The organism is Gilliamella sp. wkB308, from assembly GCF_001690185.1.
GTDB lineage: Bacteria > Pseudomonadota > Gammaproteobacteria > Enterobacterales > Orbaceae > Gilliamella > Gilliamella apicola_I.
Map to the genome: position 1 here is coordinate 57,672 of NZ_LZGN01000037.1, position 57,671 is coordinate 115,342.

The following is a 57,671-nucleotide window of genomic DNA, read 5'->3' on the forward strand; positions in this document are numbered from 1 at the left end:
TATTTGATTTTGCTTTCTCAAATAAAACATTCAACTCGTCAGCAGCCCAAAAACGATTATCAAATTGTTCAATTTGCTTTTTGGCTTGCCTTAACACCTTAGTTCTCTGAAAAATAATCGCCCATGACATAATTGAAAACATCAATAATAACAACATAACACATTGCACTAAAAGACCTGCTTGTAAGAACAGATTAACAATATTCAGATTTTCCACTTATATAAACTCCAAAACTAGTGACTTTGGAAGCCCACAAGGCTTCATTTTAGTGATATCAACACAAGCAATCACAACATCAGCACTGCTAATCACTTGATTGTTCTCATTAATAATAGTTTGCTTAAAAATTATAGATGCCTTGCGAATTTGATCAACTTTACTATTAATAGTTAACAGGTCATCCAAACGAGCGGGAAAGTGATAGCTAATATCCATCTTTTTGACAACAAAAGCAATACTTTCTTGTAATAGCTTATGTTGACTGATTCCAAGTTGTCTTAGCAATTCTGTTCTCGCTCGCTCATAAAAAGCAAGATACCTGGCATGATATACAACACCTCCAGCATCAGTATCTTCATAATAAACTCTAGCATTCCAATTAAATTCTTTCATATTTGTATTTACATATTTTAAAAGCAATATGTTTTATTATATCTAAATCTTAAATATGCTGCACTATGATATAGAATTACTCAAATGAAAACAATTATCATTTGTAACATAATAATGATTTAAATTAGCGATGAATGAAAAAGGTGACATTTGTCACCTTTAAAAATATAGAGATGCTTATTAATTGTTATTTTTGGGCTCTTTTTCACTGTTTGTTTGTTCAACCCAAAGTCCAGTAACAACAGCAAGCATACATGCTGCAATAAGACCGATAAACCATAAAAAGTAATACATAATTATACCTTAATAAAGTGAATGTTTGTTATTTTCGATATGATTTTTATCAAGTCGTCCGAACATTTTAATATATGACCAAGTAGTATAGAAAAGGATAATGGGTAAAAATATCACTACTACAAAGAACATAATATTAAGTGTTAACTGGCTTGATGTTGAATCCCACATTGTTAAACTCGCATTAGGCATAATGCTAGATGGTATAATGAATGGGAACGTTGCTATGCCATAAGTTAATAACACACAAGCAATAGTTAACGTTGATAAAATAAATGATAAAGCATTTTTATTTAACCCAGAACAAACAATGTTGAGTAAAGGTAAAACAACACCGAGTACAGGAACAATCCATAAAATTGGATAATTCATATAATTTCTAAGCCATGTTGATTCGGTGGACACCACTTTATTTAATGGCTGTGACGTGACACTATGATCTATCGTGCTGACTACTTCATAACCATGCATACCAAACATAACCCAAATACCCGCTAAAATAAATGTAATGACTAAAATTAAGCAAGATATTTGAGTTGCTTTTCGGGCTCTTAAATATAATTCACCTGAGGTTTTCATTTGCAACCAAGTGCCGCCGTGAGCAACAAACAACATCAAACTCACCACACCGGTTAATAAAGCAAACGGATTAAGCAAACCAAAGAAATTTCCATCATAAAAGACACGATAAGAATTATCAAATCTAAATGGAACGCCTTCTAATAAATTACCAAAAGCTACCCCAAAAACAAGAGCAGGAACAAAGCTACCAATAAAGATTGCAATATCCCATAAACTCCGCCATTTTGAATTTTCAAGTTTACTGCGATAATCAAAACCTATTGGTCTAAAAAATAATGCACATAAAACCAAAATCATCGCGATGTAAAAGCCCGAAAAGGACACAGCATAAGCAAATGGCCATGCAGCAAAAATCCCAGCTCCAGCAGTAATTAGCCAAACCTGATTACCATCCCAATGAGGCGCAATAGAATTTATCATAATTCGGCGTTCGGTATCTGTTTTACCAATGAAAGGAAGTAAAATACCCACCCCCATATCAAAACCATCAGTGATAACAAAACCAATCAAGATAACGCTAATTAGCAACCACCAAATAGCTCGTAGAATTTCGTAATCAATCATTGTGTTTACTCCCTTTGTCCTATTCTGTAGTTGGTTGCGTTTTTTCGTAATGATATTTGCCTGTACCTAAAGAACTTGGTCCAAGACGGGCAAATTTAAACATTAAGAACATTTCAGCAACTAAGAACAGAGTATAAAGTCCACAAATCAGTATCATAGTAAATAATACTTCACCTGGAGTTAACGACGAATTAGCAACGCCTGTTGGTAAAATATCTTGTATTGCCCATGGTTGACGACCGTATTCAGCAACAAACCAACCACACTCACAAGCGATCCATGGAAAAGGTAAGAAAACTAATAATAAACGATGTAGCCAACGTTTTTCACCAATTTTATTTTTATAAGTAGTCCATAATGCAAGACCTGTCCCTAAGATCATTAAAACGCCTAGACCAACCATGATTCTAAATGACCAAAATAGTGGCCAAACCGTAGGAATAGAATCTTCTGTGGCAGCTTTAATGTGCGCTTCCGTCGCTTCCGGAATCGTTAAATTATCTCGATCAGTAAAACGTTTGACTAAATAACCATAACCTAAATCAGCTTTGTTATTTTCAAACAATTTAAGCACATCGGGATCTTGACTTCCTTGTTGGATTTTTTCAAGATTTGTATAAGCTAAAATGCCGTTACGAATTCGCATTTCATTAGTGGCTAAAATATCTTTTAGCCCTGTTACTTGCTTATCCAATGAACGTGTTGTCATGATGCCCATTGCATAAGGTATTTCAATCGCAAATAAATTTTCTTTCTCTTTTTGAGAAGGAAAAGCAATAACATTAAATGATGCAGGCGCGGGTTGAGTTTCCCATTCGGCTTCAATAGCAGCAAGTTTAGCTGGCTGAACGGTTGTCATTTCGTGACCGGCTTCGTCACCCATAATGGCGACAACAATGGATACGATGAAACCAAACATAGCTGCCACGGCAAAAGAGCGTTTAGCAAATTCGCTATCACGTTTTTTAAGTAGATAATAAGAGCTGATACTTAAGACAAAAATCGCACCTGTTAGATAACCTGCTGCGACAGTGTGCACAAATTTGTATTGTGCAACAGAGTTGGTGATCAGATCATAAAAACTTGCCATTTCCATGCGAGAGTTGATTGGATTGAAATCTGAACCGATTGGGAACTGCATCCAACCGTTAGCAACGAGAATCCATAGTGCAGAAAAATTCGACCCAAATGCAACGCACCATGTCACAAGAAGATGTTTACCGCGACTTAATCTATCCCAACCAAAAAAGAATAAACCAACCATTGTTGATTCTAGAAAAAAGGCCATTAACCCTTCTATTGCCAATGGTGCACCAAAAATATCGCCGACGTAATGCGAATAATAAGACCAGTTAGTACCAAACTGAAATTCCATTGTTAAACCTGTTGCTACACCAACAGCGAAGTTAATAGCAAACAGTTTTCCCCAGAATTTAGTCATATCCTTCCAGACTTGCTTACCACTAACAACATATACCGTTTCCATAATTGCTAGCATAAACGCTAAACCTAGCGTTAATGGTACAAAAATAAAATGATACATTGCCGTGAGTGCAAACTGGAGACGCGATAGTTCTACTATATCTAACATAATTGCTCCCTGTTCCTTTTATATGCCCACAAAGTGTATAAAGATATATCGCTATATTGTACATCAATATTTAAAGAATAAAAATTGATTAATGTCAAAAAAAACACTGTTTAAACTGCTTTTTTTACCGCATTACCAATTTCAGCAAGACTACTAACTACAATTACACCAGCAGCAGTTAATGCTTTCACCTTTTCGTCAGCAGTGCCTTTATTACCTGATATAATTGCACCTGCATGCCCCATACGTTTGCCGGCTGGTGCCGACATACCGGCAATATAGGCTATAACAGGTTTGCTAACATGTTTTTTAATATATTCAGCAGCTTCTTCTTCCGCACTACCACCAATTTCACCAATCATCACAATTGCTTTAGTCTTCGGATCTTGCTCAAGTAATGCTAAAATAGAAATAAAATCACTGCCTGGAATGGGATCACCACCAATACCAACACAGACAGATTGACCTAGTCCAATATCAGTAGTTTGTTTGACCGCTTCATAAGTCAAAGTCCCTGATCGAGAAACAATACCGATATTACCAGCTAGATGAATATGCGCAGGCATAATGCCAATTTTACATTCATCAGGCACAATGATACCCGGACAATTAGGACCAATCATAATTGCATCACTCTGTTTTAGCTTTTCTTTTACAATAAGCATATCCAAAGTAGGAATACCTTCAGTGATACAAACAATCAATTTAATACCTGCTTCAATTGCTTCGAGTATTGAATCTTTACCAAATGCCGCTGGAACATAAATTACACTCGCCGTTGCCCCCGTCGCTTCAACAGCTTCTTTGACTGTATTAAAAACCGGCAAGCCAAGATGCGTTGTTCCCCCTTTACCGGGTGTTACTCCCCCAACCAATTGTGTTCCATATTCAATTGCTTGTTGTGAATGAAAGGTACCTTGACTACCCGTAAATCCCTGACAAATGACTTTAGTTGCGTTATTAATTAAAATTGACATAATTATTGTTCCCCACTCTTCCTATTATTATGCGACCGCAACAATTTTTTGTGCAGCATCAGTCAAACTTTCGGCTGTAATAACATTTAATTGGCTTTCAATTAAAATTTCTCTGGCAAGCAGAGCATTATTACCTTCAAGACGGACAACAACAGGAACAGTTAGCCCAATTTCTTTAATGGCGCTGATAATACCATCGGCAATTAAATCACATCGAACAATTCCACCAAAAATATTGACCAATATCGCTTTGACATTTTTATCTGATAAAATCAATTTGAACGCTTCAGCAACACGCTCTTTGGTTGTACCCCCGCCTACATCGAGAAAATTAGCTGGTTTTCCACCATAAAGTTTGATCATATCCATGGTTGCCATTGCCAAACCAGCCCCGTTAACCATACAACCGATATTGCCATCTAACGAAACATAACTAATCCCTTGTTTGGCGGCAATAGATTCACGTTTATCTTCTTGTGTGGTATCTCTTAAAATAGTTAAGTCAGGGTGTCTGAACATTGCGTTATCATCTAAAACGACTTTAGCATCTAAGCAAACGAATTCATCGGCATCGGTAATAACCAGAGGATTGACTTCTGCTAATGACACATCATTTTTTATAAAAAACTGTGCAAAATTAACAAATAGTTTGGCAAATTGGTTAATAAGTTTACCCGTTAACCCTAATTTAAAGGCAAGTTCTCTACCTTGAAAAGCACAAGGACCGGTTAAAGGATCAAGTGCAATTTTATGTATTAAGTGGGGTGATTTTTCAGCGACACTTTCAATATCTACCCCGCCTTCAGTTGAAGCCATGATGACCACACGTTGAATACTTCGATCGATTACTGCCCCTAAATAAAGTTCTTTTTGTATATTGGAAGCTTTTTCAATTAAGATTTGATTAACAAGTTGACCTTCTGATGTGGTTTGATAAGTGACAAGATACTGACCTAACCATTTTTCAGCAAAAAGTTTAATTTGATTAAGATTATCAGTACAAATTACACCACCAGCCTTCCCTCTGCCCCCTGCATGAACTTGACATTTAGCAACCCAAGCCCCTGAATCAGACTTAGAGGATAATTCGGCTAAAGTATCTTGTACTTCATCCATTGAGTTGCATACAAACCCTTCTGGTACGGGTAAGTTGTATTGCTTAAAAAGATATTTGGACTGATATTCATGCAAGTTCATAAACAAATTCCACAACTTAAGTTAATATTAAAAATGGATTCAATTCTAATCCAAGATTAATAAATTGTGTAGTAAATAATATCTTATAGGTATTGTAATTGAGAATTATTGCTGATAATAAGTGACAATGATATACTCATTAGCTAAATTAATATCGTAATAATTGTAAAGGTAAAAAAATGAAACAAGTTGGTATTTTTTTTGGAAGTGATACAGGCAATACAGAAAATGTTGCCAAACAAATCCAACTCATTTTGGGTAACGAAAAAGCCGATCTTTTAGATATTCGAGAAGCCACCAAAGAGCATATCGAACAATATGCATACCTTATTTTCGGTATTCCAACTTGGTATTATGGTGATCCACAAGCAGATTGGGAAGACTTCTTTCCTAATTTAGAGCAAATCGATTTTAACGGAAAAACTGTCGCTATTTTTGGCTGCGGTGATCAAGAAGACTATTCAGAATTCTTCTGCAGTGCAATGGGAACAATACGCGATATTATCGAACCGAAAGGCGCAAAAATTGTTGGACATTGGCCAACTGAAGGTTATCACTTTGAAGCATCTAAAGGTTTAGTTGATGATACACATTTTGTTGGTTTGGCAATTGACGAAGATCGTCAACCAGAATTAACAGAAGAACGCATTTCTACTTGGGTTGAACAAGTAAAAACAGAAATGAATATTTAATCTATTTTAATGATTTAATGTATTTTTCGTTCATCATATTTTATAATAACTAATTTATATCAACTATATTGGGATGTAATATGACAAATCATGATAGAGATAATAATGCAGCGCTGAAAAGTGCTGGTTTAAAAGTTACATTACCTCGTTTAAAAATTTTAGAGCTACTACGTGATCCTTCATGCCAACATATTACTGTAGAAGATCTCTATAAAAAACTTCTTGATATGGGAGAAGAAATTGGACTTGCAACAGTTTATCGAGTTTTAAACCAATTTGATGACGCAGGTATTGTAACCCGACACAATTTTGAAGGTGGAAAAGCTGTATTTGAACTTGCAACACAACAACATCATGATCATCTAATTTGTTTAGATTGTGGTGAAGTCTTTGAATTTCGTGATGAAATCATTAATACCAGACAAAAAGAGATTGCAGAACAATATGGTGTAAAATTAACTTTCCATAGTTTGTACCTTTATGGTCATTGTGATTCCGGTAATTGCAAAAAACACCCAGAACTTCATACCAAAAAATAAGCCTATTTTATAGGCTTATTACTTTTTTAGGTTATTGTCATTATTTTGCTAGGTTAATCATCAAAATGAAACAACTTTTAAACTTTATTCCACTTGTCGTCTTTTTTATTTTTTTATCTATGTATGATATTTTTGTTGGCGTTCAGGCATTAATGATTGCATCCACTATTACACTTTGTGTCGTACTAATTTTATACAAAAAAATTGACAAAATAGAGCTAATCTCTTTTTTAATGGTAATGATTTTTGGTGGAATTACGCTAGCAACTCGAGAGCCAATTTTTATTAAATGGAAAGTAACTATAATTAATTTTTTATTTGCTGCAGCGTTATTAATAAGCCGATTTCTATTTAATAAGAATCTTCTAAAAAAAATGTTGAGCAAGGAACTCCAATTAAGTGATGCGGTATGGAACAAACTAAATTTAGTGTGGATAGGATTTTTTATACTTTGTGGTGCAATTAGTTTGATAGCGACTTATTATACTTCTGATTACTTTTTTTGGAGGTTTAAAGTCTTTATTTTACCCATTGCATCATTGTTATTATCCTTAATTTCTGGTATTTATATCTATAAAAATCTTAATAAAGATTTAGAAAGTAAATAAATAGCATAGGTAGGAGTATTTTTAGAGATGAAACAAACAACTGACAGTCCCAAGGGACAATTAGTACTCAGAACGCTTGCTATGCCTTCGGACACCAACCCACATGGACATATATTTGGTGGTTGGATCATGTCTCAAATGGATCTTGCTGGTGGTATTTTATCAAAAGAGATTGCTAAAAACAGAGTCGTTACTGTTAATGCCAGTAGCATTACTTTTTATAAACCCGCTATGGTTGGTGATGTAGTTTGCTGCTATGCTCGTTGTATAAAAACAGGAAGAACCTCAATGACAATTGCTATTGAAGTTTGGATCAAAAAATTAATTGATACCGATGATACAACACAGCGCTTTTGTATTACCGATGCGGTATTTACCTATGTCTCGGTCGATAAACATAATAATCCAAAACCTTTACCAGAAATATTTCAAAACTTCGATTGCGACAAAGACCCGATTAGCAAATTAAATCTTAACAATAGTTGAGCAACATGCAATTATACTCATTCCATACTCTAATTAGTTCGTTGATCTTTCTAACTTATTGGTTGCTCATTGTAGCAACCTCATTGCGTATTGTTTTCAAACGCAGACCGACAACCTACGTTATTGCTTGGATGTTAATAATCTATATTTTACCAATTGTTGGAATCATACTCTACTTTGCCATAGGTGAAGCCCATTTAGGTCAACAACGAGTAAAACGTGCACAGCAAATGCGCCCGACTATTGCTAAATTTATCAATCGACTTGAAGATTTTCCTGACATTTTTACCCGTAATGTTAGTCAAGTCAGCAAACCGATTTTTCAACTTTGTAAGCACCAAACCGGACTTGATGGTATTAATGGTAACCATATAGAGTTACTTAGCGAAACAGATGAGATATTCGATCGTTTAATCGATGATATCAATCATGCCACATCAAACATTGAAATGGTTTTTTATATCTGGAACGAAGGCGGTAGAGCGGATGATGTTGAGAATGCATTGATTGCAGCAACAAAACGAGGCGTAACCTGTCGTTTAATGGTTGATTCCGCAGGTAGTCGTCATTTTATCAGAACCAAAGCAAGTAAACGAATGCGTGATGCTGGTATTACAATTATCGAAGCGTTAAAAGTAAATCTGCTACGTTTTATGTTCCGACGTCTTGACCTGCGTCAACATCGCAAAGTTGCCATTATTGATAATTATATTTCTTATACTGGCAGTATGAATATCGTGGATCCTCGCTATTTTAAACAAAATAAACACATTGGCGAATGGGTAGATATCATGGTACGAATGAATGGCCCAGTTACAACGTTAATGGGGGCAATTTATGCAAGTGATTGGGAGCTTGAAACGGGAAAATACTTAGCATTACCGCAAATTACTGAGTTTGCCGAACCCCCCGAAGAGAAAAAACACATAATGCAATTAATTGCTTCAGGACCGGGTTATACTGAAAATATGATTCATCAAGTGCTGTTAACCGCAATATATTCAGCGCAAGAACAAATTATTTTTACTACCCCTTATTTAGTGCCTAGCGATGATATATTACACGCTGTTGTGACAGCTGCTCAGCGAGGTGTGGAAGTGATTATTATCGTTCCGAAAAAAAATGATTCACTTATGGTCAAATGGGCTAGTCGAGCATTTTTTTCTGAATTACTGGAAGGCGGTGTCAAACTTTATCAATTTAATGATAATTTATTACATACCAAAAGTGTGTTAATTGATAATCAACTTAGTTTAGTGGGTACCGTAAATTTAGACATGCGTAGTCTATGGCTCAATTTTGAAATCACCACAGTTATTGATGATGCTGAATTTGCTAAATCGTTATCTCAACTTTTACATAAATACTTATCTAACTCAGATATTGTAAATATTGATGAATGGAAAAAACGCCCAATTTGGCAACGTGTTATTGAACGACTTTTTTATTTTTTTGCACCGTTGCTATAAAAAATTAACTATTTGAAACTAATGTTCTAATTGGGTCTAACTTAATAGCCATTTTGTGACATATCTGGTTGAAAACAATTGTCAGCAATGCGATAAACCTTGGATTGAATTGATCCATCTATTGCTAGCTTGATTTCTCGCCATCCTGGTGCTTCATAGGATAATTTAAAATCATAAGATTTTGGCATAAATTGTATGCAAGTTGAAGGTGTAGAAAACGCTTTGCAGCCGTGCCAAATATAATCCAGACTTTGATGAATATGTCCCCAAGCTACACCTTTTATATTGGGTTGATGCTTAATAATTTCTTCTAATTCATGTTTGTTTTTTAATATGTGTTGATCTAACCAGTGACAACCTGACTCAATAGCATGATGATGCAAAAAAACAAAAGCATAACGATCATTGTGAATTGTTAATGTGCGTTGCAAAAATTCAAGTTCTGACTGGGGTAAAAAACCATAGGCTTGACCTACAACCTGACTATTAAGCAACACTAAAAGCCATTTATTCCCTAGAAGAACAATTTTATTTTCAGCTAGTTGATAGTCAGCAAAAATTTCTTGCATATCATGATAATTGTCATGGTTACCAGCTAACCAAACACAAGGTAGATTAAATTTCTGTATTTGCTCGGCAAAAAGACGATAAGCTTGTTCTGATCCATCTTGAACAAAATCACCTGTTGCCACTATTAAGTCAAACGGGCTATTTCTATTTTCTATTTCTCTTATCACTGTTTGAAAACTAGCATTTGAATCAATACCTAATAATTTACTTTGGTCATTAGCAAAAAGATGTGTATCGGTAATATGTAAGATATTACTGTAATTTCTATTTATGATTGGAAGCGTTAAAAATGACTCCAAAATTTACCTCAACATTTTATCAAAATACACGATTAGAGATAATCAAATCCCAAAAATAAGGGTAGCAAAGCTGGCTAGACTAAATATTTTTTATTATAAATTCAAGTAGATTTATAAAGTGTAAAATGGATCACATTTTTATGAAAGAAAAACTTAAATGTGATCATTGCCATTGATTATATCCATTCATCTTTTAATGATTTATAGTTGAGCTGTAACCATTGAAGCGCAATAATTGATGCGGCATTATTAATTACGCCTTCTTGAACCCACTGATAAGCTTGCTTACGGCTAATTACATGCACTTTGATATCTTCGTTTTCTTCTGCCAATCCATGAACGCCCATCGCAGTTGAAGAATCTACTTCACCAACTAATATATGAAGTTTTTCCGTTAATCCCCCCGGTGATGCCAAATAACTTACAATCGGCTTACAACGTCCAATTGTTACACCCGCCTCTTCCATTGCTTCTCGCCTTGCAACCTCTTCATAAGATTCATTTTCATGATCCATCATGCCTGCAATAAGTTCTAATAACCATGGACTATCCTGAGTTTCGATGGCAGCGATACGAATCTGTTCTATCATGACTATGTTATCAAGTTTTACATCATAAGCTAATAGCACGACAGCATGTCCCCGCTCCAGAATTTCTCGCGTTACGACATCGCTTTTGGTGCCGTCAAATTTACGGTACTGAAAACGATATTCGATTAAAGAAAAAAAGCCTTTATACAAAACGCGTTTAGTCAAATTGAACACATCTTTCTTGTTAAACACAACAGGATCATTATTAATTTTCATAGAAACTCTCAATTTTAGTCTTAATTTGAATAAAAAGTGCGAATAGTTAACAAACTATGCTTACTATATCCTATTTATCTGTTAAAATTATGCAAATTAAAAATACTATTATATTTGAATGTTTTAAAGAGAAAATTGATGAAAAAAACTTTAACCTTTCTAATCGGCTTAGCGCTAAGCCACTCTGTATTTGCCGAAAATTTGGTTCAGGTTTATGAACAAGCTAAGGAAACGAATCCTGATTTAAGCAGTTCATTAGCTGAAAAAGAAAAGGCATATTCAGCAATTTCTGGATCACGAGCAAGCTTATTACCACAAATTGGTTTAAGCGCTTCTTATGGTGTAACTCATGGGCGTCGTGATACCAGTGGTGTAAAATCCAAAAGCGGAAACCTTTATCAAGTAAGCTTATCACAAAGTATTTTTAATTATTCTAATTGGAAAGCTTTAGACATCACTAAAAAGCAAGCTAGTATTGCCGATATAGCTTATCAATATCAAGGACAAACGCTTATATTAAATACCTCAGTTGCTTATTTTAATGTACTTAAAGCACTTGAAGCATTAAACTTTATCGATGCACAGAAAAAAGCAATTGGTCGTCAGTTACAACAAACCAGACAACAACATCAAGTTGGTTTAGTAGCAATTACCGATGTGCAAAATGCGCAAGCAAATTATGACCTTACGCTTGCTCAACAAGTTAATGCGTTAAACGACTTGAATAACGCTATCGAAAACTTACGTCAGGTCAGTGGACGATTCTATTCAAATTTAGCGACCATTAATACCAAAATGTTTAAAACCGAAGCGCCAATTTCAATTAATTCGTTGTTAAAACAATCTGAGGTGTCTAATCTGAATTTATTAACAATGAAATTAAACCAAGAAATAGCGCGTGATCAAATCAAATTATCACAAGCAGGGCATCTACCAACAGCTAGCTTAGATGCATCAACAAATCTAAATAAAACCGATAGATATGGAGATAATTTTGCGACTAATGGTGGTCACAGAGGAAAATCTTATTCGGGCAATAACTATGTTGGATTAAGTTTAAATTTACCTATCTTCTCAGGTGGAGCCACGCAATCCAAAGTTGAGCAAGCTCAACACAACTACGTTAGTTCAAGTGAAAAGCTTGAAAGTACTAATCGCAGTGTAATCAATCAAGTCCGTTCTTCTTATAACAATATTTCTTCGTCAATCAGTGCGATTAAAGCTTATCAACAAGCGGTTGTTTCAGCTGAAAGCTCATTAGAAGCGACGAATTCAGGTTATCAAGTAGGGACTCGAACTATTGTCGATGTATTGAATGCGACCACTCAACTTTATAGCTCTAAACGAAATTTATCAGATGCGAAATATAACTATCTTATAAATTTACTACAACTTAAATATGCTGTTGGTACATTAACCGCAGACGATTTAGTCTACCTAAATAATATGCTAGGTAATGAAGTTAGTACCTTAGCGACAATACAATAATCTTTAAGTATAACTGTTTGACTTTGGGCGATTTTATCGCCTTTTTTTATTGCCTTATAACAGCTATCTTAAATCAAGTCTGATCTTAAAATCATTTGATGATTTTCATGACATCGTATTAACCACGAATTCAATAAACATTTTCATTATAGCTAGCGGTTGCCTATCAGCAGTATAAAGCATATGGACTTCCCGAGCGGGGGGTAAGTAATTTTGTAATATCGGTAATAGTTTATCTTGTTTTATCGCCTCATTCAGCATCGGTTCGGGTAACATCGTTATCCCCAAACCTTCAATGGCGGCAATTGCTAATGCTGAAGTATCATTTGATTGTAATGAGCCAGAAATAGAAAGATTGACGACTTTGCCATTCATCGTAAATGGCCAAACATAATCATTTTTATTCCGATTCACATATTGATAAATTAGACACTGATGATTTTTTAAATCGTCAGGAACAGCTGGTACGCCATTTTGCATCAAATAACTCGGCGAAGCGGCAAATATAAGTTGAAAAGGTTTAAGTTTGCGTCCGATCAAGCCAGAATCATTTAATTGACCGATACGAAACACAATATCATAATCCTCTTTTACTATATCAACATAGCGATCACTTAATTGGATATCAATGTTTAATTTAGGGTAGCGTTTCATAAAACGGCTAATAACCGGAATTAAATTATAATGTCCATAACTGACAGGTGCACTAATCCTTAATCGACCTTTTGGCTCTTCAATAAATTGTTGCGCTAATATCTTCGTCTCTTTTATTTCTGCAAGAATTAACAAACATCGTTGATAATACTGTTTACCAAATACAGTAAGATGTTGCGAGCGAGTTGTACGATTAAGTAATTTTAATCCTAAGTGTTTTTCTAAAAAAGCAATATATTTAGTCACCATCTGCGGTGAAGTATTCAATGATACTGACGTAGACACAAACGATCCGGTTTTCACCGTCAATACAAATGCTTCCATACACTTTAATAGATCCAAATTATCAACTCCCAGTTGTTAATAAATCAATTTTTATAATATTTATTATCTCTTATTTTATAAAGATAATAAAACAAAATCATCTAGGGTATGAAAGTAAAATTTACCACGAGATAAATAGGTATTGTCAATTCAACTTCTATTGAAAATATCATTATAGATTCAAAACTAAATAATATAAAAAACTGAAGATCGCTTGTTATCCTAAGCAATGACGTGAAAAGTAAACATCTTTATATTTCCATAATTTATGCAAAGGATATTGGTTATATCAAAACTAGCTCTATATCCTAAAGTTGGTGATTGGCGTGAGCTTAACCAACAAAAACTTTTTTAATTAAAATTAATTAGTTATATAACTGAAATTCAACAAACAAAAAATTACTCCACAATCTATGGAAATCTAACATAACAATTACTTTATTAAGAAATTAAAAGGAACAAAAAATGAACAGTCATGATAAAAAATACACTGCAATTACCGGCGCAAGTTCAGGCATTGGTTATGCTACTGCAATTGAATTTGCTAAACGAAATAAAAACCTTATATTGATAGCAAGAAGAGAATCACAACTAGAAACATTGAAACAAAAAATTGCCGAATTAAATCCAAATTTAGACGTCATCATTAAAATTTGTGATTTGTCGCAAGCCAATAATGTTTTTTCACTCTTCAAACAATTAGATAGCTATTATATTGAAACATGGATAAATAATGCAGGTTTTGGGCATTATGGAAGTGTTAAAGATCAAGATTTAGATAAAATACAATCCATGCTACATTTAAACATCGAAGCCTTAACGATTCTATCAACGCTTTATGTGCATAAATATCACCATCAATCTGGCACACAAATAATTAATATCTCCTCACGAGGTGGATACACAATTGTACCCAACGCTGTCACTTATTGTGCGACTAAATTCTATGTTAATGCTTTTACTGAAGGTTTAGCGCAAGAATTAAGACAAGCAAAAGCGAAATTAACGGCTAAAGTCTTAGCCCCTGCGGCAACCAAAACTGAATTTGGTCAAAAAGCGAATAATGTCAATGAATATGACTATAATAAAAGTTTCAGCCAATATCACACCGCAGAGCAAATGGCGGGTTTTTTAATGGCGCTATATGATAGCGACAACATCATCGGGGAAATCAGCACAAAAGATTTTTCATTTACATTAAAAGATAGCATTTTACCTTATTCTGGCAATGCGGCTGAAAATCAAAAGTCTTAAAACTTTTGCACCAAAACACGTTAAATAAAAAATTAAACATCTTAACAAGTTTTTTTACTTGTTAAGATGAAAAAAAAGAAAACAATTAATTACGAAATTCGCATGCCCGGTTTTGCACCACTATCAGGCGACAATAAGTAAACGCCTTCACTATCATCTTTACCGCTTGCACAAAGTACCATGCCTTCAGAGATACCAAAGCGCATTTTACGAGGCGCTAAGTTGGCGATCATAATCGTTAATCTGCCCACTAAAACTTGAGGGTCTGGATAAAACTCTTTAATGCCTGAAAAGACATTACGGGTTTCGTCTCCAATATCAAGTGTAAGTTGCAATAATTTGTCTGATCCTTCAACTAGGTTTGCATTTTTAATCAATGCAACACGCATATCTACTTTTGCAAAATCATCAAAATTTATGGTATCAGCAATCGGTTCAGCGACTTTTTCTTTAGCAGGTGTCGCTAATGCTGCTTGTTGTTTAGTTTCGTCAATCATAGCAGTAATTTTATCCATATCTATACGGTTGAATAGAGCTTTAAATCGGTTAATACTATGTCCGGTTAAAGGCTGATTAATCGCTTCCCAAGTCAATTCGCTATTTAAAAATGCTTCAGTGCGTTCTGCTAATGCTGGCACAATAGGTTTTAAATAGGTCATTAAAATACGGAAAAGATGAATCCCCATTGAACAAATATCTTGTAATGCTTGATCTTGCCCTTCTTGTTTTGCCACAACCCATGGCGCTTTTTCATCTATATAACGATTTGCTTCGTCAGCCAGTGCCATAATTTCACGTATTGCTTTACCCGATTCACGTTGTTCAAAATATTCAGCAATTACTTTCGATTTTTCAACAAACAAAGCATAAAGTTCTGGCTCAGCTAGATTATCAGACAATTTACCGTCAAAACGTTTGCTGATAAAGCCTGCCGAACGAGAAGCAATATTAACAACTTTATTAACTAAATCACTATTAACACGTTGGACAAAATCTTCCAAATTTAAATCGATATCATCAATATGTGGCGACAATTTCGCTGCATAATAATAACGCAAACAGTCAGGGTCTAAATGTTTTAAATAGGTACTTGCTTGAATAAAGGTACCCCTTGATTTTGACATCTTAGCACCATCGACTGTCACATAGCCATGAACAAAGATATTAGAAGGTTTACGATGTTCACTACCGTCTAACATTGCCGGCCAAAATAGACTATGGAAGTAGACAATATCTTTACCGATAAAATGATAAAGTTCAGTCGTTGAGTTTTTATTCCAAAACTCATCAAATATCGCTTTATTATTTTTATTACAGTAATTAAGGAAAGATCCCATATAACCTATTGGCGCATCTAACCAAACATAAAAATATTTACCCGGCGCATCCGGAATTTCAAAACCAAAATAAGGAGCATCACGACTAATATCCCAAGGTTGTAATCCAGCTTCAAACCACTCTTGCATTTTATTCGCAACTTGATCTTGCAATGTTCCAGAACGGATCCACGCTTGTAACATTTCTGAAAAAGCGGGCAAGTCAAAAAAGAAATGCTCTGAGTCTTTCATTATTGGAGTTGCGCCAGAAATAACTGATTGAGGATTGATGAGATCAATTGGATTATAAGTTGCACCACAAACCTCACAGTTATCACCATACTGATCGGGTGCTTTACAACGAGGGCAAGTGCCTTTCACAAAACGATCAGGTAAAAACATCTGTTTTTCTGGATCGAATAATTGTGATATTACTTTTGTTTTGATGTAACCATTAGCCTTTAGCTTTTTATAAATCTGCTCAGAAATTTCACGATTTTCTGGGCTATGCGTTGAATGGTAATTGTCATAACTAATGTTAAATCCAGCAAAATCACGTTGATGCTCAGTTTTAACTTCTGCAATCATCTGTTCAGGCGTCATTCCTAATTGCTGAGCTTTAAGCATGATTGGCGTACCATGCGCATCATCTGCACAAATAAAGTAAATCTCATTGCCACGCATTCGTTGATAGCGTACCCATACATCAGCCTGAATATGTTCTAGCATATGTCCTAAGTGAATTGAACCATTTGCATAAGGAAGTGCACAAGTCACTAATATTTTGCGTTTTGTTGTCATGTCAATTTAATACCTTTTATTACATAATGTCGGGAATAGTACATCAAACATGGGATTATCGCTAGATTTATGCCATAATTTAATAAAAATTCTTTCCTGATTCAGAAAAATCAGCAAACTAATGACTCACGATATTTTGGAAAGCATAAAATAATTTGGCTGTTCTCAATATTTTACTTAAATAAGCATGATAACTATACAAATCAGCATAAAAGCAGATAAAACCGTAGATAAAAATGAAGGCTAATCACCATGGAACCCAAAAAGATTCTTGAAAATTTTACTCATCCTACTTTGCGAAAAAATTTAATCGAATTAGGCGCCGTTAAGAAGTGTGAATTGGAAAATCAAACTTTGCATATTCATTTAACGATGCCCTTTGCATGGCAAATGACCTTTGAAGAGCTGAAAAAGACTATCACACCTCAATTACTTGAACTTGACGGTATAAAACAAGTCAATTGGCAAATTGATTTCAATATTGCCACTCTTAAACGAGCTAACCATCAACAAGCGATAAAAAACATTAAAAACATCATCGCCATTAGCTCTGGTAAAGGGGGAGTCGGTAAATCATCAACCGCGATTAACCTTGCGCTTGCACTGCAAAAACAAGGCGCCAAAGTTGGTATTTTAGACGCCGATATTTATGGCCCTTCTATACCTACCATGTTAGGAACCGAAAAACAACAGCCTCTCACCCCCGACAATAAACATATGACCCCAATTATGGCCTATGAATTAGCCAGTAACTCGATTGGCTATTTAGTCGATTCAGATGGGGCTATGGTATGGCGAGGACCAATGGCAAGCAAAGCATTATTGCAAATTTTGCAAGACACGCTTTGGCCAGAACTCGATTATTTAGTGATTGATATGCCACCAGGTACAGGAGATATTCAATTAACACTCGCGCAAAGTATTCCTGTTACTGCCGCAGTGATTGTTACTACACCACAAGACATTGCCTTAATCGACGCAAAAAAAGGGATCACCATGTTTAATAAGGTTAATGTCCCGACGTTAGGTATTGTCGAAAACATGAGTTACCATATCTGTGAAAATTGTGGGCATCATGAGGCAATTTTTGGTGAAGGTGGCGCGGCACAGCTTGCCGAAAAATATCAAACTCAACTACTTGGGCAAATACCACTACATAAAATGTTGCGACAAGACCTTGATACAGGAACGCCAACAGTCATTAATCATCCTGACAGTGAATTTACTGAAAATTATTGTCGAATTGCTGGGCAACTTGCCAGTGAATTATTTTGGCAAGGTGAAGCGATTTTACCGGATATCTCATTTAAAGCGTTATAATTGTTAAACTTGATATTGGTTGTTTAACAAAACAACCAATATCAGCCTTAAATTGATAAACATTGGATTTACAATCAAATCATATTTTTCGATAACTCTTATTACTTTCTACTTTGTTGATTGGTTTGTAAGCGGTTAAACTCCATTTTGGCTTTTGCTAATTGTTGATTAAACTGGGCATTAGCATGCAGTTGTGCAACCACACTCGCCGCCATGACTCTAGCTGCATCAATATCACTTTGCCAATGGTATCCACAAATAACACGGCTTTCACCCACTTCAAGACCTCGTTTCAAAATTTCATTTTGACGTTGTGGGTTGATTTCAGCTAACACCAACGATATGGCAAAACCAATTGTTGTATGTCCTGAGGGATAAGATCCATTGGTAGAAAGCGTTTTTTCGTCTTCCGGTCGGCAAGTGGGCTCATTGAAAAAGGAAAATGGTCGGATACGATTGTAATAATTTTTCGCCGAACGTGTAGCCAGATCACCTGCATCTTCTTTCATTGTAGTAATCAATTTGTAAATTTCGGGTGTCTTGATAGCAGATATATCAAAACCAAACGACGTTGAAAATTGCTGAGTGACATTTTCCTTACTAGAGTCAGCATCAATATAAGCTTGCCTTCCTCGTTCGGTATGACGCATCGATTTACCCCAATCATACATGGCTTTATCCCTTAAAAATTCGACACTGGTAAATGCAGGAGGTGGAGGTAACAATTGTAAACTATCGGGAGCTTGATTTTCAGTAAGAAAATAATCATTGGGATGTGTTGTCACATCTTTTATTTCTACGGCGAATGCTTGAACACATAATAAAGAATACAGCATCATACTTTTAACTAACATTTTTTGCATAGACTGCCCCTTTTCTCTCTCGATATTGTTATTCCTATATCATTGGTATTTAAAACGATTAAATTGCCTTGTTACAATTTCCATACAATAAAATTTTCTAAATTTTATTGTCTAATCACATTGATTTATTTGATATTAATTAATCTTAAATTGAATTATTGGATTAATAAATGACATCATTTACATTATGTGATAACTATCACATTTTCATACTGTCACTTTTTATCAATAGTGATATAAAGATTGAATCACTATTCTAGCCGTAATGATATTTAAAATAGAGGTAGCATAACTGTTTATTATGCAAAAATTTTATCTCGAAACATAAAAAATACTGCGCCAAGCAAACAGAAACCAGCCCAAATATAATCAGTTTTAAAAGGTTCTTTTAAGATATAAATTGAAAAGGGTATAAAGACAGACAAACTAATGACTTCTTGAATAATTTTTAATTGACCTGCCGTGGCAACTTGAAAGCCTATACGATTAGCTGGAACCTGCAATAAATATTCAAATAGCGCAATCCCCCAACTAATAAAAACGGCAACAATCCAGACTTGATTATGCAAAAAACGTAAATGACCATACCAAGCGAACGTCATAAATAGATTACTAAAAATTAATAGACATATCGTAATAAAAAGTTGATTCATGATTATCATCACTGCTAGTGGAAAGGTATAAATATTATATACCTGTTGCGAATGAAGATACAAAATCGATAATGAATGCCGATTAGTTGTCCTCAAAGCTGACACCATTATCTTTACTGCCTGTTTAATAACGAACATTATTCATGTTATAATGACACTCAATCTATTTATCCCTTCTTTGAAAAACAACATGATAAATAATGCTAATAAACGGTCTCGAATTTGGTCGTCAATTTTATGTTTGGCATTTGCAGCATTTATTTTTAATACCACCGAATTTGTTCCAGTAGGGTTGCTACCCAACATCGCTAAAAGTTTTTCAATGGATGAAGCGCATGCTGGATTATTATTAACTATCTATGCTTGGTCTGTTTCATTATTATCGTTACCATTGACAGTATTAACCTCAAAAATGGATCGCCGAAAACTTCTTGTTTTTTTATTCTGTTTATTCATTGGTAGCCATATCTTAGCGGGTTTTGCTTGGGATTTTTATAGTTTAATGGTAGCCAGAATTGGGATCGCCTGTGCACACGCTGTATTTTGGGCTATTACTACGCCTTTAGCTGTTCGACTTGCACCTAATGGCAAAAAAGCTAAAGCAATGGGCTTTATTGTGGTCGGCGTTTCAATGGCAACAATTCTGGGAATTCCTATTGGCACGATTATTGGTCAACTTGTTGGCTGGCGGATTACTTTTTTATGTATCGGTTTTATTGCTTTTTGTGTCATGGTTTCATTACTCTATTTATTACCGCCTGTGCCAAGCACAGACACTTTATCTATCCGTGATATTCCGAAAGTGCTTAAACGACCAGTATTACTCAATATCTATCTATTAACAGCAATTATTATTACCGGTCATTTTTGTGCTTATACCTATATCACCCCTTTTATGATAAATGTCGGTGGTTTTAACGAAAAAGTGGTGGTTAGCATTTTATTAGCTATTGGTTTTTCAGGTATGATCGGCAGTGTTGTCTTTGCTAAATATTCTGATAAACATCCAACAGCAATTCTAATCATTCCATTGTTATTATTAATGATTTGTTTACTTTCGCTCTATGTATGCTCATTCAACTTAATCACCGCAATCATACAAGGCATGTTATGGGGACTTGCGATCACCATTATCGGCATGGTCATGCAAAGCAAAGTCATCGATGTTGCACCAGATGCAGCTGATATTGCAACATCCGTTTATTCAGGTATTTATAATATCGGCATTGGTGCAGGTGCGTTTGTGGGTAGCCAAGTCTTAGTGCGACTATCAACCGAGTATATAGGATTTATTGGATCAATATTTGTTATTCTGGCATTAGCACTCTTTTTTATATTAACAAAAAGAAAATGGTAATTGCTAACAAGAGCTTGCCAAGCCAAGCAAGCTCTTAACGTTTTTATTGTTGACTTAACGACTCAAGCGCTTCCCAACGTGCAAAAACGGCTTCTAGTTCAGCTTCTTTATTTGCCAAATCTGTTAAAATCGGGCTTGTCATCTCGTGGGGTTGATTAAAAAAGTCACTGTGCCCTATTTGCGCTTGTAAATCAGCTATTGCTAATTCCAATTGCTCTATTTGGCTTGGTAATTGTGCTAATTCACGTTGTTCATGATAACTTAGCTTTACTTTCTTTTTCGCTTCAGGCATTTTGGTTTCTGCTGTTACCGCTTTTTCATCGGATTTAACCGGTGCAGTATTTTTATTCACCGACACGGGTTTTGCTTGCTGCTGTTGCTGTAAAGCATCAGTATATCCGCCCGCATAAATACCGATATGACCTTGTTCTTCAAAAAACCAACATTGGGTAACCACATTATCAACAAATTGCCGGTCATGGCTAACCAGTAAAACAGTACCTTGATAATCATTAACTAGTTCTTCTAACAACTCTAATGTTTCAATATCCAGATCATTGGTGGGTTCATCGAGTACTAATAAATTACTTGGTTTTAAAAATAATTTAGCTAATAATAAACGATTTCGCTCACCGCCAGATAATGCACGAACAGGAGTTCTGGCTCGTTTTGGTGGAAATAAAAAGTCCTGCAAATAGCCGAGCACGTGACGAGATCGACCATTAACCATCACCTCTTGCTTACCTTCAGCCAAGTTATCCATCACAGTCTTTTCAGGATCTAACTCAAGTCGATACTGATCAAAATAAGCGACTTCCAATTTGGTACCACAATGGACGCTACCCGACGTCGGCTGTAAGTTACCTAACATCAACTTTAAAAGAGTTGTTTTACCTATACCATTAGGACCAATCAACGCAATTTTATCGCCTCGTAATACTTGTACCGTGAAATCTTTAACCAATAATTTATTTTCGATTTGATAGCTCACATTATCCAATTCAAAAACAATCTTGCCAGAACGCAACGCTTCTTCAATTTGCATTTTTGCACTGCCCATGACTTGGCGACGTTGTGAATGTTCCTGTCTCATCGCCTTTAAAGCACGTACTCTACCTTCGTTACGTGTTCGCCGAGCTTTGATACCTTGACGTATCCACACTTCTTCTTGAGCTAATTTTTTATCAAATTCTGCATTTTGCAACTCTTCGACACGTAGTGCTTCCTCTTTTCCAACAAGATAGCTATCATAATCTCCACCCCATGAAGCCACTTTACCTCTATCGAGATCAATAATACGTGTTGCCATTTGCCGAATAAAAGAACGATCATGTGAAATAAACACAATGCTACCATTAAAACTTTTTAAAAATTCCTCTAACCATTTAATCGTTTCGATATCTAAATGGTTAGTTGGCTCATCCAGTAACAACACTGTTGGCTGACATACTAATGCTTTAGCCAATGCGGCTTTACGCAACCAGCCTCCTGATAAGGATGACAACAGCGCATCACCATCCAATGAAAGTGAAGAGATAACATTACGAATACGATTATCAAGTTGCCAACCATTTTGCTGATCTAATTGCTCTTGTAATTTCGCTAATTTAGCCAAATTACTTTCACTGGGATCCTGTTCAATACGATGAGATAAATCATAATAATCCCTCAATAATTGAGCTTGTTCTTTTAAGCCTTCGGCAACGAAATCAAAAATATTTCCTTGAATATCCCTTGGGGGATCTTGTTGTAATCGTGACACAACAACATTATTTTCATAAACAATTTGCCCCTCATCTAACGGTACTTCTTTATTTAATACTTTAAGTAACGTTGATTTGCCCGCACCATTACGTCCAACAAGACAGACACGCTCATTAGCTTCAATCGACATATCGATATGGTCGAGTAGTGGCGCATCACTAAAGGAAAGATAAGCATTTGTAAGATTGATTAATGACATAGTTATTTTTTATTTGGATATTAAGTAATATGGCGTTATTCTATCATAAAGTTGTGGTCAGCAACTAAACTCAATTCTTCAAAATTTTTAAAATTTCACAAGCTTAAAATCACTGTTCTCTTTCATTAAACGACTAATACTGTTATATTTATTTACATAAAGGAAATAAAATAAATTTCAGTATGGAGGTTATCATGAGTCATATGTGGACATTTCAGCGTGTAGGTGGATTAGATCAAGTTGTTTTTAAAAACGCCGACGATATTATTAATCTACCCAATCTTGACCCTAAATTATGGGTCGCACTCAGTTGCCCGACGACAGGGCTGGATTTTGACAAACGAACATTGGCACTTTTGGATGAAGATCAAGACGGTCGCATTCGCATACCTGATATCTTAGATGCTATCGCTTGGACAAGAGGAAAAATTTACTCTTTTGAAACGATCTTACATTCATCAGATATTTTACCTTTGTCACAAATTAATACTGAAACTGAACAAGGTAAAAAATTATTCATCACCGCTCGCAGCATTCTTGTCAATTTAAACAAAAGTGATTGCGATTATTTAACTCAAGATGATGTACAACAATCTATTAAAATTAATGCAGGCAAACTTTACAATGGTGATTTAATTTTTCCTGCATCCGCCGAGCTATCACCAGAAATGCAAACTTTTATCAAATCAGCAATAAAAATTGTTGGGGCTGAAAAAGATATGAGTGGAGAAAATGGAATTAACATAGATATTGCCAAAACATTTGTCCAAAACTTACAAATATGGCAACAATGGCAAAAGGATATAAGTAATACTCAAACACCATTTGGCGAAAATAGTGCTGAAATATGGAACCTTGTTCAAACGCTAAAACCAAAAATAGATGACTATTTTTTACGTGTGGAACTTGCACAATATGCACCACAAGCACAAACAGCATTGAACGTTGATGAGAAGTATATTGTCCCAACAGAAAATGGGTTATTATCAGACGAAGCGCTAGCCGAATTACCGTTATCAAAAATCGATACCCATAACTCTCTCGATTTGGTCAATGGGCTCAATCCATTATGGAAAGCAAAAATTACACAATTTAAAACACTCGTTTCGCCGTTATTAGCCAATTCTAATGTACTGACAGAAGAAGAATGGCAAAATATTCAAACCAGTCTTGATCCTTACGCCTCGCTGATTAATTCAAAACCTAGTATGGTTCAAACCAAAGTTTCAGTTCAACCAACAGATAGCATTGAAGATTTATCAAACAAAACGATTAAAAACATGGCAAATAGTGATTTATTGGCTCAATTTCAAGAAATGGTTGATCAAGACAATAAGACACCAATTTCAGCCTCAGATGTATTAGTTTTAGAAAAACTTGTTCTATTTCACAAACATTTGTATCGACTACTCGTCAATTTTACTTCTTTTTCTGATTTCTTTTCACTTGAAAAAAGAGCCGCATTTCAACTTGGAAAACTCTATATTGATGGTCGCTGTGCAACGTTATGTGTTTCGGTAGATAATATTGCCAAACACATTACAATGTCTAACTACTCGGAACTGTGTTTACTTTACTGTGAATGTACCAGACAAGGTGAAAAAAAGGTGATCGCAGCGGCTATTACTGCAGGGCAAGGCGATTTACTTATCGAAGGTCGTAACGGTGTATTTATTGACAATGAAGGCAATGATTGGGATGCTAATGTAGTTAAGATTATTACAAAACCAATCAGTATCCAACAAGCCGTTTGGGCACCGTATCAACGAATTGGTCGCCTTATTACTGAACAAATTAATAAATGGGCAACCAGCAAAGATGCCGACATCGAAAAAACCGGTACGCAAGTCTTACAAAATCCAGATACCAAATTTGACATTGGCAAAAGTGTCGGTATATTTGCCGCAATTGGTTTAGCAATTGGTGCAATCGGTACCGCTTTAGCAACTATTTTCCAAGCATTATTTTCATTAAGCTGGTGGCAACTTCCTTTGGTTATTATTGGATTATTTGTCATTATATCGGGTCCTTCTGTGATTTTAGCTTGGTTAAAATTAAGACACCGTACACTTGGTCCACTTCTTGAAGCATCCGGTTGGGCAATTAATGGGCAAGTGAAAATAAACTTATTATTAGGCGGATTACTAACCAGTAAAGCGGAATTACCGAAGAATGCTAAACGTAATTTACGTGATCCGATGAGAAAACGTCGTAATAAATTCGCCATTGTATTTTGGATAGCTTTAGTATTAGGTATTGGTATAACAGGCGGGTGGTTATGGCATAAAGGTCATATAAAACACTTTATAGAGCAACAAAAGCAAGAATTTATACAAAAAACCACAGACACAGAAAAACAATAAAAACAACTTTATCATTATCGCCGATAGTGTCGGCGATAATGATAGTATCTTAATGTTGATAAACAGGGAATTGCCGACATATTGCTAATACTTTTTCTTTAACAGCCTGAATAGCTTGTTCATCATCAATATTATCTAACACATCGCAAATCCAATTAGCCAATTCACGCGACTCGGGCTCTTTAAATCCTCGCCTTGTAATCGCTGGTGAACCAATACGAATACCTGATGTGACAAAAGGACTTTGCGGATCTTTTGGTACACTATTTTTATTCACGGTAATATTTGCACTACCTAATGCGGCATCAGCTTCTTTACCTGTGATGTTTTTATCGACTAAATCAATCAAAAATAGATGATTGTGTGTTTCACCAGAAACTACTTTATAGCCTCGTTTTAAAATCACATCAACCATTGCTTGCGCATTTTTAACAACTTGCTGTTGGTATTGTTGATAAGCCGGTTCCATTGCTTCTTTTAATGCTACCGCCTTTGCTGCAATGACATGCATTAAAGGCCCGCCTTGAGCACCTGGAAATACGGATGAATTTAATTTTTTATAAAGATCTTCACTACCACCTTTTGCCAAAATTAATCCGCCTCTTGGTCCACCAAGAGTTTTATGGGTTGTTGTGGTAACCACATGCGCATAAGGAACAGGATTTGGATAAACACCTGCGGCCACTAAACCTGCAACATGCGCCATATCCACAAATAAATAAGCTCCCACACTATCAGCAATTTCACGCATATGCTTCCAGTCAACAATACCAGAATAAGCAGAAAAACCACCAATGATCATTTTAGGTTTTGACTCATTAGCAATGGTCGCTAACTGTTCATAATCAATACGGCCTGCCGCATCAACACCATAGGCAACCACATGATAAAGCTTGCCTGAAAAACTAACCGGTGCACCATGGGTTAAATGACCACCTTCAGATAAATTCATACCCAGTACTGTATCACCAGGATTCAATAACGCGGTGTAAACAGCAAAGTTAGCTTGCGAACCTGAATGAGGTTGTACATTAGCATAATCAGCACCAAATAACGTTTTTGCTCGTTCAATAGCCAATTTTTCGACAATATCGACATATTCACAACCACCGTAGTAACGTTTACCTGGATACCCTTCTGCATATTTATTGGTTAACTGGGAACCTTGTGCTTGCATTACTCTTGGGCTGGCATAATTTTCGGATGCAATTAATTCAAGATGATCTTCTTGACGTTGTTCTTCACCCTTAATGGCATCCCACAATTCCTTGTCATAATCGGCAATAGTCATTTCTTTACTAAACATTTTGACTCCTTATTTTCAATTACATTGGCTTTTAGGCTGTTGGTTAACTTTATGCTTAAAAATTACGATGAATTATCCTTACCCATCCAACATTTTATTTCAATCTTTTTTATGAGTTATAAATAATATTTATAGAAATAAGATTATAAAAATCTGGATATGCTAAATATCCGATTAACTCATCAAGCGGTTATGATTTAACCTTAACAAAAAAATGTTATTTTTTAATTTAATTGTTGATAAATAACAGATTAATTACACTCAATATAGTCAGTTAACAGCATTCTATCTAGCTATTGAAATAAAAATACTCGCTACTTTTTATTTTTCATAATATTAAGTATATACTTATGCAAAAGTTAATCATTGAGTATTTTGTTTTATGCCACTTTCGACATTAATTGTTTTACCTCTTTTAATTATTACCGTCGTGATTGCCTCATTTTTTAAACGCAAAAAGTGGCAACTGCTGGTGATCAGCCTGTTGACCGTTTTTATTGTCATGGAGTTAACCTCAATCTATTTTAGTGGCGGTTTTATAGATTACCAGTTTTATGTCAATTTAAACATTAATGACATTATTCAAGGGTTATTCATTTTTAAATTACAAGCACTCCTAGTAATTGTTGTCTTTTTAGGTTTTGTATTTTTACTGTTTAAATTAGCGGGTTTATTTAAGCGCAAATGCCATCCATTATTTCGTTTGGTATTGGCTATGATTGCCATTATCAGTATCAGTTATCACAATGGACCGTTAAGCCGTTTATACGAAATTTATCAAGTGACAAACGCACCGCGTGAATCATTCGAACAAGCACTACAAACGCTCAATATGACTGACTATACTAATAAAAATCAGTTAATTAGTCATAAAGGAAAAAATATTGTCGTCATTTCGTTAGAATCGTTTGAGCAAGGATTTTTAGATTTTGCGGATATCACACCGCATTTAAGACAATTACGTCAAACGTATACTTTCTTCCCGAATATGCCAATGAGTGTCGGCAGTAGCTGGACAACGGCATCAATGTATACTTACATGACGGGCGTGCCTTTTTTAATTGGTGGATATTCAACTTCGCCATTGATGAAAAGCAATCAAACCCAATTAATCAGTTTAGGGGATGTATTGAAACAGGCAGGCTACCAAACACGCTATGTTATGGCTGGCCCTGATTTTGCTGGTATTGGACATACTGCTGAATTACTTGGTTTAAAAGTGATTTCTGAAAAAAACTATATAGATCAGTATCCCAATGCACCATTTGGATTATATGACAAAGATATTTTTGATATCGCCAAAAAACAAATTAATGATATGAGTAAGGAAAATCAACCTTTTGCTTTATTTATTTCAACCGTTTCAACCCATGCCCCTAACGGATTTTACGATGAACGAATGGCATCGGTTATTACACCTAAAGATGATAATATGTCATTTGTTGCTGCCTCACTGGATTATAATGTCGGACAATTTATCCAATATTTAAAGCATAATGGATTGCTCGAAGATACGGTCTTTTATATTTTTCCGGATCACTTAATGATGGGTTCGGGTACCCCTACTATTAATCGTCTATCTGAAAAAGATCGTCAACTCTATTTATTAACCAATGCTAAACCTGAAAATTTACATAAATCACCCGATCAAACAATCTATCAAATTGATTTACCAAGATTGATTTTAAATGGTGCTCAAATTGACAGTAATGCTAAATTTTTAACTGATTATTTAACCCAAACCGACATGGATAAAAAACAGTTTATTGAACAAAATAAATCTAAAATCGCAACGTTAAATCACTCAGCTGAATACGTTAAATAGGTTAAATATGACTCTTGATACCATGATCATAGTCACTACCGTCAGTTTTTTGGGAATGATTTCGCCCGGACCTGATTTTTTTCTAGTGTTAAAAAATAGTTTAAGTTATAACCGAAAAATAGCATTATTTACGTGTTTGGGTGTCATTATCGCCATATTAATTCACATGAGTTATTGTGTTGCAGGAATTGCAGTGCTGATTACCGCAACACCATTACTTTATAATGCATTACGTTATGTTGGTGCTGTGTACTTAATCTGGATAGGCATAAAAGCACTACTTGCCAAAAATAGTGGTACTCGTTATTTAGATTATGGAACACATGGAAGGATGATCTCATCTGGCACAGCGTTTATTCAAGGCTTTTTATGTAATTTACTTAATCCTAAAGCTACTTTGTTTTTTCTGGCTATATTTACTCTGGTACTTAGTGCTGATTCAACGCTCATTGATAAATTATTAGTGGCACTGATAATTTGGATAGAAGCGATTTTTTGGTGGCCATTTGTTGTCTTTATTTTTCAAACCCAATTGATACAACGATGTTACAGTAAAATTCAGTTCATCATTGATAAAATTCTGGGTATCATTATAATCGTACTTGGAATAAAAGTGGCTTTAGGTGGTTAATGCCTCGTTATTTTCCAAATTCCAATGCTTGATCGATCATAAATTTATAAGAAACATGATTTACGTAAAAATTAACTCGCTTTCTTTTTGAATATTTCTCTGTTACTTGCTACACTGTTAGCTATCTAATATATATTATTATTTTCAATTTTACTTATTGAAGATCATAAATGGCACAAATACCTTCTAAAAACTCCATAGGTTAATTGAAATGGATAAATTATTAAAATATGGTCGCGAACTTCTTGAATTGGAAATTCATGAAGCTCAAAAATTACCTAATCGGCTAGGTGAAGATTTTATTACAGCTTGCCAGCTTATTCTAACTGCAAAAGGAAAAGTTGTCGTATCAGGTATTGGAAAATCGGGACATATCGGAAAAAAAATTTCTGCTTCATTAGCCAGTACAGGTAGCCCTTCTTTTTTTATGCATCCTTCCGAAGCGCTACATGGTGATTTAGGAATGGTAAGCGAAAATGATGTGGCAATACTAATTTCTTATTCAGGTCGAGCAAAAGAGTTTAATTTTATACTCCCAATACTTGCTTCGATGAAAGTGCCAGTGATTGCCATAACTGGTGGTTTAGACTCACCCTTAGCTAAAGCGGCACAAGCCGTGATTGATATATCGATCGAAAAAGAAGCTTGTCCAATGGGGCTAGCACCCACTTCGAGTTCGACAAATACATTATTAATGGGTGATGCACTCGTCATAGCTGTCATGCGTGCCCGAGGTTTTAATGAAGAAGATTTTGCTCGTTCACATCCGGCAGGCAGTTTGGGTGCGAAATTACTTAATCAAGTAAAAGATGTCATGAGAACGGGAGATTTGATTCCAAAAGTTCCCCATACTGCAACAGTACTTGATGCTATGCTTGAACTCAGCCGCACAGGTGTGGGATTAGTTGCAATATGTCAGGATAATAATAAAATTATTGGCGTATTTACTGACGGGGATTTACGTCGATTGTTATTAAAAAATGGCACATTACAAGACAGTATTGAAGCTGTGATGACAAGTCCTGGTTATAGAATACCCGCAAGTTGGAAAGCAACAGAAGCCTTAAAATCATTTAATTATCACAATATTACTGCTGCACCAGTTGTTAATAACGAAGGTGAATTAGTCGGTGCATTAAATATTCACGATTTGCATCAAGCAGGAATTAGCTAAAACTATTCATAAATACCTATTGCAAAAAGGGGCTTTCTATTGAGATAATTACCAACCTAAATTTTTGTCGTTAGACGGAGATACAAGAAAAGTTACACAATTAACTGCTTGTGAAATGAAAGATCACAGTCAGTTAGTATTGTGTTGTAAATTTTAACCAAAATTAATAGATGATGAAACTACAATGGCAGAAAAGCGAAATATTTTTCTAATTGGCCCAATGGGGGCAGGAAAAAGCACAATAGGTCGACAAATTGCACAACAGTTAGGCATGGAGTTTTTTGACTCTGATCAAGAGATCGAAAAACGTACAGGTGCCGATATTGCTTGGATTTTTGACTTAGAGGGTGAAGACGGATTCCGCGCCAGAGAAGAAAAAGTCATTAATGAATTGACTGAAAAACAAGGTGTAGTACTCGCGACAGGCGGTGGATCGGTTCTATCAAAAGAGACACGTAACCGTTTATCTGCTCGTGGGATAGTGGTCTATCTTGAAACAACCATTGAAAAACAGATGGCAAGAACTCAAAAGGACAAACGGCGTCCATTATTACAAGGAGGAAATACCCCTCGAGAACTCTATGAAGAGCTTGCTGATGAACGTGAACCACTTTATCAAGAAATTGCTGATATCACTATTAAGACAGATGAACAAAGTGCTAAAGGTGTAGCTGGTTATATCATCGATAAAATAGAGCAAATTTAAGCTACTTATTATCAAGATAATGACTGATACTGAAATAGTTATAGAGTAGATGTCAAGTTAAGGAGTAAATATGCGTGTAGATAAAGATGACCGTTATATATCAGAAAAAGCGAATAAAGACTCTACAACTTCATTCAAGTTACCAAGTTTTCTTAATTATTTTTCCAAGAAAAAATTAATTATTCTTGGTTCTGCTTTGGTAATCTTTTTCTTAACGCTAAGTTTTGTGATATTAAGTTCTTCAACAGAAAATGAACCAACATCATTGACGTCGTCAGACGTCAATGGTTATTCATCAACAAATATTGAAAACAGCAACAATGATCAATCTTTAACTGATGAGTTGAACGCATCGGGTAACACACAAACTACCGATTCAAGTTTATTGTCCAACTCTACAACTGCTTCAAGATCGAATCAATCATTAGACAGTCAAGAGCCACTAACCAGTAATAGTAATATTATGGATGAATCAAGGAAAGCTCGTAATCAATCAAATGATTCGACTGTAAAAAAACCAACAACATCGTCCCTTTCTGAGAAAAATGGAGCGAATAGTCATAATACTATTTCAAGTCATAACGGAAACAGGAATAATAGCAATACTATTTATATTAAAGATGATGAATACACTATTCAACTTAGTGCTTCATCATCTATTGAAAACTTAAAAAAATTTGTTGAAAAAAATAATATTACTCATTACCAAATTTACGAAACTAAACGTAATAACAGTAAATGGTTTATTTTGATTAAAGGTAAATATAAATCATCAGATGAAGCCAAAAAGGCTATAAAATCTTTACCTAGTGTTTTACAAAAGGATAATCCATGGGTCAAATCTGGTGCATCTGTGAATAAAGAAAAAGCTGAAAAATAAAGGATATGGTTCATTTATCCTACCAAAGACAAAATAGGAGTATCCGTTGAAAAAACAACGAGCCTTTTTAAAATGGGCTGGAGGAAAATATGAGCTTGTGGACACCATTAGGCAGTATCTACCAGAAGGAGATCAACTGATTGAACCTTTTGTTGGTGCAGGTTCGGTCTTCTTAAATACCAATTATAAAAGCTACCTATTAGCTGATATTAACCATGATTTAATTGAATTATTCAATTTATTGAAATCAAAACCAAATGAGTTTATTAATGATCTAAAAATATTTTTCCAACCTCAGAACAATAAGCCTGAGGCATTTTATCAACTGCGAGACGTATTTAATTACAGTAAAGATCAGTATTTACGATCGTTATTATTTATTTACTTAAATCGTCATTGCTATAACGGTCTATGTCGTTATAACAACAGTGGACTTTTTAATGTGCCATTTGGTCGCTATAAAACAATCTATTTTCCTGAGAAAGAACTAAACTTTTTTGCAAAAAAAGCGCAAAATGCGGAATTTATTTGTGCCCCATACCAAGAGGTAATGAAAAAAGCAAAGAAAAATTCTGTGATATACTGTGATCCACCCTATTTATCGCCAAATGATTCGGCTGGATTTACGGCATATTATTCAAATAATTTTGGCTATGAAGAACATAAAAAACTCTCTAAATTAGCTGAAAAAATGGCTTATAAAAACAATATTCCCGTACTTGTATCCAATCATGATACTGATTATACAAGAACGTTATATCGTAAAGCTCGCCACCTTTATCGAGCTGAAATGCGACGCTCAATTAGTTGTGATGGTGAAGGTCGAAAAAAAATTGATGAAATATTAGCGCTATACAAATAATCCTAAAAACATTTGAGTATTGGCTTGTATGATTAGAGGTATGTTATGAAAGATTTTATTATTGCACCGTCAATACTTTCAGCAAATTTCGCTTGTTTAGGTGAAGAAACCCAAAAAGTGATTGAGGCAGGAGCTGATGTAATCCATTTTGATGTCATGGATAATCATTTTGTACCTAATCTGACAATGGGGTCAATGTTTTGCCAAGCACTGCGTGACTACGGAGTAAAAGCCCCTATTGATGTCCATTTAATGGCGTCACCTGTCGAAGAACTTATTGTCTCTTTTGCAAAAGCTGGAGCTAGCAATATCTCTATTCATCCCGAAGCAACGATTCATCTTGACCGAACGTTGCAACTCATCAAAGATCATGGTTGTACCGCTGGTTTAGTTTTTAATCCGGCTACGCCATTAGATCATTTAGATTATGTCATGGATAAAATTGATATTGTTTTATTAATGGGGGTTAACCCCGGTTTTGGTGGGCAATCTTTTATACCATCAACATTAAAAAAATTACGACAAGTTAAACAACGTATTATTGAATCAGGTCAAAAAATACGACTTGAAATAGATGGGGGCGTCAAAGTCGACAATATTGCAGAAATAGCCCAAGCAGGCGCTGATATGTTTGTTGCAGGATCTGCTATTTTTGGTCAACCTGATTATAAAACTGTTATTGATGCCATGCGAAAAGAATTAGCAGGAGTTACACATGTCTAAACTGGATGACATTCAAGCAATAGCATTTGATCTGGACGGCACACTCGTTGATAGTGTACCCGGACTTGCATTAGCAATTCAGCAAATGCTTGCCGACTTACAATTACCTACTGTTAGCAAAGATCAAGTTAAAAATTGGGTAGGTAATGGCATCGATGTTATGTTAGAACGTACATTTAAAGCAATCGATATTACCCCAACAGCAGAATTGTTTAGTCAAGCTAAAAATTGCTTTAATCTGCACTATGATAAAGTTATTGATGCCGAAACAAAACTCTTTCCACATGTTAAAGAGACCTTAAAAGTACTTTATGATAATCATTATCCATTGGCGCTAGTCACCAATAAACCAGCACAATTTTTACCTGCGTTATTAAGTACTTTAGGCATTAAAGAATATTTCAAACTTGTGCTAGGTGGGGGTGATGTTATCAAGCTAAAACCTCATCCAGCTCCACTTTATCAAGTTATGGCAACGTTTGGGCTTTTTAACGATCAATTACTATTTGTCGGTGACTCGAAAAATGATATCACCGCGGCTAAAAATGCCAACTGCCCAACTGTTGCGTTAAGTTACGGTTACAACTATGGTGTATCGATAGCAACCAGTGACCCCGATTTTTTATTTGACGATTTCAAAGATATATTAACCTTGTTACCACTGCCCAAAGCTGAGGCAAAAAAATAACAAGTAAAGTAACAGAATGAATAGATTAGGAATAAATTATGAGTAAACCGATTGTATTTAGTGGCGCTCAGCCATCAGGAGAACTAACACTTGGCAACTATTTGGGTGCCTTAAAAAATTGGGTCGCTTTACAACAAGAATACGATTGCGTTTATTGTATTGTAAATCAACATGCCATCACGGTACGCCAAGATCCACAGAAGCTACGCAAAGCAACGCTTGATACCATGGCGCTTTATTTAGCATGTGGCATTGATCCTAAAAAAAGCACTATATTTGTTCAATCTCATGTGCCTGCTCATGCTGAATTAGGGTGGGCATTAAACTGTTACACCTATTTTGGTGAGCTTAGTCGTATGACGCAATTCAAGGATAAATCATCACGACACGCCGAAAACATTAACGCAGGGCTTTTTGATTATCCTGTATTAATGGCAGCCGATATATTATTATATCAAGCTAATTTAGTGCCAGTGGGTGACGATCAAAAACAACATCTTGAACTATCACGTGATATTGCAATGCGCTTTAATGCCCTGTATGGTGAGATTTTTACCGTTCCTGAACCCTTTATCCCTAAAGTTGGTGCAAGAGTAATGTCATTACAAGATCCAACGAAAAAAATGTCCAAATCCGATGAAAATCGAAACAATGTGATTGGTTTACTTGAAAATCCTAAAGACATCGAGAAAAAAATCAAACGAGCAATGACCGATTCTGATGAACCACCTGTTGTACGTTATGATTTAAAAAATAAAGCTGGTGTATCAAATTTACTAGATATATTAACTGGCGTAACAGGAAAACCCGTCACCGAACTTGAAAAAGAGTTTGAAGGTAAAATGTATGGACATCTTAAAACGGAAGTAGCGACGCAAGTGATTGATATGATAAGTCACTTACAAGCACAATATCACCAATATCGTGATGATGAAGATTACCTCTATTCAATCATGAAAGAAGGAGCTGAAAAAGCTCGAGCTAAAGCGGATATCACATTGAAAAAGGTCTATGATGCTATCGGTTTTGTATAGTCTAAAATCAAATAACATAATTATTATTAACACTAAACAGTATTAATTGGCTTAATATAGGCATTTATTATCATCATGACAATAAAAGATATAAGAGCCATTTAATTAAAATAGGTTAGTTATGAAGATTATCATTCTTGGGGCAGGACAAACAGGCAGTGCGCTTGCAGAATATCTTGTTACTGAAAAACAGAACGATGTCACTGTTGTCGATGAAGATCATGATAAATTGCAATCTTTGCAAGAACGCTTTGATTTACAAGTTATTTGTGGAAAATCATCTTATCCACAAGTATTAGAGAGTGCTGGTGCTGAATCGGCTGATATGCTTGTTGCCGTAACCAACTCTGACGAAATCAACATGATGGCATGTCAAATTGGGCATGTCATGTTTAATATTCCGCAAAAAGTGGCGCGTATCCGTGCACCAGAATACAATGATGAAAGATACCCTTTTTTCAATAAAGAGTGTATCAACATCGACCATATCATTGCACCAGAAAACCTTATTACTAACCACATCAGTCATCTTGTTCAATACCCAGGCGCATTACAATTTGCCGCTTTCAACGATACCCGTGTGTGTTTAGTCGCTGTGATGGCGTATTATGGTGGCGCACTAGTTGGCAGTGAGCTATCAGAGCTTAAAGAACATCTTCCGCATGTTGAAGCTAGAGTCGTTGCTATCTACCGTAAAAACCGCTTTATTCGTCCACTAGGTTCTACCTTAATTGAAGCTGGCGATATGGTGTATTTTATTACTCCGCCAACCAATATCAAAGCCGTGACAAGTGAGCTACAACGTTTAGAAAAACCCTATAAACGAATTATCATTAGTGGCGGTGGCGGCATTGCACTTGCACTGGCTAAACGCTTAGAAAATGATTATCAAGTCAAACTAATTGAACGCAATGCCGAACGCGCAGAACTCATTGCTGAACAGTTACTTAATACCACGGTATTACATGGCGAATCATCAGACCAAGAATTGCTATCCCAAGAACAGATCGAACTGACCGATCTTTTTATTGCGGTAACCGGTGATGATGAGTCCAATATTATGTCATCGATGTTAGCGAAAAGAATGGGGGCTAAAAAAGTCATCGTTTTAATTCAAAAACAAGCTTACCTAGAACTCATTAATGATAGTGTGATTGATATTGCTATTTCACCTCAACACGCCACTATTTCTGAACTTTTAAGTCATGTCAGACAAACAGGCATCGTCAAAGTTGTATCACTACGACAAGGCGAATCTGAAATTGTGGAAATCGTTGCACATGGCGATAAAGAAAATTCAAAACTGGTCGGAAAAAACATCAATGGATTAAAGCTACCGTCTGGTGCAACAATTGGTGCAGTAGTCCGTGATGAAGATGTTATTATTATCAACACGGATTTAACGATTGAAGAGAATGATCACCTGATTATTTTCTTACCTGATAGAAGAGCGATTACGGATATTGAAAAATTACTTCAATAAAATTTGAATCGAGATTTTTTATTATACAAACTTGTTAAAAGCTAATAGACAGTTCATAATATAAACATCATTTTGACTCGGGGTGTTTTTTATTCATTAAAAAACTGAGAGTTTACCCGTTGAACCTGATCTGGATAACACCAGCGTAGGGAAGTCTAGCCATTTCACCTCACATAGGCAAATTCTTCCCGATAAATTAAATAAGGAATGAACATGTCAGTAACCACGTCTCTTCAAATCACACAAGTCACACCTTTTATTAATCTTGTCAAAACGCAACGTCCATTAGTTCACTGTATAACAAATGATGTTGTACAAAATTTTACAGCTAATGTTCTACTTGCCATTGGTGCTTCACCGGCAATGATTATTGCTGAACAAGAAGTGGCTGAATTTGTTAAAATTGCTAATAGTTTACTGATCAACATTGGCACAATTAATCACAATACCGCCAAAAGTATGCTACTTGCAGCAAGCCAAGCTCAACAGAGCCAAACTCCATGGGTACTTGATCCTGTTGCCGTTGGTTCGGCACTTGCTTATCGTACCGAAATTGCGCATCAATTATTATCATTTAAACCCACCGTTATTCGTGGCAACGCTTCGGAAATCTTAGCGCTAAGCGGTCAACTTGCATCATCTAAAGGCCCGGATAGTCAAGACTCGACAAAATCCGCTTTACAATATGCAAAACAATTGGCACAAGATTACCAGACTATCATCGCCATGACTGGTGATATTGATTATATTACTGATGGTCATACCACTTACGCTATAGCAGGCGGTGATATTGCGTTAACCAAAATCACCGGAACAGGCTGTTCATTATCTGCTATGGTTGCAGCGTTTATTGTAAATTCAACCGATCCACTTTTGGCCACAGCAGCCGCTTGCTTTATGATGAAAAAAGCAGGAGAAAAGGCAAATAAACAGCTTGGATTAGGCAGTTTTGCCGTATCGTTATTAGATCAATTATCACTCTTTTATTCATCATACTAATAGGCACATAACATGCAGAAAAAGTTGGATCTTACTCTCTATTTAGTGCTCGATCCGGCACTATGTGGGGGAATCGGTGGCATGGTCGACACCACCAAAATTGCCGTTGCCAACGGCGTAACCGCTGTACAATTACGATCAGAGCAAGAATTGACAGGCAAAGATTGGTATAAAGCTGCTTTAGCCTTAAAAGAAGCGCTCAGTCAGACATCGGTACCTTTATTGATTAATGATCATGTTGATATTGCTTTAGCTGTCGATGCGGATGGTGTGCATGTTGGTCAAAATGATTTGCCCGTTGATGCAGCTCGCCGATTGATTGGCAAAAATAAATGGTTAGGGCTATCTGTTTCGAATCAGCAACAACTTGAAACCGTGCCTTGGCAAAGCGTCGATTATATTGGAATTGGCCCCATCTATCCGACCTCAACCAAAAAAGATGCATCACCGGCACTAGGTATAGAGCGGTTAACTCAATTAGTCAAAACCAAACATTGCCCTGCTGTTGCCATTGGCGGTATCGACATAACAAAAGTAACAGAAGTGATGCAAACAGGAATTGAAGGTGTTGCAGTCGTATCGGCTATTTGTGGTCAAGCCAATATTGAACAAGCCACCACCTCACTAATCAATAAAATACATCAAGCTAGATAGGAAGCAACATCATGACAATTACAGCCCTAACTATTGCTGGTTCAGATCCCAGTGGGGGAGCTGGCATCCAAGCCGATCTCAAAACGTTTTCGGCACTCGGAGCCTATGGCATGTCTGTCATTACCGCTTTAACCGCACAAAGTACCCAAGGCGTTGATGCGGTATTTGCAATTCCACCCGAATTTATCGAAGCAGAATTTAACACCTTATATCAAGATATCCACATTGATAGTGTCAAAATTGGTATGCTAATGAATAAAGAAATTGTTACAACTGTCTATCAATTATTAAAAAATCATCCTATACCTTCGATTGTACTTGATACCGTCATGATCGCTAAAGGGGGACATGCACTTTTAAAACCCGATGCCATTACCGCCATTCGAGAACAATTATTACCACTAGCAACAATTATTACACCTAACTTACCCGAAGCCGCAGCGCTTTTAGATTGTGATGAAGCGAAAAATGAAGATGAGATGCTAAAACAAGGGAAAGATTTACTTAAACTAGGTTGTAAAGCGGTTCTAATGAAAGGCGGGCACTTAACCAGTCAAGAAAGTCCCGATTATTTAATCACCTCAGACCAAACAATCCGAATGACATCACAAAGAATTCAAACTAAAAATACGCACGGTACAGGTTGTACATTATCAGCCGCTATTGCTGCTTTATTACCTAAAAATAGCTTTGAACATGCGGTTAAACAGGCGAAAGAATATCTTCATGGCGCCATTCGCCATGCTGATGATTTAAACATTGGTAAAGGGATTGGACCAACACACCACTTTTATCGTTGGTGGTGATTCAAAAACACAATTGACGCATATTTGAAAACACATTCTTCAAATTCTTCAAAACATGAGTGATTGAAAGAGGATGCAAAATAGGTTTTGGACGTTTTGAATTTATTAATGGAAACAGTAGAATAAAAAATTAACGTCCAAATTTTTCAGCTTTAAACTAAGTTAATTAATACGAAATTCCAACAAACTCATACCCAGCTTCATTGATAGCCTCTATAGCGGCTTCTTGTGAAATGGTTCCGCCTTCAATGTCAACTTCATGTTTAGCCAAATTAATGGTTACTTTCGCTTTTGGATCAATATCATTAATCGCTTTAGTAATGGCATTAACACAGTGCTGGCAACTCATATTATCGACAATTAATTTCATGATTGACCTCTCTTTTCAATTAAATCTTATTAGAAATCGGATCGCTCAAATTAGCATAGGCTTTATAATCGTGTTCGATCCATTGACTCTGCATTGTTACTCGTTTGATGATAATCAAGACAGTAGTTTTCATCATACTTTGTGTGAAACAAAAAAAATTTCGTACAGTAAAAAATGAAGCTAAATTTTTTGAAACATCAACTATATTGATTGCAAAAAGTATCCTTCGCTTACTAAGCCACAGTGACATTATTTGTTTTATCATACACAATTTTCCACTCGGATTAAACTGGCTCTAACATATTATCATTTTGCGTATAAGGTGTTAGCTTTGGCATATAGGATTAGTAGTGTTAATTTCACTAATAGTGAATGGTAAACAATCTAGGTTTATCCATAGTTATCATAATTTGAAACGCCAAGACAGTTTTTTTATAGAAAAATTTATTCGTGCATTTAAGTTATTTACTCACTGAATTAACAACAAAAAATGCTATAAATCCAGAACTTCTTTGACACTATTGTTAGTTAAACGTTATACTGAAGACGATATTTTGTACATCTGAATAGTTAAGCACTTTTTTTCAAAAGCAGTTTAAACATAGGGGGGTGTAATTTGGGTATCTTAAATAATATTTTTTCTAAAATCTTTCCAAGTGCTCAAGCGGCTGTCGGTAATGTCGCTGATGCCGTTAAAAATCAAGTCAACAATATTACCGGTCATGATAAAGATGCCGCGTCAAATAATCAGAATCAAGACCAAAATCAAAATCAACAACATTCTGACAACCAAACGCCCATTTCGGACGTGGATGTTATGTCAATTCTTAATAATTTAGCGAGCAAATTTCCAGAAAAACTTAACTGGAAAACATCGATTGTTGATCTTCTAAAATTATTAGGAATAGACAATAGTTTAGATGCTCGTAAAAAATTGGCACAAGAACTTAATTACACGGGTAGTACAGATGATACCGCTGCAATGAATACTTGGTTAATTAAAGAAGTATTTAAGCGAATTGCTGAAAAAGGCGGTAATATTACCCATCTATTTTCTTAATCAAAGATTGTTACGTGATTTGTTATCCACCTGATCTTCGGGTGGATTTTTTACATTAGCATTTAGTGATTCATTGGACTTAATCAACGGCATTACGCTTTAAAAGCGTGTAATCGATTCATTGCGGCTTCAAGACTTTGTGATAATAAAATATCCGTACAACGTGCAGATTCATCAATCGCTTTATCTATTAGTTCTTGCTCGGGCTTAGATGGTTTATTTAACACAAAACCGACCACTTTATTTTTATCACCCGGATGCCCAATACCAATTCTTAATCGATAAAAATTTGGATTATTGCCTAATTTGCTAGCAATATCTTTCAAACCATTGTGACCGCCATGACTCCCGCCAAATTTCAATTTCGCAATCCCCGGATTTAAATCAAGTTCATCATGAGCAACTAAAATCTCTTCGGGTTTTATCTGATAAAATGAAGCCATCGCTTGAACAGCTTTACCACTTAAATTCATAAAGGTGGTAGGCACTAATAAACGTATGTCATGTCCTGCGATATTGATACGTGAACTATAACCAAAAAATTTAGGATCATTTTTTAATGGTTGTTGATAACGTTGTGCAAGCAAATCAACATACCATGCCCCTGCATTATGTCGAGTTTGAGCATATTCATTTCCAGGATTGGCGAGTCCTACAATAAGTTTTATGGTTGTCATGATATTTTAATTGTTAACTGTTGTTATTTGACGATGTTAAATTGAAAAAGCCCCAAAAACGGGGCATCTTTACATTAAAAATCAATTATTGATGGAACATTGCAGAAATCGATTCTTCGTTGCTTATGCGACGAATTGCTTCTGCTAGCATTCCTGATAATGTTAATTGACGAACATTTTTCAATGCTTTAACTTCAGCTGTTAATGGGATAGTATCACAAACGACTATTTCATCAATTGCTGAGTTTTTAATATTACTGACGGCTTTACCCGAGAAGATCGGATGCGTTGCGTAGGCAAATACTCTTTTAGCACCACGAGCTTTTAGTGCATCGGCGGCTTTGCAAAGCGTTCCTGCTGTATCAATCATATCATCGACTAAAATACAATCTCTATCAGCAACATCACCAATAATATTCATCACTTCAGCTTCATTCGCGCGTTGACGACGTTTATCGATGATCGCCATATCGGTGTCATTTAACAGTTTTGCAATAGCACGAGCACGCACCACCCCACCAATATCCGGAGAGACAACAATTGGGCGTTCAAAATCACGTTGTAGCATATCTTCTAAAATCACCGGGCTACCAAATACATTATCCACAGGCACATCAAAAAAGCCTTGGATCTGTTCAGCATGAAGATCAACCGTTAATACCCTATCAACACCGACAGTTGATAAAAAGTCAGCAACCACTTTAGCTGTGATCGGAACCCGTGCAGAACGCACTCGACGATCTTGTCTAGCATAACCAAAATAAGGAATAACAGCGGTAATACGACCTGCAGATGCTCGACGCATTGCATCAATCATAACAAGTAATTCCATTAAATTATCATTGGTTGGTGCACAAGTTGATTGAATGATAAAAACATCTTCACCACGGACATTTTCATTAATTTGAACGTTCACTTCTCCGTCGCTAAAACGACCAACTACAATATCACCAAGAGAAGTATAAAGACGATTAGCTATACGCTTTGCTAGCTCAGGTGTAGCATTGCCAGCAAAAAGCTTCATATCAGGCACGAGAAATCCTCAAGCATGTAATCATGATTACGTATCCGTAATCGGTTAAATCGGAGTGACAATTATATAATCATTTGGTGATCATGCTCAACCACATTATAAAAAATTATCAAAATAATTTAACCTACCTAGCAAAATAGTGTAAGAGTCAATGGGTAATCAATATGTTTTTTGACGTCAACTTAAAATCGAGTAAACTAAGTAATCATCGCTATTTTAGGGTAGCTTTCAATTAGTTTAAATCAATTTTACAACACAAGTAGATAATCTAATGGCAGAACAATTACATACAGATATTGAAGAACAAAAACCGAAACGAACAATACGCAGTTTTGTGCTACGACAAGGTCGCTTGACCAAAGGTCAAGAACAAGCTTTACAAAATTTATGGCCCGTCTTTGGTGTCGAATATAATGCGGGTTCCCCTATTCACTTTGAACCTAATCAACACGTCATTTTAGAGATTGGATTTGGTATGGGCGCATCACTTATCGAAATGGCAAAAAATGCACCCGAGAAATCTTTTTTAGGTATTGAAGTACATAAACCGGGTGTCGGAGCTTGTTTAATGGCAATCGAAGAAAATCAATTATCGAACTTAAATGTGATGTGCCATGATGCAGTCGAAGTTTTAGAAAATATGATTGCAGATAATTCATTAGATAAGGTGCAAATATTCTTCCCTGACCCTTGGCATAAAGCAAGGCACAACAAGCGTCGAATTATTCAGCCTGCTTTTGTCGAACTTATCAGACGTAAATTAAAAGTTAAGGGAGTTTTACATTTGGCAACAGATTGGCAACATTACGCCGAACATATGCTTGAGGTGTTGAATCAAGCGACAGGTTATAAAAATTTATCATTAACTGAAGATTATATTCCAAGGCCAGCAGACCGACCTATTACCAAGTTTGAAAAAAGAGGTCAGAATCTTGGTCATGGGGTGTGGGATTTACAGTTTCAGAAACAATAACGTTATTAAGGAGCCGTTATGGAAAATCAAACTCTTGATTTCATTTATCATCGTCGTTCAATTCGTGCTTATAAACCCATTCCATTAACGGAAAAACAGATAGCGTCGATGATTCAAGCAGCGCAATCGGCTCCAAGTTCTAACTTTCTTCAATGTTCAACCATTATTCGTATCACAGACAGTGAAAAGCGAAAAAAATTAGCTCACTATTCAGGTGATCAAGATTATATTTATCAAGCTCCCGAATTTTGGGTGTTTTGTGCCGATTTTAATCGACATTTTCAAATTGATGCAACCATTCCTCTTGAACGAGCCGAACAACTTTTAGTGGGTTGTATTGATACCGCCTTGATGGCGCAAAATACAGTTATTGCAGCGCAATCGTTAGGATTAGGAACAGTCTATATTGGTGGTTTACGCAATAATATTGCGGATGTCACGCAACTACTTGCCTTGCCAAAATATGTTATTCCCCTTTTTGGTCTCTGTATTGGGTATCCAGATCAAGACCCCGAAATGAAACCAAGATTACCGAGTGAATTAGTCTTTTTTGAAAATCAATATCAGCCAATCAATCAGACATTATTGACACAGTATGACGAGAAAATAAAGAATTATTATCAAACACGTGGTTCTAATCAAAAAGAAGGCGGATGGAGTGACAAAATAGCTGAAACGATCTACAAAGGACAACGAGAATTTATTCTCAACTATTTACATCAACAAGGCTGGGTGAAACAATAATGAACAATCGCTATCAATTGGATAAAGTCGTCATTTTAAGTCGACATGGAATCCGCACACCATTACAAAATACACTTGAATTTTTAGAACAAGCCACGCCGTTTAAATGGCCTAAATGGGATCATCCTTATGGTTATTTAACTACCCGAGGTGGGGCGCTAGAAGTTTACTTTGGGCGATACCTAGCAACATGGCTTGATAATCAAAATCTTCAATATACAGCAAGCCCTTCTGATGTGTTTGTGTATGCAAATAGTTTACAAAGAACGGTTGCTACAGCACAATTTTTGACAGCCGGTGCTTTTGCAGGATATGACATCCCCATCAAACATAAACACCCCATTGAAAAAATGGATTCCATATTTGACCCGAGTTTACGCATCGATTCTGACGAATTTAAACAAGCTGTTATTAAGGACATTGATGAAACTGTCACAGCAGAATCAATCTCTAAAAATTTAGCGCCTGCTTTTGAAATTCTAGCCGATATTTTAGACTATAAACATTCCAAATTTTATGCACAATATCAATGTGATTTAGCCGATATTCCTGTTGAAGTTTATTTGAAAAAACATGAAGAACCTGCTCTTTTGGGTGCATTAGCGATTGGCGTTAGTGCCGTAGATGCATTTTTATTACAATATTATTCGGGGTTTTCCAAACAACAGATTGCGTGGGGAAGAATCAATAGCCAAGCGCAATGGCAACAACTTATTCAGATACGTAATCAATATCTAAACTTGATCTGTCGAACTAAAACGCTTGCCAAACATTCAGCTACCGAATTGATTAATATGATAAACAATCTTATGCATCATGATGATCGAAAAATTCATTTACTTGTGGGACATGATAGTACCATTGCATCATTATTCGGCGCATTAGACTTTGAACCTTATCAGTTACCGAATCAATATGAAACAACGCCTATTGGTGGTAAGGTAATTTTACAACGTTTTCGTCATTTAGAGTCTGGAACACACTATTTTAAAGCCGAATATGTTTATCAAAGCTTTGAACAACTCTTTACCGGTGCTCACATTAGTATGGATAATCCACCACAACACTTTACGTTGCAGCTTAAAAATGCTAAGCAAAATCAAGATGGATTTTATGACTGGCATGATTTTGAGCAGCGTTTAAACATGTTTAAAGGATAATTTATTCAATTCATTTCTCACGTCAGCATTTATTATCCATGGCGTGAGATGATTTTGACATTTAACTTTCTGTTATTGTTAAACGCCCCTTTTTATATTATCTCACCTAATTGCTATCCCCGACCTTATCGTCAATCAGTAGATAACATGAATAAAAACGGTTTCTTACCCATTAATGTAATCGATACCACAAAAGTAATCTTGTTTCGCTCAACATGTAACCTGCCTATTGTCGCTATTCATCATTTTGTTGTAAGCAGAAATGTCTCATCAATTAATTGATAATATTAAATAGAATAGAGTTATCTTCTTTAATTTATTGAGTTGAATTAAAACATCGTATCAACAAATCATCCTAAACATAAACAACAAAAATAATGTAATCGATTTCATAAAGTGTTATCTAGATCACTTTTTTCATCATTTTATGGTGATACTATCCTCTATAAAAGAGAAGCAGGTTCATCCATTAAAAAATATCTAAACGATTTCCTAATGAATGCAGGTTCATTCAAATTTGATTAAAGGAAGTAAATTATGAATCAAAATATTAAGGCTACAATGCATAATAAGAATTATTGGATTTTCAGTTTTTATTTCTTTCTCTACTTTTTTATTATGGGCGCCTATTGCCCATTCTTTCCCGTTTGGCTAAAAATGAACGGGCTTGATGAAGCAAAAACTGGCTATGTTTTTTCGTTTATTTCATTTTTTGCATTACTCTTCCAACCTTTATTCGGTTTAATTTCAGATAAATTAGGACTGAAAAAACATCTCCTTTGGCTTATTACTCTACTGTTAGTCATGTTTGGACCATTTTTTATTTATGTATTAGGGCCACTTCTACAATTTAATGTCACGGTCGGGGCAATAGTAGGAGGGTTTTATCTTGGCATGGTTTTTAGTGGTGGGGCGCCTGCTATTGAAGCCTTGGTTGAAAAAATAAGTCGGCGCAGTGGTTTTGAATTTGGGCGTTGTCGCATGTTTGGCTGTTTTGGTTGGGCAATTTGTGCATCATTTGTTGGAATTATGATTTCGAAAAACGTCAACGCAGTTTATTGGCTTTGTTCTGGATTTGCATTAATCCTACTCATTTTAGTGAAATTAGCGGATCCGGCAAAAACTTCTACAACCGATGTCGTTGAACAAATGGGGTTAAATAAAAGTGACTCATTTAATTTAAAACTAGCTGTCGATTTATTAAAAATGCCTAAAATATGGTTTTTTATGCTTTATATTATCGGTGTTGCCTGTACTTATGATGTTTTTGATCAACAATTTGCTAACTTTTTTACGTCGTTTTTTTCGAGTGAACAAATCGGTCGAGAAGCCTTTGGTTATGTCACAACACTTGGTGAAATTTTAAACGCAACCGTCATGTTTTTTGCTCCATGGATTGTGAAAAAAATCGGTAGCAAAAATACGTTATTAGTAGCCGGTGCTATTATGTCAATTCGTATAACTGGCTCAGCGTTTGCCAGCAACGCAGTTGAAGTTATTATTCTAAAAACCTTACACATGTTTGAAGCGCCACTATTACTTGTCGGGGCATTTAAATATATTACTAAACACTTTCCTATACGATTATCGGCAACCGTTTATTTAATTGCATTTTGTTTTGCTAAACAACTTTCAACGATGTTTATGTCCACACTTGCAGGTCTAATGTATGTCGAAATTGGATTTACAGGTGCCTATCTGGTGCTTGGTTTGATTGCATTTAGTTTTACGCTTATATCATCTTTCACTTTATCCGGACGAGGACCTTGGGATCTATTCATTCATAAAAATAAACACCCGTCTGAAATACAACAATAGCCAAATTTTTAACAATTTAAAATAAATTGAGGTTTCAATATGAAAGTATTAGTTACTGGTGGTTGTGGATATATAGGTAGTCATACCTGTGTTCAATTGATTAAAGCAGGTTATACGCCAATTGTGATAGATAATTTATTCAATAGTAAAGCATCAGTATTAAAAAGAATCCAAAAAATTACGCATCAGCCAATCCATTTTTATCAAGGTGATGTACGAGATGCCAATTTATTAGCACAAATTTTTAAAGAACATGATATTCAAGCAGTGATTCATTTTGCGGGTTTAAAAGCCGTCGGTGAATCAGTATATAAACCACTTGAGTATTATGAAAATAATGTCTATGGCAGCATTGTGTTAATGAAAGCAATGCGTGATGCAGGCGTCAAACAATTAGTTTTTAGTTCATCCGCAACCGTTTATGGTGAATTAGCCCCCATACCTTATGTTGAAACGCTGCCACAAGGTTTACCAACCAGTCCTTATGGAAAAAGTAAGTTAATGGTCGAACAATGTATTATGGATTTGGCTATTGCCGAACCTGACTGGTCATTGACCCTACTACGCTACTTTAATCCTGTAGGGGCTCATCCTAGTGGTTTAATAGGCGAAGATCCTCTTGGGATTCCTAATAATCTTATGCCATTTATTACCCAAGTTGCTGTAGGAAAAAGAGAATCATTGGCGGTGTTTGGAAATGATTATCCGACACAAGATGGAACATGTGTTCGTGATTTTATTCATGTTGTTGACTTAGCCGATGGACATATCGCCGCATTAAAAGCTGATCATAATCACCCCGGTGTCCATATTTATAACTTAGGATCAGGTGTTGGGTACAGTGTTTTACAAGTCATTGAAGCATTTGAGAAAGCATCAGGAAAACCGTTAACGTGGCATTATGCACCCCGACGTGCAGGCGATCTACCCGCATTTTGGGCAGATGCAAAAAAAGCAGAACAAATACTCGGGTGGAAAACTCAATTAACGCTTGATGATATGGTCAGAGATTCTTGGAATTGGCAATCGAATAACCCACAAGGTTATCCTCAAGAGTAATAAAAAAAATGAATACCAGCAATATGTTAAAAGAGGCAAATATGCAAATATTTAATCCGGTTGATCATCCACACCGTCGTTATAACCCATTAACGGCTCAATGGGTTTTAGTGTCACCGCATAGAGCCAAGCGACCTTGGCAAGGTCAACAAGAAGCACTAAATCCAGAACAAAAAACCAGTTACGATCCTAACTGTTTTTTGTGCCCCCGCAATAAACGGATCACGGGTGATAAAAATCCAGACTATACAGATACTTTTGTATTTACTAATGATTTTGCCGCTTTAATGGATGATACCCCTAATTCGCCGCCAACGGATGATCCTCTTTTTCAAATGCAAAGCGCCAAAGGAACCAGTCGAGTAATCTGTTTTTCCCCCGATCATAGCAAAACATTGCCGGAATTGGACTTAACAGCAATTGAGGGCGTGATCAAAACTTGGATATCACAGCAAAAAGAACTGAGCCAAAATTACCCTTGGGTGCAAATATTTGAAAACAAAGGTGCTGTAATGGGATGCTCTAACCCTCATCCACACGGACAAATTTGGGCAAATAGCTTTATCCCGAATGAAATCACTCGTGAAGACCAGAATATGCGTCATTATTTTGAAACCTATCACCGCAATTTGTTAGTTGATTATGCCGAAAAAGAATTGATCTATCGTGAGCGAATAGTTGTTGAAACAGACCATTGGCTTGCTGTCGTGCCTTTCTGGGCAACATGGCCATTTGAAACGTTATTATTACCCAAAACGCATATTGCACAATTAACCTTATTAACCGACAACCAACAGATTGATTTAGCGGTGGCGCTGAAAAAATTAACAAGTCGTTATGATAATTTGTTTAATTGCTCTTTCCCCTACTCTATGGGTTGGCATGGTGCGCCATTTATACAAGGTACCACTGATTATTGGCAAGTTCATGCTCACTTTTATCCTCCTTTGCTTCGTTCAGCGACAGTCAAAAAATTTATGGTAGGTTACGAAATGTTAGCTGAAGTACAACGGGATTTAACGCCTGAACAGGCAGCTGAAAGACTGCGCAATGTCAGTGATGTTCATTATAAAGATAAAAAGGATAAATAGATGAAAGCATTAATCGATAAAACTAAACAAGCTTTTGCAACCCTATTTGGTTATCAACCTGATATCACTGTGCAAGCGCCTGGGCGAGTCAACTTGATTGGTGAGCATACCGATTATAACGATGGCTTTGTATTACCTTGTGCGATTAATTATGGCACCGTAATAAGCTGCCATAAACGTTCGGATAATAAGGTACGCGTAATTGCCGTTGACTATGATAATCAACAAGATGAATTTTGGTTAGATTCCCCTATTGAGAAACATTCACAATATCAATGGGCTAATTATGTTCGAGGTGTAGTAAAACATTTAAAAAACTATGCAAATACCCTTTATGGTGTTGATTTAGCAATTAGCGGTAATGTCCCCCAAGGTGCAGGATTGAGTTCATCAGCTTCGCTTGAGGTGGCTATCGGCAAAATGTTTCAAGTGCTAAATAATTTACCTTTAGATGGCACTAAATTAGCATTAATCGGTCAGGAAGCTGAAAATCAATTTGTTGGTTGTAATTGTGGAATTATGGATCAATTAATATCGGCACTTGGACAAGATCATCATGCTTTACTTATTGACTGCCGTACGCTTTCTGTTCATCCGGTTTCGATACCGGATGAGTTGGCTGTTGTTATTATTAACTCAAATATTAAACGTGGATTAGTCGATAGCGAATATAATACGCGCCGTAGGCAATGTGAAGCAGCAGCAACAGCGCTGGGCGTCAAAGCATTGCGAGATGCAACTTTATCAGATTTATTGAAAATTAAACCAACGCTTGATCCTACCGTTTTTAAACGTGCACATCATGTCATTACCGAAAATGAACGGACTTTACTGGCATCTCATGCACTTGCTCGTCGTGATTACAAATTACTATCAACATTAATGGCGCAAAGTCACAATTCAATGCGTGATGACTTTGAAATTACATTACCTGCTATCGATTATCTAGTGAACATTATCAGCAATGTTATCGGTGAACAAGGTGGAGTTCGTATGACTGGTGGCGGTTTTGGTGGCTGTGTTGTTGCACTGGTAAATAAAAATAAAGTTGATGCAGTAAAAACTGTTGTAAGCAACAATTATCAGAATAAATTTGGTATTAAAGAAGATATCTATATTTGTCAACCAAGTGAGGGAGCGCACGCTATATGTCTTTAACAACGATCATTACACTATCTAACAAGCAAGGGATGCAGATTAAATTATCTAACTGGGGAGCAACATGGCTCTCTTGCTTAATACCGGTTGATAATCAAAATCGTGAAGTAATTCTTGGTTGTAGTTCGTTAGCGCAATATCAACAACAACAGGCTTATTTAGGTGCAACTATTGGACGTTATGCTAACCGTATTGCTCATGCATCTATTGAATTAGGTGATAAACGCTATCCGCTTGTTGCCAATGAAGGTAAAAATCAGCTTCATGGCGGAAAGTTAGGCTTTGATAAGCAATTATGGCAAATTGATGATCAATCTAATCAACAAGTCATTTTTAGTTTAATTTCTTGCGATGGAGATCAAGGTTATCCCGGCGAGTTGAAGGTTAAAGTGACCTATCAACTTACCGATGATAATCAAGTTATCATCATGTTCAACGCCTCTACCACGCAAACCACTGTGGTTAATTTAACCAATCATGCTTATTTTAATTTAGATGGCGAAACAAGTCACACTATCCTTAATCACACATTACTAGTCAATGCTAATCAATTTTTGCCCGTTGATAATCAGGGTATACCTAATGACAATTTAGTTAGTGTCACTGAATTTGATATGGACTTACGCCAAGCAAAACAGTTATCAGACCGATTACTTGAAAGTCCTGAACGACAAAAAACAGGTGGATATGATCATGCTTATTTACTGGACAAAACCCAGCCAATTGCCGCACAATTAACCTCATCTGATAATAAAGTGACCATGAATGTCATAACGACCAAACCGGCACTACAAGTTTATACCGGTAATTATCTGCAACATACGCCAAACCGTCATAATGGGGAATATGACAATTATGCAGGTATCGCGCTAGAAGCACAATTTCTACCAGATAGCCCACATCACCCCAAATGGCCACAACCTAGCTGTTGGTTAACCCCTGATGAAACCTATCAATATCAAACGATCTATCAATTTTTAATTGAATAATATTATATCAATTGAGTATGTAAACGGAAAAATGAACACTTAATGCTATATGAGCTAACGCCAATGAGGTTAAGTCCAACTGAATTTATTTGGACTTACTATCACGGTAAAACCCTAATTTTATTCAATGCGCATTTATAATCAACGATGAATATTCGGATTAAACCATAAAAGCTTTTTGTCAAGTTACCCTAACAATTTTGCTAAGAATTCGGTATGATAGAGGTATCATGGCAAATGGACATTATGATTGATGAAAAGTAAAAGTTTAACTGCAATTTTTCCGGGAACGTTCGATCCAATTACTAACGGGCACATCGATTTGATTACTCGAGCTTCGCTGTTGTTTCCTCGATTAATTGTTGCAATTGCGGAAAATCCGAATAAAAAAACGTTATTCAGTTTGAAAGAACGGGTCAATTTAGCATCCAGTTCAGTTGAACACTTACTTAATGTGCAAGTGGTTGGATTTGATAATTTAATGGCTGATTTTGCACAAACTCATAATGCGACGGTCATTGTTCGAGGTGTTCGAACCACTCAAGATTTTGAATACGAAAGACAATTAGCCGAAATGAATCGCGCATTAAAACCGGATTTAGATACTTTATTTTTAATGCCATCAATGACTATTGGTTTTATTTCTTCAACCATTGTAAAAGATGTTGCTTATCATGGTGGCAATATTACCAATTTAGTTCCTTTACATGTTAAAACAGAATTGTTAAAACGGTTAACATAACGTTGAATTTATATGGTTATTTTTTATACTCCACCTTCAAAAAAACAAGCTTCACAAAAATTAACGGTTACCATCTCAGCGATAGATGCCTTCGGACAAGGAATTGCAAACCACAAAGGCAAAATGATTTTTGTCAAATCAGCCTTACCCGACGAAACTGTTGATATCCAGTTAACAGAAAATAAAAAAAATTATGCTAAAGCGAAGGTCATCAAATATCACAATCAAAGTGCCCAACGGGTAAAACCATTATGTGGCTATTACCAAAAATGTGGTGGCTGTGAATTGCAGCATATTTCAACTGATTTGCAGCAAAGTACAAAATATCATGCGCTTATTAATCTGATACAAAAAGAAAGTGGGCAATCGTTAACCCATATCACTCATTCAGCACCGCTTATTATTGCTGATCAACCTTATCATTATCGCCGACGAGCCAGACTTTCAATAAATATTGTAAAAGGTGAATTATTTATTGGTTTTCGTCAGGCTGAATCAAATCAAATTATCAATATTGAACACTGTCCAGTGTTGGTCGAAAGCTTAGATCAGTTGCTTGCTCCTTTGCAAAAAATATTACGTCAAATTAAATCAAGAAAATCGCTTGGGCATATTGAATTGGTTGCTGTTGATAGTGGCATTATCATGGTATTAAGGCATACTTTAGCCATGACCAATGAAGACACTCAGTTACTATCAAACTTCGCTGAAGAAAATGGTATTTCACTCTACTTTCATGGCACAAATTTACAACACATTACCGGCCATACGGAACATTATTATCTAATCAATCAGTTAAAGCTTACTTTTAGTCCTTTGGATTTTATTCAAGTTAACAGCAACGTTAATCAAAAAATGATTGAACAAGCGCTTGATTGGCTAACATTAAAATCAACCGATAAAGTGTTAGATCTCTTTTGTGGTATGGGTAATTTTTCATTACCTATGGCTACCTATTGTCAATCATTAACGGGCGTTGAAGGCGTAGAAGAACTAGTTGAAAAAGCGAAATTAAACGTTATATTAAATAGCAATAAGGTTTGTGCCGAAACTCATTTTTTAACAAGTAATTTAGACGATAATCAACAATTTTTTACATGGAATCAATCACAATTTGATAAAGTTTTATTAGATCCTGCCAGAGCAGGGGCATTTAATGCAACGACAGAAATTGTTAAAATGGCGCCGTCAAAAATTGTTTATATCTCATGTAATCCCGCAACATTAGCGAGAGATAGCAAAGTGTTAACTCAAGCGGGTTATAATATTGCTCAAGTAGCAATTTTAGACATGTTTCCACAAACCAAACATATTGAATCAATGTTGTTGTTAACCAAATCAGGATCATAATTATGGTATCAATTAGAGGAGCACACCAACATAGTGAAGAGCACTACTCTCTTGCACAGTTTGATGTCGAACAATGGGCAAATCAAGAATTACAACTGACTAACGCAGATAATTATCAGACGTTTAAACAAGTATGGGATTTTTGCTTTGAAAGCAGTGCGGGTGCAGCTGAGCAAGTCTATTGTTTTCAAAATGCCGTTGAAATGGTTGAAATATTATCCACACTTAATATGGATATCAACAGTTTATGTGCGGCTTTGTTACTTCCTTTCCTTGAAACTAAGATTATACGTCGAGAAGATATTCCTGAAGATTTTGACCGTGAAATGATGCATATAATTTCTAGCATTGTTCGGATGAAAGAAATTCGTCAACTTCGCGCCATCCGCAATGGCAGTGCAACGTCTGAACAGATTGATAGCATCCGCCGTATGTTATTGGCAATGGTTAATGATTTTCGCAGTGTAGTGATAAAAATTGCCGAACGCATCACTTATTTACGTAATCTGTTAAATGCTCCACAAGAAGAACAAGTACTGGCTGCTAAAGAGTGTTTTAACATTTATGCACCGCTTGCCAACCGTTTAGGAATTGGTCAATTAAAATGGGAACTGGAAGATTTTTGTTTCCGTTATCTTTATCCGAATGAATATCGCTTTATTGCTAAAAAATTACACGAAAAACGCCTTGATCGTGAATCATATATCAATCATTTTGTTAAGCACCTGCAAGCGTTAATGAATAAAGATCACATTCGTGCAGAAGTTTATGGACGCCCGAAACATATTTACAGTATCTGGCGAAAAATGGAACGCAAACACCTTGAATTTGAAGATCTTTATGATATTCGTGCCGTGCGGATTATTTGTGATCGTATTGAAGATTGTTATAACGCATTAGGCATTGTCCATAGTCATTATAAACATATTGCTAAAGAATTTGATGATTATGTTGCCAACCCCAAACCAAATGGTTATCAATCAATTCATACTGTCGTGTATGGTCCCCAAAATAAAACGATTGAAATTCAAATTCGAACGGAACAAATGCACAATGATGCTGAATTAGGCATTGCAGCGCACTGGAAATATAAAGAAGGCAGTACTGATAAAATGACTGCTTATGATCAGCGAATTACTTGGCTACGAAAATTATTGACATGGCAACAAGAGATGTCTGAAAGCGGTGAAATACAAGAAGCCGTACGTAGCCAGATTTTTGATGATAGAGTCTATGTCTTTACGCCTAAAGGTGATGTGGTTGATCTGCCTACTGGCTCAACACCGCTTGATTTTGCCTATCATATTCACAGTGATGTAGGTCATCGTTGTATTGGTGCAAAAGTTGGAGGACGAATTGTACCATTTACTTATAACCTAAAAATGGGCGATCAAGTTGAAGTTATTACCCAAAAACAACCTAATCCAAGCCGAGATTGGCTGAATCCAAATACCGGATTTGTAAATAGTAGTCGGGCACGAGCTAAAATTCAGGCATGGTTTAAAAAACAAGATCGACATAAAAATATAGCAGCTGGCCAACAAATTTTAGAAGATGAGCTTGAACCTTTAAATATCAGCTTAAAAAGCGTTGAAAAAATGCTGATTGATAAATATAACGCCCATTCCTTTAATGAAGTTCTTGCCGGTATTGGTAGTGGTGATGTCAGAATTAATCAATTGGTCAATTTTGTTAATGCCCAAGTCAATAAACCTACCGCAGAAGAAGAAGACGAAGCGGCATTAAAACAAATTGTTCAAAAATCCAATTCACAAACAAAACATACCAACAAAATCGGTAATAAAAAAGGAAGTGAAATTATTATTGAAGGTGTCGGTAATTTAATGTGCACTATTGCAAATTGCTGTCGCCCTATTCCTGGTGATCCCATTGTCGGTTTTGTGACTCAAGGGCGAGGCATTTCCATTCATCGGGCGGATTGTGAACAGTTACAGGATTTAAAAAATCACGCCCCTGAACGAATCACCAGTGCGGTTTGGAGTAATGAAACCAATTCAAGTTACACCATGGTGATACAGATCATCGCTAACGATCGTAGTGGCTTATTGCGTGATATCACAACCATTTTAGCTAACGAAAAAGTCAATGTACTTGGATTAATCAGTCGAAGTGATATGAAGCAACAATTAGCTAATATTGATGTCGACATGGAAATCTTTGATCAAGACTCGTTAAATCGTATACTCAATAAAATAAAACAACTACCCGATGTCATTGAAGCAAGACGCCACCAAGGGTGAGCGATTTGCCAGGCTACCCTAAGTCTTGCTCAATAAAACATCATTCCGTTAGAAAGTTGAATTACGTTCTAACACTTCAAAGTAATAATCGTAAGGATTTTTATCATCAGCTTGATGATGTTCTTGAAAAACTGATTGCCAAGTTTCGGGGGCGTAATTAGGAAAATAAGTATCACCTTGTAAATCAGCATCAATATGGGTTAAATAAAGTCTGTCAATAAATGGCAAAACTTGTTGATAAATATTACCCCCACCGATAATAAACGCTTCATCGCAATTAAGCCTTTTGGCAAGAGAAATGGCTTCATCTATAGATGTTACCCAGCTAAGATTTGAAATTTTTTCCGATTCAAAATCTACTTTTGCTTGCCTTGAGATAACAATATTATGTCGATTAGGCAAAGGTTTTCCTATAGATTCAAAAGTTTTCCTGCCCATAATAACAGGCTTATTAATCGTATTTTTTTTGAACCATGCCAAATCAGCAGGTAAATGCCAAGGCATCTGATTGTTAAAACCAATAACACGATTATGTGCCATGGCAACAATGATACTAAGTGTCAGGTGAGTTTGTTTATACATAACCTAAAGCTTTAATTCGTTGATTTACATTTTCGGGAAAAACAGTTTGCGCCCAAAGCCGTTGACTTAAAGAAAGCAAAGACTCTTTTTGCCCATTAACAATCCAATTAGCAAGTTCAGTTGCAACATCAGGATAGACCGTTGGTTTTGGCGAAGGAAGATCTAACCAATACTTAAGTTTAATGCTATTTAAGGTTTCCATGACCGTTGCCATATCTAATGTATGTAAACATTGAGCATTATAGATTTGTTCAAACTGACCCGAGACAGGTTTAGTCAAAATCTTTTTACCCAAAACTAATGCTTCAGATATTAGTGCAAATCCCGTGTTAGAAATAATCCCCGAACAGCTTATTACCGCATCCATAAAACCGTCACGACAAAGAGGTTGCATAGTAACATTATCGTTTTGTGATAATTGCTTTATATTTGGATGAAAACAGATAAATTGGTGTTTAGGAAATTGTTTAAGTAATTCAACAATTTCAGTCATATTTTCAAATGGCAAATAAACAACAATGGAACCATTTTCGGTAGGCGCCATTTGAAATGAATCAATCATAGGTGGCAATAATTTATGTCCAAAATGAAACCAGTGTAAACCAATTGGCTTGGTTACTGGCGCATAATACTTCATGATCACATTTGCAATCAGTCCATATTCTTTTGGTTTTAAATACTGACAAACCGCCTGATTACTGATACCTAAGCATTCTCGATGCTGATGATGAGCAGCCCAAGCGCTTACCGGCTCAAAATCACTAATAATACAATCATACTTTGATAAGTCCAGCTCGCGCACATCTTTAATTAACCGGAAAGCACGGATGCGTTGAACCGTTTTACGAAAATTTATCTTTCCATTGACTGTTGCAAAGGTAACACCCCGAAAAGTCTTATATTGACCAAAAACGTCCATATCAAAATAATCTTTTGGATCACGTCCACTAAAAATATACTCAACATCAGCGCCAGCCTTTTTTAGCGCTTTAGCTAAAGTTCGACATCGGCTAATATGACCATTTCCTGTTCCTTGAACACCAAAAAGAATTTTCATATTGTAATGATTAGTCAATTAAAATTACTGCATATCATACCAGAACCCTAAACAATTATCTTGCTTATTTTAAACAATAAAGGGGAATTTTGAGACAAATTTGAAAATGAGTTTAAGGGGCAATCGCAATCCG

The 57,671-nt window shown here is 35.9% G+C and carries 55 protein-coding genes and 1 riboswitch (1 of these 56 only partly in view); of the genes, 35 read left to right on the forward strand and 20 right to left on the reverse strand.

Going from position 1 to position 57,671, the window contains the following annotated elements:
• From tolQ to sucC, 7 genes are all read right to left on the reverse strand, one after another.
• A protein-coding gene (gene tolQ, locus A9G10_RS06645) for a protein TolQ (RefSeq protein ID WP_218837365.1) crosses the window boundary here: on the reverse strand, positions 1-208 show its beginning. The gene continues 464 nt to the left of window position 1, outside the view; the window shows 208 of its 672 coding nt (coding positions 1-208); the start codon lies at positions 206-208; its stop codon lies beyond the left edge, outside the window.
• 9 nt (positions 209-217) lie between these two features.
• Complete coding sequence (gene ybgC, locus A9G10_RS06650) at positions 218-613, reverse strand: tol-pal system-associated acyl-CoA thioesterase (protein WP_065558767.1); 396 nt, start codon at positions 611-613, stop codon at positions 218-220.
• A 180-nt stretch (positions 614-793) separates the two neighbouring features.
• Positions 794-907 (reverse strand): cytochrome bd-I oxidase subunit CydX, encoded by a 114-nt coding sequence (cydX, locus tag A9G10_RS06655; RefSeq protein ID WP_065558768.1) that lies wholly within the window; start codon positions 905-907, stop codon positions 794-796.
• Positions 908-916: 9 nt separating this feature from the next.
• On the reverse strand, positions 917-2,053 hold the full coding sequence (cydB, locus tag A9G10_RS06660) for a cytochrome d ubiquinol oxidase subunit II (protein ID WP_065558769.1): 1,137 nt from the start codon (positions 2,051-2,053) through the stop codon (positions 917-919).
• Between the two features lie 19 nt (positions 2,054-2,072).
• Positions 2,073-3,644: a cytochrome ubiquinol oxidase subunit I gene (locus A9G10_RS06665; RefSeq protein ID WP_065558770.1), complete on the reverse strand. Its 1,572-nt coding sequence runs from the start codon at positions 3,642-3,644 to the stop codon at positions 2,073-2,075.
• 110 nt (positions 3,645-3,754) lie between these two features.
• On the reverse strand, positions 3,755-4,621 hold the full coding sequence (sucD, locus tag A9G10_RS06670; RefSeq protein ID WP_065558771.1) for a succinate--CoA ligase subunit alpha: 867 nt from the start codon (positions 4,619-4,621) through the stop codon (positions 3,755-3,757).
• A gap of 27 nt (positions 4,622-4,648) precedes the next feature.
• A complete protein-coding gene (sucC, locus tag A9G10_RS06675; protein ID WP_065558772.1) occupies positions 4,649-5,818 on the reverse strand; it encodes an ADP-forming succinate--CoA ligase subunit beta in 1,170 nt (389 codons plus the stop codon).
• A 179-nt stretch (positions 5,819-5,997) separates the two neighbouring features.
• On the opposite strand from sucC, the gene fldA reads away from it, so the two are divergent.
• The 5 genes from fldA to cls all read left to right on the forward strand — a co-directional run bounded on the left by fldA (position 5,998) and on the right by cls (position 9,612).
• Positions 5,998-6,510 carry a flavodoxin FldA gene (gene fldA / locus A9G10_RS06680; protein WP_065558773.1) on the forward strand — a complete coding sequence of 171 codons (513 nt, stop codon included), beginning with the start codon at positions 5,998-6,000 and terminating at the stop codon, positions 6,508-6,510.
• A gap of 80 nt (positions 6,511-6,590) precedes the next feature.
• The gene (gene fur / locus A9G10_RS06685) at positions 6,591-7,049 is read left to right on the forward strand and encodes a ferric iron uptake transcriptional regulator (protein WP_065558774.1); all 459 of its coding nucleotides are present in this window, start codon (positions 6,591-6,593) and stop codon (positions 7,047-7,049) included.
• Between the two features lie 65 nt (positions 7,050-7,114).
• The gene (locus A9G10_RS06690) at positions 7,115-7,657 is read left to right on the forward strand and encodes a septation protein A (protein WP_065558775.1); all 543 of its coding nucleotides are present in this window, start codon (positions 7,115-7,117) and stop codon (positions 7,655-7,657) included.
• Between the two features lie 27 nt (positions 7,658-7,684).
• Positions 7,685-8,143 carry an acyl-CoA thioester hydrolase YciA gene (yciA, locus tag A9G10_RS06695; RefSeq protein ID WP_065558776.1) on the forward strand — a complete coding sequence of 153 codons (459 nt, stop codon included), beginning with the start codon at positions 7,685-7,687 and terminating at the stop codon, positions 8,141-8,143.
• Between the two features lie 5 nt (positions 8,144-8,148).
• A complete protein-coding gene (gene cls, locus A9G10_RS06700; RefSeq protein WP_065558777.1) occupies positions 8,149-9,612 on the forward strand; it encodes a cardiolipin synthase in 1,464 nt (487 codons plus the stop codon).
• Positions 9,613-9,653: 41 nt separating this feature from the next.
• On the opposite strand, the gene cpdA is transcribed toward cls, so the two are convergent.
• Positions 9,654-10,481: a 3',5'-cyclic-AMP phosphodiesterase gene (cpdA, locus tag A9G10_RS06705; protein WP_065558778.1), complete on the reverse strand. Its 828-nt coding sequence runs from the start codon at positions 10,479-10,481 to the stop codon at positions 9,654-9,656.
• Between the two features lie 176 nt (positions 10,482-10,657).
• Positions 10,658-11,287 carry an ADP-ribose diphosphatase gene (gene nudF, locus A9G10_RS06710; protein ID WP_065558779.1) on the reverse strand — a complete coding sequence of 210 codons (630 nt, stop codon included), beginning with the start codon at positions 11,285-11,287 and terminating at the stop codon, positions 10,658-10,660.
• A 138-nt stretch (positions 11,288-11,425) separates the two neighbouring features.
• Here nudF and tolC point away from each other — a divergent pair, with 138 nt between their 5' ends.
• A complete protein-coding gene (gene tolC / locus A9G10_RS06715; RefSeq protein ID WP_065558780.1) occupies positions 11,426-12,775 on the forward strand; it encodes an outer membrane channel protein TolC in 1,350 nt (449 codons plus the stop codon).
• Positions 12,776-12,880: 105 nt separating this feature from the next.
• Here the strand turns inward: tolC and A9G10_RS06720 are convergent, their stop codons facing one another.
• Positions 12,881-13,771 carry a LysR family transcriptional regulator gene (locus A9G10_RS06720; RefSeq protein ID WP_065558781.1) on the reverse strand — a complete coding sequence of 297 codons (891 nt, stop codon included), beginning with the start codon at positions 13,769-13,771 and terminating at the stop codon, positions 12,881-12,883.
• Positions 13,772-14,218: 447 nt separating this feature from the next.
• Between A9G10_RS06720 and A9G10_RS06725 the strand changes: the two genes are divergently transcribed.
• Positions 14,219-15,007, forward strand: coding sequence for an SDR family NAD(P)-dependent oxidoreductase (locus A9G10_RS06725; RefSeq protein ID WP_065558782.1), 789 nt, complete (start codon positions 14,219-14,221; stop codon positions 15,005-15,007).
• An 89-nt stretch (positions 15,008-15,096) separates the two neighbouring features.
• On the opposite strand, the gene metG is transcribed toward A9G10_RS06725, so the two are convergent.
• Positions 15,097-17,124 carry a methionine--tRNA ligase gene (gene metG / locus A9G10_RS06730; RefSeq protein WP_065558783.1) on the reverse strand — a complete coding sequence of 676 codons (2,028 nt, stop codon included), beginning with the start codon at positions 17,122-17,124 and terminating at the stop codon, positions 15,097-15,099.
• A gap of 252 nt (positions 17,125-17,376) precedes the next feature.
• On the opposite strand from metG, the gene apbC reads away from it, so the two are divergent.
• Positions 17,377-18,444, forward strand: coding sequence for an iron-sulfur cluster carrier protein ApbC (apbC, locus tag A9G10_RS06735; RefSeq protein WP_065558784.1), 1,068 nt, complete (start codon positions 17,377-17,379; stop codon positions 18,442-18,444).
• Between the two features lie 101 nt (positions 18,445-18,545).
• Here apbC and A9G10_RS06740 read toward each other — a convergent pair whose 3' ends face one another.
• Both A9G10_RS06740 and A9G10_RS06745 read right to left on the reverse strand, forming a co-directional pair.
• Complete coding sequence (locus A9G10_RS06740) at positions 18,546-19,307, reverse strand: acid phosphatase (RefSeq protein ID WP_065558785.1); 762 nt, start codon at positions 19,305-19,307, stop codon at positions 18,546-18,548.
• Between the two features lie 299 nt (positions 19,308-19,606).
• Positions 19,607-19,960 (reverse strand): DMT family protein, encoded by a 354-nt coding sequence (locus A9G10_RS06745; RefSeq protein ID WP_065558786.1) that lies wholly within the window; start codon positions 19,958-19,960, stop codon positions 19,607-19,609.
• A gap of 190 nt (positions 19,961-20,150) precedes the next feature.
• Here A9G10_RS06745 and A9G10_RS06750 point away from each other — a divergent pair, with 190 nt between their 5' ends.
• Positions 20,151-21,317, forward strand: a complete 1,167-nt coding sequence (locus A9G10_RS06750) for a sugar transporter (RefSeq protein WP_065558787.1) — start codon at positions 20,151-20,153, stop codon at positions 21,315-21,317.
• 43 nt (positions 21,318-21,360) lie between these two features.
• Here the strand turns inward: A9G10_RS06750 and A9G10_RS06755 are convergent, their stop codons facing one another.
• Positions 21,361-23,280: an ABC transporter ATP-binding protein gene (locus A9G10_RS06755; protein ID WP_065558788.1), complete on the reverse strand. Its 1,920-nt coding sequence runs from the start codon at positions 23,278-23,280 to the stop codon at positions 21,361-21,363.
• Positions 23,281-23,474: 194 nt separating this feature from the next.
• On the opposite strand from A9G10_RS06755, the gene A9G10_RS06760 reads away from it, so the two are divergent.
• Entirely contained in the window at positions 23,475-25,643 is a 2,169-nt protein-coding gene (locus tag A9G10_RS06760; protein WP_065558789.1) for a MerC domain-containing protein, read from the forward strand.
• A 49-nt stretch (positions 25,644-25,692) separates the two neighbouring features.
• Here A9G10_RS06760 and glyA read toward each other — a convergent pair whose 3' ends face one another.
• Positions 25,693-26,949 carry a serine hydroxymethyltransferase gene (gene glyA, locus A9G10_RS06765; protein ID WP_065558790.1) on the reverse strand — a complete coding sequence of 419 codons (1,257 nt, stop codon included), beginning with the start codon at positions 26,947-26,949 and terminating at the stop codon, positions 25,693-25,695.
• A 382-nt stretch (positions 26,950-27,331) separates the two neighbouring features.
• Between glyA and A9G10_RS06770 the strand changes: the two genes are divergently transcribed.
• From A9G10_RS06770 to thiD, 13 genes are all read left to right on the forward strand, one after another.
• On the forward strand, positions 27,332-28,774 hold the full coding sequence (locus A9G10_RS06770; RefSeq protein WP_065558791.1) for an LTA synthase family protein: 1,443 nt from the start codon (positions 27,332-27,334) through the stop codon (positions 28,772-28,774).
• Positions 28,775-28,781: 7 nt separating this feature from the next.
• On the forward strand, positions 28,782-29,405 hold the full coding sequence (locus A9G10_RS06775; protein WP_065558792.1) for a LysE family translocator: 624 nt from the start codon (positions 28,782-28,784) through the stop codon (positions 29,403-29,405).
• A 211-nt stretch (positions 29,406-29,616) separates the two neighbouring features.
• Entirely contained in the window at positions 29,617-30,579 is a 963-nt protein-coding gene (gene gutQ, locus A9G10_RS06780) for an arabinose-5-phosphate isomerase GutQ (RefSeq protein ID WP_065558793.1), read from the forward strand.
• A gap of 184 nt (positions 30,580-30,763) precedes the next feature.
• On the forward strand, positions 30,764-31,285 hold the full coding sequence (aroK, locus tag A9G10_RS06785) for a shikimate kinase AroK (RefSeq protein WP_065558794.1): 522 nt from the start codon (positions 30,764-30,766) through the stop codon (positions 31,283-31,285).
• A 70-nt stretch (positions 31,286-31,355) separates the two neighbouring features.
• Positions 31,356-32,165, forward strand: coding sequence for an SPOR domain-containing protein (locus tag A9G10_RS06790; protein WP_065558795.1), 810 nt, complete (start codon positions 31,356-31,358; stop codon positions 32,163-32,165).
• A gap of 46 nt (positions 32,166-32,211) precedes the next feature.
• Positions 32,212-33,027: a Dam family site-specific DNA-(adenine-N6)-methyltransferase gene (locus A9G10_RS06795; RefSeq protein WP_065558796.1), complete on the forward strand. Its 816-nt coding sequence runs from the start codon at positions 32,212-32,214 to the stop codon at positions 33,025-33,027.
• 45 nt (positions 33,028-33,072) lie between these two features.
• Positions 33,073-33,750: a ribulose-phosphate 3-epimerase gene (gene rpe / locus A9G10_RS06800; RefSeq protein ID WP_065558797.1), complete on the forward strand. Its 678-nt coding sequence runs from the start codon at positions 33,073-33,075 to the stop codon at positions 33,748-33,750.
• Positions 33,743-34,438, forward strand: a complete 696-nt coding sequence (locus tag A9G10_RS06805; RefSeq protein WP_065558798.1) for a phosphoglycolate phosphatase — start codon at positions 33,743-33,745, stop codon at positions 34,436-34,438. The genes rpe and A9G10_RS06805 overlap by 8 nt, the downstream gene beginning before the upstream one ends.
• A 38-nt stretch (positions 34,439-34,476) precedes the next feature.
• A complete protein-coding gene (trpS, locus tag A9G10_RS06810) occupies positions 34,477-35,472 on the forward strand; it encodes a tryptophan--tRNA ligase (RefSeq protein ID WP_065558799.1) in 996 nt (331 codons plus the stop codon).
• Positions 35,473-35,593: 121 nt separating this feature from the next.
• The gene (gene trkA, locus A9G10_RS06815; protein WP_065558800.1) at positions 35,594-36,955 is read left to right on the forward strand and encodes a Trk system potassium transporter TrkA; all 1,362 of its coding nucleotides are present in this window, start codon (positions 35,594-35,596) and stop codon (positions 36,953-36,955) included.
• Positions 36,956-37,023: 68 nt separating this feature from the next.
• A riboswitch (TPP riboswitch) is annotated at positions 37,024-37,124 on the forward strand.
• A 44-nt stretch (positions 37,125-37,168) separates the two neighbouring features.
• Positions 37,169-37,954, forward strand: coding sequence for a hydroxyethylthiazole kinase (thiM, locus tag A9G10_RS06820; RefSeq protein WP_065558801.1), 786 nt, complete (start codon positions 37,169-37,171; stop codon positions 37,952-37,954).
• A 12-nt stretch (positions 37,955-37,966) separates the two neighbouring features.
• The gene (gene thiE, locus A9G10_RS06825; RefSeq protein ID WP_065558802.1) at positions 37,967-38,608 is read left to right on the forward strand and encodes a thiamine phosphate synthase; all 642 of its coding nucleotides are present in this window, start codon (positions 37,967-37,969) and stop codon (positions 38,606-38,608) included.
• Between the two features lie 8 nt (positions 38,609-38,616).
• On the forward strand, positions 38,617-39,414 hold the full coding sequence (thiD, locus tag A9G10_RS06830; RefSeq protein ID WP_143425971.1) for a bifunctional hydroxymethylpyrimidine kinase/phosphomethylpyrimidine kinase: 798 nt from the start codon (positions 38,617-38,619) through the stop codon (positions 39,412-39,414).
• Between the two features lie 166 nt (positions 39,415-39,580).
• Here thiD and A9G10_RS06835 read toward each other — a convergent pair whose 3' ends face one another.
• Positions 39,581-39,784, reverse strand: coding sequence for a heavy-metal-associated domain-containing protein (locus A9G10_RS06835; protein ID WP_065558804.1), 204 nt, complete (start codon positions 39,782-39,784; stop codon positions 39,581-39,583).
• Between the two features lie 616 nt (positions 39,785-40,400).
• On the opposite strand from A9G10_RS06835, the gene A9G10_RS06845 reads away from it, so the two are divergent.
• Positions 40,401-40,844: a DUF3597 domain-containing protein gene (locus A9G10_RS06845; protein ID WP_065558806.1), complete on the forward strand. Its 444-nt coding sequence runs from the start codon at positions 40,401-40,403 to the stop codon at positions 40,842-40,844.
• A gap of 92 nt (positions 40,845-40,936) precedes the next feature.
• On the opposite strand, the gene pth is transcribed toward A9G10_RS06845, so the two are convergent.
• The gene (pth, locus tag A9G10_RS06850; protein WP_065558807.1) at positions 40,937-41,521 is read right to left on the reverse strand and encodes an aminoacyl-tRNA hydrolase; all 585 of its coding nucleotides are present in this window, start codon (positions 41,519-41,521) and stop codon (positions 40,937-40,939) included.
• Positions 41,522-41,606: 85 nt separating this feature from the next.
• Positions 41,607-42,554, reverse strand: a complete 948-nt coding sequence (locus A9G10_RS06855; RefSeq protein WP_065558808.1) for a ribose-phosphate pyrophosphokinase — start codon at positions 42,552-42,554, stop codon at positions 41,607-41,609.
• A gap of 271 nt (positions 42,555-42,825) precedes the next feature.
• Between A9G10_RS06855 and trmB the strand changes: the two genes are divergently transcribed.
• The 11 genes from trmB to relA all read left to right on the forward strand — a co-directional run bounded on the left by trmB (position 42,826) and on the right by relA (position 55,899).
• On the forward strand, positions 42,826-43,527 hold the full coding sequence (gene trmB / locus A9G10_RS06860; RefSeq protein WP_065558809.1) for a tRNA (guanosine(46)-N7)-methyltransferase TrmB: 702 nt from the start codon (positions 42,826-42,828) through the stop codon (positions 43,525-43,527).
• 18 nt (positions 43,528-43,545) lie between these two features.
• Positions 43,546-44,271 carry an oxygen-insensitive NADPH nitroreductase gene (gene nfsA / locus A9G10_RS06865; RefSeq protein ID WP_065558810.1) on the forward strand — a complete coding sequence of 242 codons (726 nt, stop codon included), beginning with the start codon at positions 43,546-43,548 and terminating at the stop codon, positions 44,269-44,271.
• Positions 44,271-45,431: a histidine-type phosphatase gene (locus tag A9G10_RS06870; RefSeq protein WP_081299121.1), complete on the forward strand. Its 1,161-nt coding sequence runs from the start codon at positions 44,271-44,273 to the stop codon at positions 45,429-45,431. The genes nfsA and A9G10_RS06870 overlap by 1 nt, the downstream gene beginning before the upstream one ends.
• Before the next feature lie 537 nt (positions 45,432-45,968).
• Positions 45,969-47,249 (forward strand): MFS transporter, encoded by a 1,281-nt coding sequence (locus A9G10_RS06875; protein ID WP_257006725.1) that lies wholly within the window; start codon positions 45,969-45,971, stop codon positions 47,247-47,249.
• Positions 47,250-47,288: 39 nt separating this feature from the next.
• Complete coding sequence (gene galE / locus A9G10_RS06880) at positions 47,289-48,308, forward strand: UDP-glucose 4-epimerase GalE (RefSeq protein ID WP_065558812.1); 1,020 nt, start codon at positions 47,289-47,291, stop codon at positions 48,306-48,308.
• A gap of 41 nt (positions 48,309-48,349) precedes the next feature.
• Positions 48,350-49,399 (forward strand): UDP-glucose--hexose-1-phosphate uridylyltransferase, encoded by a 1,050-nt coding sequence (locus tag A9G10_RS06885; protein ID WP_065559018.1) that lies wholly within the window; start codon positions 48,350-48,352, stop codon positions 49,397-49,399.
• Complete coding sequence (gene galK, locus A9G10_RS06890) at positions 49,400-50,557, forward strand: galactokinase (RefSeq protein WP_065558813.1); 1,158 nt, start codon at positions 49,400-49,402, stop codon at positions 50,555-50,557.
• Positions 50,548-51,546 carry a galactose-1-epimerase gene (gene galM, locus A9G10_RS06895; RefSeq protein ID WP_065558814.1) on the forward strand — a complete coding sequence of 333 codons (999 nt, stop codon included), beginning with the start codon at positions 50,548-50,550 and terminating at the stop codon, positions 51,544-51,546. Before galK ends, galM begins: the two co-directional genes overlap by 10 nt.
• Before the next feature lie 253 nt (positions 51,547-51,799).
• Positions 51,800-52,288 (forward strand): pantetheine-phosphate adenylyltransferase, encoded by a 489-nt coding sequence (coaD, locus tag A9G10_RS06900; protein ID WP_065558815.1) that lies wholly within the window; start codon positions 51,800-51,802, stop codon positions 52,286-52,288.
• Between the two features lie 12 nt (positions 52,289-52,300).
• Entirely contained in the window at positions 52,301-53,638 is a 1,338-nt protein-coding gene (rlmD, locus tag A9G10_RS06905; RefSeq protein ID WP_065558816.1) for a 23S rRNA (uracil(1939)-C(5))-methyltransferase RlmD, read from the forward strand.
• A gap of 2 nt (positions 53,639-53,640) precedes the next feature.
• Entirely contained in the window at positions 53,641-55,899 is a 2,259-nt protein-coding gene (gene relA, locus A9G10_RS06910) for a GTP diphosphokinase (RefSeq protein ID WP_065558817.1), read from the forward strand.
• 48 nt (positions 55,900-55,947) lie between these two features.
• On the opposite strand, the gene folA is transcribed toward relA, so the two are convergent.
• Positions 55,948-56,463, reverse strand: coding sequence for a type 3 dihydrofolate reductase (gene folA / locus A9G10_RS06915; protein WP_065559019.1), 516 nt, complete (start codon positions 56,461-56,463; stop codon positions 55,948-55,950).
• 10 nt (positions 56,464-56,473) lie between these two features.
• Positions 56,474-57,538: an MJ1255/VC2487 family glycosyltransferase gene (locus tag A9G10_RS06920; protein ID WP_065558818.1), complete on the reverse strand. Its 1,065-nt coding sequence runs from the start codon at positions 57,536-57,538 to the stop codon at positions 56,474-56,476.
• Positions 57,539-57,671: the final 133 nt, after the last annotated feature.

Bases quoted from the DNA above. Each gene is read 5' to 3' on its own strand.
- trmB (WP_065558809.1), top strand. From the start codon at position 42,826: ATGGCAGAACAATTACATACAGATATTGAAGAACAAAAACCGAAACGA.
- A9G10_RS06740 (WP_065558785.1), bottom strand. From the start codon at position 19,307: ATGCAAAAAATGTTAGTTAAAAGTATGATGCTGTATTCTTTATTATGT.
- trpS (WP_065558799.1), top strand. From the start codon at position 34,477: ATGAGTAAACCGATTGTATTTAGTGGCGCTCAGCCATCAGGAGAACTA.
- apbC (WP_065558784.1), top strand. From the start codon at position 17,377: ATGGAACCCAAAAAGATTCTTGAAAATTTTACTCATCCTACTTTGCGA.
- A9G10_RS06790 (WP_065558795.1), top strand. From the start codon at position 31,356: ATGCGTGTAGATAAAGATGACCGTTATATATCAGAAAAAGCGAATAAA.
- A9G10_RS06775 (WP_065558792.1), top strand. From the start codon at position 28,782: ATGACTCTTGATACCATGATCATAGTCACTACCGTCAGTTTTTTGGGA.
- A9G10_RS06760 (WP_065558789.1), top strand. From the start codon at position 23,475: ATGAGTCATATGTGGACATTTCAGCGTGTAGGTGGATTAGATCAAGTT.
- galM (WP_065558814.1), top strand. From the start codon at position 50,548: ATGTCTTTAACAACGATCATTACACTATCTAACAAGCAAGGGATGCAG.
- aroK (WP_065558794.1), top strand. From the start codon at position 30,764: ATGGCAGAAAAGCGAAATATTTTTCTAATTGGCCCAATGGGGGCAGGA.
- glyA (WP_065558790.1), bottom strand. From the start codon at position 26,949: ATGTTTAGTAAAGAAATGACTATTGCCGATTATGACAAGGAATTGTGG.
- rlmD (WP_065558816.1), top strand. From the start codon at position 52,301: ATGGTTATTTTTTATACTCCACCTTCAAAAAAACAAGCTTCACAAAAA.
- ybgC (WP_065558767.1), bottom strand. From the start codon at position 613: ATGAAAGAATTTAATTGGAATGCTAGAGTTTATTATGAAGATACTGAT.
- galK (WP_065558813.1), top strand. From the start codon at position 49,400: ATGAAAGCATTAATCGATAAAACTAAACAAGCTTTTGCAACCCTATTT.
- fur (WP_065558774.1), top strand. From the start codon at position 6,591: ATGACAAATCATGATAGAGATAATAATGCAGCGCTGAAAAGTGCTGGT.
- sucD (WP_065558771.1), bottom strand. From the start codon at position 4,621: ATGTCAATTTTAATTAATAACGCAACTAAAGTCATTTGTCAGGGATTT.
- nfsA (WP_065558810.1), top strand. From the start codon at position 43,546: ATGGAAAATCAAACTCTTGATTTCATTTATCATCGTCGTTCAATTCGT.
- A9G10_RS06725 (WP_065558782.1), top strand. From the start codon at position 14,219: ATGAACAGTCATGATAAAAAATACACTGCAATTACCGGCGCAAGTTCA.
- A9G10_RS06805 (WP_065558798.1), top strand. From the start codon at position 33,743: ATGTCTAAACTGGATGACATTCAAGCAATAGCATTTGATCTGGACGGC.
- A9G10_RS06745 (WP_065558786.1), bottom strand. From the start codon at position 19,960: ATGAATCAACTTTTTATTACGATATGTCTATTAATTTTTAGTAATCTA.
- cydX (WP_065558768.1), bottom strand. From the start codon at position 907: ATGTATTACTTTTTATGGTTTATCGGTCTTATTGCAGCATGTATGCTT.
- tolC (WP_065558780.1), top strand. From the start codon at position 11,426: ATGAAAAAAACTTTAACCTTTCTAATCGGCTTAGCGCTAAGCCACTCT.
- rpe (WP_065558797.1), top strand. From the start codon at position 33,073: ATGAAAGATTTTATTATTGCACCGTCAATACTTTCAGCAAATTTCGCT.
- coaD (WP_065558815.1), top strand. From the start codon at position 51,800: ATGAAAAGTAAAAGTTTAACTGCAATTTTTCCGGGAACGTTCGATCCA.
- A9G10_RS06875 (WP_257006725.1), top strand. From the start codon at position 45,969: ATGAATCAAAATATTAAGGCTACAATGCATAATAAGAATTATTGGATT.
- thiE (WP_065558802.1), top strand. From the start codon at position 37,967: ATGCAGAAAAAGTTGGATCTTACTCTCTATTTAGTGCTCGATCCGGCA.
- A9G10_RS06870 (WP_081299121.1), top strand. From the start codon at position 44,271: ATGAACAATCGCTATCAATTGGATAAAGTCGTCATTTTAAGTCGACAT.
- A9G10_RS06690 (WP_065558775.1), top strand. From the start codon at position 7,115: ATGAAACAACTTTTAAACTTTATTCCACTTGTCGTCTTTTTTATTTTT.
- A9G10_RS06770 (WP_065558791.1), top strand. From the start codon at position 27,332: ATGCCACTTTCGACATTAATTGTTTTACCTCTTTTAATTATTACCGTC.
- pth (WP_065558807.1), bottom strand. From the start codon at position 41,521: ATGACAACCATAAAACTTATTGTAGGACTCGCCAATCCTGGAAATGAA.
- A9G10_RS06920 (WP_065558818.1), bottom strand. From the start codon at position 57,538: ATGAAAATTCTTTTTGGTGTTCAAGGAACAGGAAATGGTCATATTAGC.
- A9G10_RS06835 (WP_065558804.1), bottom strand. From the start codon at position 39,784: ATGAAATTAATTGTCGATAATATGAGTTGCCAGCACTGTGTTAATGCC.
- A9G10_RS06885 (WP_065559018.1), top strand. From the start codon at position 48,350: ATGCAAATATTTAATCCGGTTGATCATCCACACCGTCGTTATAACCCA.
- cydB (WP_065558769.1), bottom strand. From the start codon at position 2,053: ATGATTGATTACGAAATTCTACGAGCTATTTGGTGGTTGCTAATTAGC.
- fldA (WP_065558773.1), top strand. From the start codon at position 5,998: ATGAAACAAGTTGGTATTTTTTTTGGAAGTGATACAGGCAATACAGAA.
- galE (WP_065558812.1), top strand. From the start codon at position 47,289: ATGAAAGTATTAGTTACTGGTGGTTGTGGATATATAGGTAGTCATACC.
- relA (WP_065558817.1), top strand. From the start codon at position 53,641: ATGGTATCAATTAGAGGAGCACACCAACATAGTGAAGAGCACTACTCT.
- gutQ (WP_065558793.1), top strand. From the start codon at position 29,617: ATGGATAAATTATTAAAATATGGTCGCGAACTTCTTGAATTGGAAATT.
- cls (WP_065558777.1), top strand. From the start codon at position 8,149: ATGCAATTATACTCATTCCATACTCTAATTAGTTCGTTGATCTTTCTA.
- A9G10_RS06750 (WP_065558787.1), top strand. From the start codon at position 20,151: ATGATAAATAATGCTAATAAACGGTCTCGAATTTGGTCGTCAATTTTA.
- trkA (WP_065558800.1), top strand. From the start codon at position 35,594: ATGAAGATTATCATTCTTGGGGCAGGACAAACAGGCAGTGCGCTTGCA.
- yciA (WP_065558776.1), top strand. From the start codon at position 7,685: ATGAAACAAACAACTGACAGTCCCAAGGGACAATTAGTACTCAGAACG.
- A9G10_RS06665 (WP_065558770.1), bottom strand. From the start codon at position 3,644: ATGTTAGATATAGTAGAACTATCGCGTCTCCAGTTTGCACTCACGGCA.
- thiM (WP_065558801.1), top strand. From the start codon at position 37,169: ATGTCAGTAACCACGTCTCTTCAAATCACACAAGTCACACCTTTTATT.
- A9G10_RS06755 (WP_065558788.1), bottom strand. From the start codon at position 23,280: ATGTCATTAATCAATCTTACAAATGCTTATCTTTCCTTTAGTGATGCG.
- metG (WP_065558783.1), bottom strand. From the start codon at position 17,124: ATGACAACAAAACGCAAAATATTAGTGACTTGTGCACTTCCTTATGCA.
- sucC (WP_065558772.1), bottom strand. From the start codon at position 5,818: ATGAACTTGCATGAATATCAGTCCAAATATCTTTTTAAGCAATACAAC.
- nudF (WP_065558779.1), bottom strand. From the start codon at position 11,287: ATGAAAATTAATAATGATCCTGTTGTGTTTAACAAGAAAGATGTGTTC.